The organism is Candidatus Pelagibacter sp. PS_34 (assembly GCF_059417845.1).
The window spans coordinates 641174-698844 of record NZ_CM182068.1 but is presented as its reverse complement, the minus strand read 5'-3'; the positions used below and the strand labels follow the sequence as shown (position 1 = coordinate 698844).

Here is a 57671-nt window from a genome sequence, read left to right as displayed (position 1 = left end):
AAATTATTCACTGAAGGTTATCGTGTTGACAAAGATGAAATTTATACTGCTGTTGAAGCACCAAAGGGTGAATTTGGTGTTTATTTAATATCTGATGGAACCAGCAAACCTTACAAATGTAAAATTAGAGCTCCTGGCTTTTCTCACCTACAAGCAATGGATTATTTGATTAAAGGACATATGCTTGCTGATGTACCTGCTGTTTTAGGTTCGTTAGATATTGTTTTTGGAGAGGTTGATAGATAATGAGTTTAAGAAAACCCGCAAAAGAACAACCAGAAAAATTTGAATTCACAGCAGATAGTCTAGCCGCAGCAAAAGAAATGATTTCCAAATATCCAGAAGGAAAACAACAAAGCGCTGTAATGGCATTACTATATATCGCTCAAAAACAAAATGATAACTGGATACCACTTGCAGCAATGAAATATATCGGAAAGTTTTTAGATATGCCTTATATAAAAGTTTATGAGGTGGCCACTTTTTATACAATGTATAACCTATCACCAGTTGGAAAACACTTTATTCAAGTTTGCACAACTACACCATGCATGATCAGAGGAGCTTATAAACTTGTTGAAGCATGCAAAGAAAAAATTTCAGAAAATGAAAATGAATTATCTACTGATAAATCATGCTCATGGATGGAAGTTGAATGTTTGGGTGCATGCGTTAATGCCCCAATGATGCAAATTAATGATGACTATTATGAAGACCTAGATAAAGAAAAAACTTTAAAAATTTTAGATGAGATACTTGACGGTAAGACGCCAAAGCCAGGATCTTATAGAGGAAGAGTTAATAATGAACCTGAAAATAACAGAAAAACACTTTTGGATTTAAAAAATGCTTAACGATAAAGATAGAATATTTCAAAACCTATATAATGATAAAGGTTCAGATGTTGAGTCTTCAAAAAATAGAGGCGACTGGGTAGATACTGCTGAAATAATAAAAAAAGGTAGAGAATGGATTATAGAAGAAGTTAAATCATCGGAATTAAGAGGAAGAGGTGGTGCTGGATTTCCTACGGGTCTTAAATGGTCTTTTGCCCCAAAAGAACTTGGTTCTAGACCTCACTATCTAGTTATAAATGGTGATGAATCTGAACCTGGCACATGTAAGGATCGTGATATTTTAAGGTTTGAACCTCACAAATTAATAGAAGGATGTTTGATTGCTTCTTACGCAGTTCAGGCCCATGTTTGCTATATTTATATACGCGGCGAATATTTTATTGATGGACAAAAACTTCAAAAAGCAATCGATGAAGCTTATGAAAAAAAACTTATAGGAAAAAATGCCTCTGGTACTGGCTGGGACTTAGATATTTATATTCATTATGGAGCAGGCGCTTATATATGTGGTGAAGAAACAGCACTTCTAGAAAGCATCGAAGGTAAAAAAGGTCAGCCAAGATTAAAACCTCCTTTTCCAGCTTTAATAGGATTATACGGATGTCCAACAATAATTAATAATGTGGAAACTATAGCTGTTGTTCCGACGATTTTGAGAAAAGGTGGTAAATGGTTTGCGTCATTAGGAAAAGCGAAAAATACAGGAACTAAAATATTTTGTATATCTGGAAATGTTAATAAACCATGTAACGTTGAAGAGGAAATGAGTATATCTCTTAAAGAGTTAATAGAAGTACATGCTGGCGGAGTAATTGGTGGATGGGATAATCTACAAGCAGTAATACCAGGTGGATCTTCTATGCCTATTATACCAAAAAAAACATGTGAAACTTTAACAATGGATTTTGATTCACTTGTTGCTGAGAAAAGTGGTTTAGGAACCGCAGGTATTGTCGTTATAAATAATGATCAGGATATTATTAAATGTATGGCAAGAATTGCTAGATTTTATAAACATGAAAGTTGTGGACAGTGCACACCATGTAGAGAAGGTTCTGGATGGATGTGGAGAATGTTAGAAAGAATGGCTAAGGGAGAAGCGTCAAAAGATGAAGTAGAAATGCTTGGTGATGTTACAAATCAAATTGCTGGTCATACTATTTGTGCTTTTGGTGAAGGATCTTCATGGCCTGTCCAGGGTTTGTTAAGACATTTTAGAAAAGAAATTGAGAAACGAAACAATTTTGAACCAACAATAAAAAAAAATAATGAAGTTCCTTATTTAGTCGATCAACATTTATTGGATAAAAAAAATGCCTAAATTAAAAGTTAACAATATTGAAGTTGAAGTTGAAGATGGCTTAACAGTCTTACAAGCTTGTGAAAAAGCTGGAGTTGAAATTCCAAGATTTTGTTATCACGAAAAACTTTCAATTGCTGGAAATTGTAGAATGTGCCTAGTTGAAATGGAAAAATCTCCAAAACCAGTTGCATCATGTGCGATGCCTGCTGCTGAAGGTATGAATATTAAAACGAATACTGAATTTGTTGAAAAAGCAAGAAAAGGTGTGATGGAATTTTTACTTGCAAATCACCCATTAGATTGTCCTGTATGTGATCAAGGTGGCGAATGTGATCTTCAAGATCAATCAATGTTTTATGGGGTAGATAAATCTAGATTTAAAGAAAATAAAAGACAAGTTCCTGAAAAAAATATGGGTCCTTTAATTAAAACTCAAATGACAAGGTGCATCCATTGTACTAGATGTGTTAGGTTTGCAACAGAAATTGCTGGTGTACCAGAAATAGGAGCAATAGGACGTGGTGAAGATATGCAAATAACTACTTACCTTGAGCAATCAATGCAATCAGAATTATCTGCTAATGTTGTTGATTTGTGTCCTGTTGGAGCTTTAACATCTAAACCATATGTTTTTGAAGCAAGACCTTGGGAATTAAAAAAGACCGAATCTATTGATGTTATGGATGCTATTGGCTCTAATATAAGAGTTGATACCTATGGCTGGGAAGTTAAGAGAATTTTACCAAGAATAAACGAAGACATTAACGAGGAATGGATTTCTGATAAAACAAGACATGCTTGCGATGGTTTATCAAATCAAAGACTAGATACACCTTATATTAAGTATAATGGAAAATTTGAAAAAGCATCATGGTCTGAAGTTTTTAATATAATTAAATCTAAGTTTAAAAACACTGATAAAGAAAAAATCTGTGGGTTAACTGGTGATTTAGTCAATATGGAAACACTTTATATATTTAAAGAATTTTTTAATAAAACATTAGGTTCTCAAAATATAGAGTCTAGAGATAATTACAGTTATTTAAATCCAGGAAAGCGAGAAAATTATTTATTCAACTCATCAATTAATGGAATTGAAGAAGCTGATTTTATTTTCCTTTTAGGGACTAACCCTAGATTTGAAGCAACAATTTTAAATGCCCGAATTAGAAAATCCTATCTTCAAAACAAAACTAAAATTATTTCGCTAAATGAAGTAGGTGACCTTACATACCCTTACCAGTCTTTAGATGGAAACACTGAAACTGTTAAAAAAATTATCGAAGGTAAACATGAGGTATCTGATTTAATTAAACAAGCAAAGAAACCTATGATTATAATGGGTCAATCTGCACTAAAAAGTAAATCATCTAAATATATTTTTGAATCAATCAAGCAATTTTTAGATGAAAATAATAAACTTTCCAATGATTGGAATGCTTTAAATATAATTTCTGAAAATGCATCCACGGTAGGTGCGTTTGATCTTGGTGTATATAAAACAACTGATGGTGACAATGAAGTTTTGAAAGACTTGGAAGATCACAAGTTTGAAATTGTTTATCTTCTAGGTCTAGACACTATTAATTTTGAAAAAAAAAATGAGTTTATTATTTATCAAGGCTCTCATGGAGATAAAGGAGCGGAAATAGCAGACATTATTTTGCCAGGGGCTGCTTATACAGAACAAAATGGTTATTTTACAAATTTAGAAGGTAAATTACAAAAAGCCTACAAAGCATCATATCCACCAGAACTTGCAAAAGATGATTGGGTAATAATAAATGAACTTGCAGAGTCCATGAACCATAGAAAATTATTTAATGATAAAGATGAGCTGGATAGCAGTTTAATTAATCAAATAAATCTACATATTGAAAAAAATAACTCTTTAACTTCATCAAAAGTTAAGGAATTAATTTTTGAAAATGAATTGATTAAAATAGATAATGATTATTATTATTCAAATGTAATTGCTAGAGCTTCAAAAACTATGTCTGAGTGTAGACATTTAAAAGCAGATTTAAAGTCTACAGGAACAGAAGGTTAATTTATGGAATATCTTAATATTATTTTTTTACAAACTTACAAAATATTATTTTTATTAGTTCCTGTTTTAGTTTCTGTGGCTATGATTGTGTGGCTTGACCGGCGTATTTGGGCCTTTGTACAAAAAAGGCAAGGACCTAATGTTGTTGGACCTTTTGGTTTACTTCAATCATTAGCTGATGCATTAAAATATATTTTTAAAGAAGTTATAATTCCTTCAAGTTCAAATAAAGTAATCTTTATACTAGCACCAATTGTAACTATGACTTTGGCCTTAGTTTCGTGGGCTGTTATTCCATTCAGTGCAACTCAAGTATTGGCTGATATTAATGTAGGTGTCCTTTATCTATTCGCTGTTTCTTCTTTGGGTGTTTATGGAATTATTATGGGTGGTTGGGCTTCAAATTCAAAATATCCTTTTTTAGGTGCTATTAGATCTGCTGCACAAATGGTTTCCTACGAAGTATCAATTGGAGTTATTATTATAAATGTTTTGCTTTGTGTTGGTTCTTTAAATTTGAACGATATAATTATGGCTCAAGAAAATTTATGGTTTATAATTCCATTATTTCCAATGTTTGTGATTTTCTTTATTTCTGCATTAGCGGAGACAAACAGACCGCCATTTGATTTGCCTGAAGCAGAAGCAGAACTTGTTGCGGGTTATCAAACTGAATATTCAGGCATGATGTATGCAATGTTTTGGCTTGGAGAATATGCAAATATTCTTTTGATGTGCGCTATGGGGTCAATACTTTTTTTAGGTGGGTGGCTATCGCCCATTGATCTTTATCCATTTAACTTAATTCCAGGCGCAATTTGGATGATTTTTAAAATATTATTCTTATTTGTTTTGTTTGCCTTGGTTAAAGCTATTGTTCCAAGATATAGATACGATCAATTAATGAGACTAGGATGGAAGATATTTTTACCATTATCATTAACATGGGTAGTTCTAACAGCTAGCTATTTGTTTTACTTCAACTTATTACCGGTTAATTAATTATGAAAATTTCAAGAATATTTAAAACAATTTTTTTATTAGATTTTTTAGGCGGCTTAAATATTGCTATCAAAGAAATATTTAAATCTAAAAAAACAATAAATTACCCTTTTGAAAAAGGAAAAATAAGCCCAAGATTTAGAGGTGAGCATGCTTTAAGAAGATATCCTAACGGTGAAGAAAGATGTATTGCATGTAAGTTATGTGAAGCTGTGTGTCCAGCTCAAGCAATCACAATTGAATCCTCTGAAAGAGCTGATGGTAGCAGAAAAACTACTAGATATGATATTGATATGATGAAATGTATTTATTGTGGTCTTTGTGAAGAGTCTTGTCCAGTTGATGCTATTGTACAGGGGCCTAATTTTGAATTTTCAACTGAAACAAGAGAAGAGCTTTATTATAATAAAGAAAAATTACTCGATAATGGAGATAGATGGGAAAATGTTTTAGCAGCCAATATTAAAGCTGATAACTCTCACAGATAATTATGTTAGCGCACGCAATATTTTTTTATACGTTTTCTTTTATAGCAATTGTTTCTGCTATAATGGTAACAGTATCTAAAAACACTGTTCATTCTGTTTTCTTTTTAATTTTAGATTTCATAAGCATTTCATGCCTATTTATAATGATCGGCGCTGAATTTTTGGGAATGATCATGTTGATTGTTTATGTAGGTGCGGTTGCTGTTTTATTTTTATTTGTAGTTATGATGTTAAATGTAGCTCAACAAAAAAATCAGTGGTTTAGTGCACAGGAAAGTTCAAAACATATACCTATTGGACTAATAGTAAGTGTTATAATATTTTTCGAATTAATAATCGTAATTGGTGGATGGAAATATAAACCTGATCTTGTCTCGGCAATGTCTTTAACAATAGATAAAAATATAACCAATACTCATTCAATTGGTTACGTTCTATATACAGATTACATTCATGTTTTTCAGTTAAGTGGAATGATTTTATTAGTTGCAATGATAGGTGCTATTGTTCTTACATTTAGACAAAGATCTGGAGTTAAAAGACAAAGTTATTTTAGTCAAATATCTCGTGAAAGATCAGATGGTGTTGAATTAATTGATGTTGAGAACAATAAAGGAGTTAAATCTGATGATTAGTATAGGTTTAGGTCACTATCTTACATTGGCTGCAATAATTTTTACTATCGGCATAGTCGGATTATTTTTAAATAGAAAAAATATTATAGTAATTTTAATGAGTATTGAGCTTATTTTATTAGCTGTAAATATTAATTTAGTTTCATTTTCAATATTTTTAAACGATATTTCTGGTCAAATATTCACTCTTTTTATATTAACTGTTGCAGCGGCAGAGGCGGCAATAGGTTTAGCAATTATTGTTGTCTATTATAGAAACTCATCAACAATTGATGTTGAGAAAATTGACAGTTTAAAAGGATAATATGGAATTAGCTTTAATATTTCTTCCATTATTAGCCTCAATAACTTCAGGTTTTTTTGGTAAATATTTAGGTGATAGGAATTCAGAAGTTGTAACTAGTCTTTTTGTGTCAATTTCAGCGTTACTTTCAATTATATTATTCTATCAAGTAATTGTTAACGGATATGAAAGTAATGTAGTTGTAGCAACTTGGATTAACTCTGGAACTTTAGATGTTAATTGGTCTATTAAAGTTGATGCTTTATCATCTGTAATGCTTGTTGTTGTAACTTTAGTTTCAGCTTTAGTGCATATTTACTCAATTGGTTATATGTCTCATGATCCGCATAAGCCAAGATTCATGGCTTATTTGTCACTTTTCACTTTTTCAATGCTAACATTGGTTACCTCTGATAATTTTCTTCAGCTATTTTTTGGATGGGAGGGTGTAGGGCTTTGTTCATATTTCTTGATTGGTTTTTGGTTTAAAAAAGAAACAGCAAATGCAGCTGCAATAAAAGCCTTTGTGGTAAATAGAGTAGGTGATTTTGGCTTTGCTTTAGGAATTTTTTTAATCTTTTATTTATTTGGTACTGTAAACTATGTAGAAGTTTTTAATCAAATTCCACAAATTGTTGAAAAAAAACTTTTATTTTTAGGAATGAATGTTGGAGCAATTGATTTAATTTGTATTCTTTTATTCATAGGTGCAATGGGTAAATCAGCACAAATTTTCTTACACACTTGGTTGCCAGATGCCATGGAAGGCCCCACACCAGTTTCAGCTTTAATTCATGCGGCTACCATGGTTACAGCTGGTGTTTTTTTAGTTGTAAGATGTTCTCCAATTTTTGAATACTCACCTCTTACACTAAATATAATTACTGTTGTTGGTATGACTACAGCTTTTTTTGCTGCAACTGTAGCTTTAGTGCAAACTGATATAAAAAAAATAATTGCATACTCAACTTGTAGTCAGCTTGGTTATATGTTTTTTGCGGCAGGAGTAGGTGCTTATAATGTTGCTATGTTTCACTTATTTACTCATGCCTTTTTCAAAGCTTTACTTTTTTTAGGTTCTGGATCTGTAATTCACTCATTTAAAGATGAGCAAGATATTAATCAGATGGGAGGTGTTTATAAAAAACTTCCATATACCTATATATTTATGATTATTGGAACATTAGCTCTTACTGGTTTTCCATTCTTATCTGGTTTTTATTCAAAAGATGCAATTATAGAATTTGCGTATCTTAAAGGAAATACAACAGGATATTATGCGGCAGGTGTAGGAATTTTGACTGCTGTTTTAACATCAATTTATTCTTGGAGATTAATTTTTAAAACGTTTCATGGAGATTATAATAATAAAAAAATTAATATTAACGAAATGCACGAATCCCCATTAGTAATGCTTTTACCTTTATTTATACTTGCTATTGGAGCTATTTTTGCTGGTTTTTTATTTAAGGATTTGTTCATTGGTAATAGTAGTGGAAATAGTTTTTGGGGAGATTCAATTAAATTTTTAAATCCATTAAGTACAGAACATCCTCCTTTATGGTTTCTTTTAACTACACCAGCACTTGTATTAACCTCCATTCCGATTGCTTATTATTTATTTGTTAAAGATAAAGATATTCCAAATCGAATTGCTCAATCCAATAAACCATTACATAATTTTTTAATAAACAAATGGTATTTTGATGAACTTTATGATGTTTTGTTCATTAAATTTTCAAAAAAATTAGGAATATTTTTTTGGAAGGTGGTTGATGTTAAAATTATAGATAAATTTGGACCAGATGGAGTTTCTTCATTGATTAATAGGCTATCTTTAAAAGCAAGTAAATTTCAAAGTGGATTTATCTATCAATATGCATTTATGATATTGTTAGGATTTTCTGCGTTATTAACATTTTTAATTTTGAATTAATGAATTTTCCAATTTTATCATCTTTAATTTTACTTCCTGTAGTGGGCTCTTTGTTTCTATTATTTTCCAAAGATAAGAATTCTAATACAGGTAAATATGTTGCTTTATTTACATCGTTTGTTAACTTTTTGATTTCTTTATACCTTTGGTATCAGTTTGACCCAACCACTTCTGATTTTCAGTTTGTTGAAGATAGAGAATGGTTAAAGGGAATTATTAATTATAAGATAGGTATTGATGGAATATCAATCTTATTTATAGTTTTAACTGCGCTAATAACACCACTTTGTATAATCTCAGTTAACAATACTGTTAAAGACAGACTTAGAGATTTCCTGATTGCTATCTTAGTAATGGAAAGTTTAATGATTGGTGTTTTTTGCTCTCTTGATCTTGTTATATTTTATTTATTTTTTGAAGCTGGATTAATACCTATGTTTTTAATAATTGGAATATGGGGTGGAGCAAGAAGAGTATATTCAGCATTTAAATTTTTCTTATACACATTACTTGGTTCTGTTTTAATGCTAATTGCTATAATTTCGATCTACTGGATATCAGGAACCACAGATATAACTCAGCTTTATGAACTTGGTATAGACACCAAATATCAAAATTTATTATGGTTAGCTTTCTTTAGTTCTTTTGCTGTCAAAACTCCAATGTGGCCTGTACACACTTGGTTGCCAGATGCACACGTTGAAGCGCCTACTGCTGGCTCTGTTTTGCTTGCAGCTATATTACTTAAAATGGCTGGTTATGGGTTTATTAGGTTTTCTTTAGGACTTTTCCCAGTAGCTTCTGATTTATTTACGCCTCTAGTCTATGCCTTGAGTTTGATTGCTATTGTATACACATCTCTTGTTGCGCTGATGCAAGAAGACATGAAAAAGTTAATAGCGTATTCTTCAGTTGCACACATGGGATTTGTTACATTAGGTATTTTTACAATTACCCAACAAGGTATTGAAGGAAGTATAGTTCAAATGATAAGTCATGGTTTGGTTTCAGCAGCATTGTTTTTATGTGTTGGAGTTGTTTATGATCGTATGCACTCCAGATTAATAGCAACTTACGGTGGCTTAGTTTCGGTTATGCCTAAATATTCTATATTATTTATGCTTTTCACTTTAGCTGCATTAGGCTTACCCGGTACTAGTGGTTTTATAGGTGAATTTTTAATACTAATGGGGGCATTTAAAGATAATTTCTTAGTAGCAGTTATAGCTAGTTTGGGTGTTATTTTTGGCGCCGCATATATGTTGTGGCTATATAGAAGAGTTGTATTTGGAGAGATTAAAAATAAAGAACTTTTAAAAATGCCTGACCTTAATAATTCAGAAAAATTTATTTTGTGGTGTTTAGCAATACCAGTTTTATTTTTTGGATTTTATCCAGAGCCTCTTATTAATACGATTGAAATTTCTGTAAAAGATTTAATAGAGATGTACAATTTTAACTTAAATATGAATATAACAGAGGTACAAAATTAATGGATAATTTAAATTTTATACTACCTGAAATATTTATATCTTTGTCTATAATGTTTTTATTGCTTCTTGGAGTTTATAAAAAGAATAGCTCAAATATTGTTCATAATCTTGCAGTAGGATCTTTACTTATTACGGGTATTTTAATTTTTAATAATCCGTTAGATCAAAATATTTCACTATTTAATGATGGTTACGTTGTGGATAATCTTTCCTCATTTATGAAAATACTCACTATTTTAGGAGGTGCATTTGTTTTATCAATTTCAACAAGATATCTCAAAATATTTAAGATTTTTTTAATAGAATATCCAGTTTTAATTCTTTCTTCAATTTTAGGCATGATGGTAATGATCAGTTCAAATGATCTTATGGTTTTTTATATAGGTCTTGAGTTGCAATCTTTAGCTTTATATGTGTTAGCATCATTTAATCGAGATCAATTAAAGTCTTCAGAGTCTGGACTAAAATATTTTGTTTTGAGTGCTTTATCATCAGGATTATTGTTGTATGGATGTTCTTTGGTTTATGGGTTTTCTGGATCAACTAATTTTAATGTTATTGGTGATTTAATGAATTCATCTCATTATGGTTTAACATTTGGAATTGTTTTTATACTTGTTGGTTTGGCATTTAAGATATCAGCTGTACCATTCCATATGTGGGCACCAGATGTGTATGAAGGCTCACCAACTGCTGTCACATTATTCTTTGCAATTGTACCAAAAGTTGCAGCTCTTACGGTTTTCATAAGATTTTTATATATACCTTTTGTTAATATGATAGATCAATGGCAACCTATATTAATATTTTTATCAATCGCCTCTATGATCTTTGGTGCTATTGCTGCAATTGGTCAAAATAATCTTAAAAGGTTGATTGCATATAGTTCAATTGGTCATATGGGTTATGCTCTAGCTGGTTTGTCTACAGGTTCAAACGAAGGCATTCAAAGCTCCATTGTATATATGTCGATATACTTGGTTATGAATCTTGCCTTTTTTAGTTGCCTATTGATGTTAAAGAGAAATGATGCTTACTATGAAACCATTGATGATTTATCAGGGCTATCAAAAAATCATCCAATTTTATCATTATCATTACTAGCTATTCTTTTTTCATTAGCAGGGATTCCTCCACTAGCTGGTTTTTTTGCAAAATTTTATATTTTTAAAGCTGTCATAGAGCAGTCAATGTACTTCTTGGCTATTGTGGGTCTTTTATCAACAGTAATAGCTGCATTTTATTATCTCAAAATAATTAAGGTTATTTACTTTGATAAAGAAAAAGAAAGTTATGACACAGATCATAATATTTGGCTAAAAGGATCCCTGACTTTTTCAACATTATTAATTCTCTTATATTTTATTTTTCCAAGCAAATTAGTGGAAATTGTATCTAGAATTAATATTATTTAATGAAATTAAAAAAGTTTAATTTTAAAACTGTAAATAGTACTAACGATCTAGCCATACAAATAATTAAAAAAACCAATAATAAATCTGGAATTATAATTGCTGAAAAACAAAAAAAGGGAAGGGGTCAATATGGAAAAAAATGGACTTCTTTTAAAGGAAATTTATTTGTTAGTATTTTTTTTAAAATTAACAAAGTCCAATTATCATTGAAAGATTTAACAAAAGTTAACTGTCTTTTAGTTAAAAAATTATTATCAAAATTTTATAATGGTAAAATTACAATTAAAAAACCAAATGATTTATTAATTAATAGAATGAAAATTTCAGGTATTTTACAAGAAATATTAACCAAATCTGGTGAAAAATTTATTGTTGTTGGAGTGGGTATAAATTTGACTAAGAGTCCAATTATAAAAAACTATTTAACTACAAATTTGTTTGACTTAACTGGTACCAAAATTACCCCTAATTATGCTGCTTTAAGGTTAAAAAAAATTTATGAAACTTTTATTCCAATGTTTCCTAAATTTAATATAAAAAACTTAGATAGAAATTTAAAATGATTATTGTTGGCGATATAGGAAATACTGAAACTAAAATTTGTTTAGTAAACTCTAAAAACATTATTATTAAACGTATTACTTTATTAACAAAAAAAATAAATCACTCCTCACTTAATAAATCTTTACTTGGCCTAAATTTAAAAAATAAATCAATTAACAAATGTTTATTTTGCAGCGTCGTACCAAAAAAATTTAATGCAGTTAAAATCTTTTTTAAAAAAGTTTATAAAATTAAGTGTCACGAACTAAAAAAACTTAATTTAAATAAATTGATTAAGATTAAAGTTAATTATAAACAAATTGGTTCAGATAGATTAGCAAATGCAATTAGCATCATTAATAATAAGGATAATTTTATAATTTTAGACTTTGGAACTGCAACCACATTTGATGTTTTGATTAAAAATACTTATCATGGTGGCGTTATAGCACCTGGTGTTAAACTCTCATTGGATACATTAACCGATAAAGCATCACAAATTCCAAAGATCAATTTAAAAAAAACAAATAGAGTAATTGGTTTAAACACTATTAGTGCTGTTAGAGCAGGTTTTTTTTGGGGATATGAGGGTTTAATTGACAATATTGTTAATTTAATTAAGAAAGAGACTAAGATGTCCTTTAAAATTATTATTACTGGAGGATTTTCTGGTTTATTCAAAAATTCAATAAAAACGAAAGTTACATTAAATAAAGACATAACAATTAAAGGCCTAATCAGAGCCACTACTTTAATTAAATAAATATGAAAGATGAATTATTATTTTGCCCTCTAGGAGGGTCCGGAGAAATTGGTATGAATATGAACCTATTTGCCTACGGTAAACCTGGTGAGCATAAATGGATCATGGTTGATATTGGGGTTACATTTGCTGATGATACTTTACCCGGTATTGATCTTATTTACCCAGATCCTGGATTTATTGTTGATAAAAAAGATGACCTTTTAGGAATTATTTTAACTCATGCACATGAAGATCATATTGGTGCGATCGCACATCTTTGGCCTCAACTTAAATGTAAAATTTTTGCAACTCCATTTACAGCGGTTTTAATAAAAGAAAAATTTAAAGAAAAAAATATAGATGCAACCAAGTTTCTCAAAATAGTTCAATTAAATGGAACAGTAAATTTAGATCCATTTAAAATAGAATATATAACTCTAACTCACTCAATCCTTGAGCCCAATGGTCTTAGAATTGAAACTCCAGCAGGTGTAATATTGCATACTGGTGATTGGAAGATTGATCCTGAGCCACTTATTGGTGAAAAGATCAATTCAGATAGACTTAAAGAAATTGGTAATGAGGGTGTGCTTGCTATGATTTGTGATTCAACAAATGTATTTAGCATGGGTAAAGCTGGTTCAGAGTTAGATGTTAGAAAAAGCTTATTAAATATCATGGGTAGCCTTAAAAAGAGAATTGTAATGGCTTCTTTTGCTTCAAATGTTGCACGTATGGAAACAGCTTTTTATTGTGCAGAAAAAACTGGTAGACAAATATCTTTAGTAGGAAGGTCCATGCATAGAATATTTAAAGCAGCAAGACAATGTGGTTATTTAAAAAATGTTATAGAACCTGTCGATGCGCGTGATGCCAAAAAAATTGCTAGAGAAAAAATAGTTTATCTTTGTACAGGTAGCCAAGGGGAACCTATGGCAGCACTAATGAGAATTTCTAGTAATACTCACCCGGATGTATTCATTGAAAAAGATGATGCTGTTATTTTTTCTTCAAAAATTATTCCAGGTAATGAGAAAAAATTGTATAAATTACAAAATCAACTAGTTAAAGATGGCATTGAAGTTATTTCAGAAGAAAGCGAATTTGTTCATGTTTCTGGACATCCCAATAGAGATGATCTTAGAGAGATGTACGATTGGGTAAAACCTCAATGTGCAGTTCCTGTTCATGGTGAACACAGACATATGATTGAGCATATGAAGTTTGCTAAAGAAATGAAAGTTCCACATCCTGTTCAAGTTGAAAATGGAGATATTGTAAAATTAGCACCTGGCAAACCACATGTTTTTGATAAAGCACCAAGTGGTAGACTTTATTTGGATGGTAATATGAGTGTAGAAGAAGATGCTCAATCAATCAAAGATAGAAAAAACATTAGTGCAAATGGATATATGGAGGTTACTATTTTAATTACTGCAAAAGGTAATATCCACAAAAGACCGGTATTAACTTTTAGAGGACTGCCTGTTTATGATGTTGATGAGTTTATATACGAATTAGAAGAAGCAATCGAAAAAACAACTAGAACTTTTTCTATAAAAAGTAAAAAGCAAGAATTTAATTTAATTGATGCTTTAAAAATAACATGTAGAAAATGTGCTAAAGATTTCACTGGTAAAAGACCATTTATCAATATCAACCTAGTAAGAATTTAAATGAGTGCAACAGGTCTTGCTATAATTTATATAATAATTTGGTGGATAGTTTTTTTTACAATCCTTCCAATTGATGTAAATAGACAAAAATCTATCAAAATTGATGGTGAAGACGCAGGTTCTCCTGAAAATCCTAAGATGCTAAAAAAATTCATTTATTGTACTGGTATTACAACAGTTATTTTCGTGATAATTTATTTATTGATAAAATATGAATATTTAAATTTAAGATATATAATTAATTAAAAATGTACATTTCAAAGTCATTCATTCCAATATTAAAAAATAACCCATCAGAAGCAAAAATTAAATCACATCAGTTAATGCTAAGGGTTGGTATGATTAAACAATCCTCAGCAGGTATTTATTCATGGCTACCTTTAGGTTTTAAGGTGATGAAAAAAATTGAACAAATAATAAGAGAAGAACAAAATAAAATTGGTGCCCAAGAAATACTTATGCCAACTATACAGCCCAGTGATATTTGGAAAGAAAGTGGTCGTTATGACGATTATGGTGATGAAATGCTTCGTATTAAAGACCGTCAAGGTAGAGAAATGCTTTATGGACCAACCAATGAAGAGTTAGTTACAGATATATTTAGATCAAGTGTAAAATCTTATAAGTCACTTCCTCAATTATTATATCATATACAATGGAAATTTAGAGATGAAGTTAGACCAAGATTTGGAATAATGAGAGGTAGGGAGTTTTATATGAAGGATGCATATTCGTTTGACGTTAATGATGAAGACGCAACATTCTCGTATAATAAATTTTTTTTCTCATATTTAAAAACATTTAAAAAATTAGAACTTTCAGCAATACCAATGGCAGCTGATACAGGACCAATTGGTGGAAATTTATCTCATGAATTTATTATTTTAGCAGATACAGGAGAAAGTAAAATTTTTACAGATAAAAGAGTTTTTGATTTAGGTAGTGAAGGAACTGTATTGGATAGACTATCCTTACAAGACTTAAGAAAAAAATATGAACAATATTACGCTGTAGCCGATGAAAAATTTAATAAAAATGAATTTGAAGAAAAGGTGTCAGAAGAAAATAGGCTAATTACAAAAGGTATAGAGGTAGGTCACATTTTTTATTTTGGAGATAAGTATTCAAAAGCTTTAAATGCAGCTGTAGATCTTCCAGGTGGCAAAAAAGATTTTGTTAAAATGGGATCTTATGGAATTGGTGTATCAAGGCTAGTTGGAGCAATTATAGAAGCTAAATATGATCAAAAAGATGAAATAATGAAATGGCCATTTTCTGTAGCACCATACGAACTTGCAATAATACCTATGATTAACAAAAATGATACATCGGCATTAGATAAAGCAAATAAACTTTTTAAACATTTTGAAAGTAAAAATATTGATACAATTATTGATGATATGGATGAAAATCTTTCATCTAAAATTAAAAAATTTAATTTGATAGGTGTGCCTTATCAAATAATTTTAGGAAAAAATTCAGAAGATAATTTATTAGAGTTTAAAGAGATTGGAAAGGATCCTAAAAGTTTAACACTAGATCAAATAACTCAAATTTTAACTGAACAAAAATTAAAAAATTGATTTCTGCATTAGAAAAAGAAATTACACTTAGATATTTAAAAACCAGAAAAAAAGACGGTTTTTTAAATATAATATCTATTTTTTCATTTATTGGAATTAGCCTTGGTGTTGCAGTACTTATTATTGTGATGTCTGTTATGAATGGCTTTAGAAGTGAGTTAATTAATAAGATTGTAGGATTTAATGCTCATATCACTGTTAAGCCATATGAGACTTCTATCAATTTAGAAAAACTAGATAGTGAAAATCTAAAATTAATTTCAAAAGAATTAATACTTAGTAATTCTGGTGAAGCAATTGTTATTAGCAAAAACTACACAAAAGGTTTAATTTTAAGAGGTTATAGTAGAGAAAACTTTCTAAAACTTGATGTTGTAAAAAAAGGAAACTTAATTGGTAAATCAAACCAATTAACAAAGAATTCGATATCAATAGGTAAAGAATTAAGTTTTAATTTAGATCTTAGTGTAGGAGATAAAATATCAATAATGTCTCCAGTAGGTATAGAAACGATTATAGGAAGCCTACCTAGACAAGAAACTTTTATTATTAGATCTATCTTTGATAGTGGTTTAGCGGATTTCGATGCAAATATTGCTTTTATAAATTTAGAAACATTGGAAAACTTTTTTAGTTTTAAAAAAGAAAAACGTAATCTAGAAATTTATTTGAACAAACCATCAAATATTGAAGAAGCAAAAAGTAAAATTCAAGAAATATTCAAAAATGAATTTGTATACAGTTGGGCTGATATGAATAACTCATTGTTTTCTGCATTAAAGGTTGAAAGAAATGTAATGTTTATAATCTTATCTTTGATTATTATAGTAGCTGCTTTTAACATTATTTCGGGTCTTACAATTTTGGTTAAAAACAAGACAAGAGATATAGCTATACTTAAGTCCATTGGTGTCATGAACAAGTCTATTGTTAAGATATTTTTTCTTGTGGGTGTTATTATTGGAACTACAGCAACACTTTTTGGAATCTTTTTAGGTGTAATATTTTCTTTATACATTGAAAACCTGAGAGAATTCTTAAGTAACACATTTAATATTAGCTTGTTTCCTGAAGAGATTTATTTTTTGAGCACAATGCCTTCTGAAATAAACCCAACTTCAATTTTTATAATTTCTCTTTGTTCAATTTTTATAACTATTATCGTTTCAATTTTTCCAGCAATAAAAGCTTCAAAATTAGACCCTGTTAAAGGACTTAAGTATGAATAATTTGATATCATTAAAGAACATATCTAAATCTTTTTCTAACAATAAAAAAATAAATGTTTTAAAAAAAATTAATTATTCTTTTACAAAAGGTAAGATTTATTCTCTAGTTGGTCCATCTGGATCTGGAAAGTCTACATTATTAAATGTTTTGTCACTAATAGATAAACCTACTACTGGTTCATTGATAATTGATAAAACACCAGTAAACTTTAATGAAAATGCGAAAAATGATAAAATTAGATCAAGTAAAATTGGTATTATCTATCAACAAAATAATTTACTTCCAGATTTTACTGCATTAGAGAATGTTTATTTAGCTAGTTTAGCTTTAACTAATGATAAAAAAAATTCAATTGAAAGAGCAAAAGAAATTATAAAAACAATGGGTCTTTCATCACGTGAAGCTCATTTTCCATCTGAACTATCAGGAGGTGAAATGCAAAGAATTGCAATGGCTAGAGCACTAATCAATGAACCTGAAATTATATTAGCAGATGAGCCTACTGGCAGCTTAGATCATACTACTGCTAAAGAGGTTTTTAATGTTTTATATAAATTAAAAAATAAAAATAGATTAATAATTTATGCAACTCACAATAGATTTTTTGCTAATATGGCTGATTGCAAATTAGAAATGATTGATGGTAATATAAAGACTATCAATGCCAGAACTTAATAATCAAAACTTTAATCACTTAAAAATTCACACACAGTATTCAATTTGTGAAGGTGCTATCAAAATTGATAAATTAAAAGATTTTTGTAAAGAAAAAAAAATATCTTGTTTAGGTATTTCAGATACTTCTAATTTATGTGGTGCACTAGAGTTCGCTGAAAATATTTCTAAGGTTGGTACACAGCCAATTATTGGCACTCAAATTTATTTTAGATTTGAAGATACAACAGGGCTATTACCCCTAATAGCTCTTAACGAAAATGGATATAAGAGAATTATTGAACTTTCCTCAAGGTCTTACCTTGAAAATGATGCATTATCTGACCCTCATTTAGATATAAAAGAACTTTTAATAGACACCGAGGGTGTGTCCTTACTTTCTGGGACTATTCAAGGTTTATTCGGTAAACTATTTGAAAAAGGTCGTTTAGATGAAATATCAAAACTATATAGAAGTTTATCATCAAAATTTAATGATAATTTTTACCTAGAAATCCAAAGACATGGTGATCAAAACGAAATTGCTTTTGAAAAATTCAATTTAGAACAATCTTTAAAAATTAAGACACCAATTATTGCTACAAATGAAGTTTATTATTTAACACCTGACATGCACGAAGCTCACGATGCTTTAACGTGCATTGGTTCAAAAACTTATGTTAATGAAAAAAATAGAATTAAATATAGCAACCAGCATTATTTTAAATCTAATGAAGAAATGTCAAAGCTATTTTCAGATCTTCCTGAAGCTTTAGAAAATAACTTCAATTTACCATTTAAATGTAATTTTAGACCACAGTTTTCAAAACCCATACTTCCAAATATTAGTTCTGAAAAAGGAGGCAGTGCTGATGAAATACTTAAAAAAGATTCGCTAGATGGATTAAAAGAAAAATTCCAGAAAGTTTTTAAAATTGAAGAAAACAATTTAAAAACAGATGATAAATTTTTGAAATACAAAGACAGACTAGATCATGAGTTAAAAATTATAATCGAAATGAAATATCCAAGTTATTTTTTGATTGTATCTGATTATATTAAATGGGCTAAAAATAACGATATTCCAGTAGGACCTGGTAGAGGTTCTGGGGCTGGCTCACTGGTTGCTTGGTGTTTATCCATTACGGATGTTGATCCGATTAAATTTAATTTAATATTTGAAAGATTTTTAAACCCTGATCGAGTATCAATGCCTGACTTTGATATAGATTTTTGTGAGGAAAAAAGAGATCTTGTTTTTAAATATTTAACTACAAAGTATAAAGATAGTGTTGCTCATATAATTACATTTGGAAAATTAAAAGCAAGAATGGTTATTAGAGATGTTGGTAGAGTATTAGGTTTACCATATGGTTTTGTTGACAGTATTTCAAAAATGATCCCTTTTGATCCTTCTAGACCTCAAAGTCTAACTGAGTGTATTAATAGTGAACCACGACTTCAACAATTAGTTAATGAAGACCCACGTGTAAAAAAATTAACTGATCTTTCTTTAAAATTAGAAGGTTTAAATAGAAATGTAGCAACACATGCAGCAGGCGTTGTAATAGCTGATAGAAAATTAACAGAAGTTGTACCTTTATACAAAGATGCTGCAGCAGACTTGCTGTTGCCATCAACACAATTTGACATGTATTCAGCAGAAAATGCTGGCTTAATCAAGTTTGATTTTTTAGGATTAAAAACTTTAACCGTTATTAATAGAACACAAAAATTGATTAATAAAAAAGTTAAAGATTTTAAAATTGAAGATATTGATTTTGATGATCAAAAAGTTTTTGAACTTTTATCTTCTGGCAATACTGTTGGATTATTTCAAGTTGAAAGTGCTGGTATGCGCGAAGCTTTGTTGCAAATGAAACCCAACCATATTGAAGATATTATTGCTCTTGTTGCTCTTTACCGTCCAGGACCTATGAGCAACATACCAATTTACAATGACTGTAAACACGGAAGACAAACACCTGATTACTTGCATCCATTACTTGAAGATATTTTAAAACCTACTTATGGAGTTATTATTTATCAAGAACAAGTGATGCAAATAGCACAAAAACTCTCTGGTTTTACCGCTGGCGAGGCAGATATTTTAAGAAGAGCTATGGGTAAAAAAAAAAGAGCCGAATTAGAAAAGCAGAAACAGGGATTTATTACTGGTGCTTTGAAAAATGGAATTAGCAAAGACGTTGCAGCAAGTATATTTTTAAAAATTGAACCATTTGCTGAATATGGATTTAACAAAAGTCATGCTGCTGCTTATGCTATAATTTCCTATCAAACAGCTTTTTTAAAAACCTATTACCCTAAAGAATTTTTTGCGGCTTCCATGACAATGGATATTTCAAATCAAAACAAATTGGGTGAATTCCATGAAGAACTAAAAAGAATTAATATTAAAGTTATACGACCTGATATTAATAAGTGCTTTGCAGATTTTCAATTCGATGAGAATAATTTTTATTATGCACTTGGTGGAATTAAAAGTGTTGGCTATGAAGCAATATCAAATGTTGTTAAAGAAAGAAATGAAAATGGTGATTTTAAATCTATAAATGATTTTTTAAATAGAGTTAATCCTAAAGATATAAATAAGCTTCAATTGGAAGGTTTGGTTAAAGCAGGAGCTTTTGATAATATAGATAACAATCGACAAGCATTATTTAATTCTATTCCAAATTTTATTTTAAAAACAAAAAATATTTATGAAAACAAAGCAGCAAATCAAATTGATCTTTTTGGCACAGATGAAGATCAGGATAATGAAATAGTTCTAAATATTGAAGATTGGAAGTTTGAGGATCGTTTATCAAGAGAATTTGAAGCTATCGGTTTTTTTATATCTGACCATCCTTTAAATCAATTCAAAGAAATTTTTGATGACTATAAAATTGTTGATTACGCAAAATTTATTTTGGATGATACAATAAAAGAGGCAAATATCGCAGCTACACTTTTAAAAATTACTGAGAGAAAAACTGCAAAAGGTAATTCATATGGTGTTATTAAGTTCACTGATTTAACTAGTGTTTTTGAGCTTTTTATTTTTTCAGATATTTTAGAACTTAATAGAGAGGCTTTAGTTGAAGGTAGCTCTTTAATCATAACCTTGATCAAAACTATCTCTAACGATGAGAATAGATTTAAAAGAATAAATGTTCAAAAAATAGCATCTCTCAAGGATCTTTTTAATAAACCTGTTAATGAAATTGTATTTAATATTAAATCAATTCAAGACATCAATAAAATATCTGATTTAGTGGATGAAGAGGGGACAACTGAGGTAAAAATTAATATAACTGATAAAAACAATGAGATTAGCTTTAAATTAAAAAATAAGCGTCTAATTGACAGGAAAGCTATTAATATTATCAGAAATAAAGATATTTCGACAACTATTCATTAAAAAAGACTTGTTTGTTCTATAAATAATTTGTAAATAACTCTTAAATTAAATTAACACGCACACAGTTTGTGGTTTTATACCTCCGGTCCTTAAATGGAAATTACTGTGGTGGCTTAACCGGGAATAAATATGAAAATACCAAGTCTAACTATCCAACAACTATTAGAAGCAGGCGTTCATTTAGGTCATAAGACCTTAAGATGGAACCCGAAAATGAAAAAATACATTTTTGGAAAAAGAGATTCAATTCACATTATAGATTTAACTCAAACATTAGAATTAACTAATGTAGCTTTAGAAAAAGTTTATAATACGATAGCCAAGAATGGCAAAATCCTTTTTGTATCTACAAAAAAACAAGCATCAGAAGCTATTGCTGAAGTTGCAAAAGAAACTGGACAGTACTTTGTAAACTACAGGTGGTTAGGTGGAATGCTAACCAACTGGGGAACAATCTCAGGATCAATTAAAAAGATGAAAAAATATGAGGCAGATCTTGTAGCTGAAAATAGAGGCTTTACAAAAAAAGAACTATTAAAGATGAGTGTTAAAAAAGATAAATTAGAAAGAGCATTAGGTGGAATTGCAGAAATGAAAAAAGTTCCTGATCTAGTTTTTATTATTGACACTAATTATGAATCTTTAGCTATTGCTGAAGCTTCTAAATTAGGCATTCCAATCTGTGCTATACTAGACAGTAATTCTAATCCTGATGGTATTGATTACCCAATTCCTGGTAACGATGATGCTAGAAGAGCAATTGATTTGTATTGTAATTTAGTAAAAGAAACTATTGAAAATGCAAAAAAAGCTGCTCCATCTAAATCTGAGGAAAAACCAGATGTTGACGAGACAAAAACAAAAGAAACTTCATCAAAAACTATTCAGGAAATTGATAGAGAGAAGTTAGATGCTAAATTTTCAAAAAAAGATAAGGAAAAACTAAATTAACATGAGTGATATAGAAAAAGTAAAACAATTACGAGAAGCAACTGGTGCTGGATTTAAAGATTGTAATTTAGCAATCAAAGAATCTGAAGGTGATCTAGATAAAGCTGTTGAAATTTTAAGAGTAAAAGGAATTTCTAAAGCTTCAAAAAAAATGTCAAGAGATGCTAAAGAAGGTGTTATTGCAACTTCAGGTGATGAAAACAAAATATCTGTTATTGAAATTAACTGTGAAACAGACTTTGTTGCTAAAAATGATGACTTCGTATCTTTTGCGAAAGAATTAAGTGAATTAAATAATCAAAATTCATCTGACTTAGAGAAACTCAATAAGTCAAAAATGGCAAATGGAGAAACAGTTGAAGATAGCCTTGTTGCATTAATTGCAAAAATGGGAGAAAAGATAACACTTGGTAAAGCTAAAACATTTAGCCAACCAGGTTCTAAAAATTTTAATTATTTGCATACTGTAGTTAAAGATAATTTGTCTAAATTATCAGTCATAACTTCACTTGAGACCTCAAACGATAGTGAAGATGTTAAAGCATTTGGTAAACAACTTTCAATGCATATTGCAGCTTCAAATCCTTTGGCTTTAAGTTCAGATTTAATTGATAAAGACCTTCTTCAAAAAGAACAGGATCTTGTTACAGAGGAGTTAAAAAATTCAGGAAAACCAGAGGAGATTGCACAAAAAATTAGCTTAGGTAAAATGAATAAGTTTAAAGAGGAAAATGCATTATTAACACAAGCATGGGTTATGGAACCAAAAAAGAAAGTTCAAGACATTATAAAAGAACTAAACATACCAGATTTAAAGATTAACAATTTTCTTAGAATTAAAATAGGTGAATAAATGTTTAATGAAAAAACATACAGCCAGAAGATGGATAAAACCATTGAGGTTTTTCATAAAGAGTTAACATCATTAAGAACAGGTAGAGCAAATGCTTCAATGTTAGATCTTGTTAAGGTGGAAGTTTATGGTCAAGCGATGCCTTTAAATCAAGTTTCAAGTATAACAACCCCTGATGCTAGAACAATTAACATCCAAGTTTGGGATCTTAATAATGTTCCACTTGTTGATACTGCAATTAAAAAATCAGAATTAGGTTTAAATCCTCAAATCGATGGTCAATTAATTAGGTTGCCCGTACCAGATTTAAATGAAGAAAGAAGAACGGAGATTAAAAAATTAATAAAATCTATGGGTGAAAAGTGTAAAATCTCAATTAGAAATATTAGAAGAGAAGCGAATGATGATTTAAAAAGCTTAGTTAAAGAAAAAATAATTAGTGAAGATGATGAAAAAATTAATGAAAAATTAGTACAAACATTTACGGATGAGCATATTAAAATCATAGATACTAAAGTTGAAGCAAAAGAAAAAGAAATAATGACCATATGAACCCAGTTAAACATGTGGCCATCATCATGGATGGAAACGGAAGGTGGGGTATTAAACATAAAAATTCAAGAAACGCAGGTCATAGAGCAGGGTTATATGCAGTTGAATCTATTATTGATGAATGTTTAAAGATAAATATTAAATATTTAACACTCTATACCTTTTCAACTGAAAATTGGAAAAGACCAAAAAAAGAAATAAATTTTTTATTTAATTTATTGGAGAATTTTTTGACTAATAAAATTGATAACCTAATCAAAAAAAAAATTAAAGTAAAATTTATAGGCGAAATAAGTAGGTTACCCACTAGATTAAAAAAAATTATAAAAAATTCAGAATTAAAAACATCAAAAAATTCATCTTTACAGATAAATGTTGCTTTGAATTATGGTTCCAAAAGTGAATTAATTAACTCTATGAAAAACATCAGGAAAAAAAAAATTAAGATAAATGAAAAAAATATTGATAATAATTTATTTACAAAAAATATAATAGATCCTGATATTTTGATAAGAACTGGAAATACTCAGAGATTAAGTAATTTTATGCTATGGCAATTGGCATATACGGAAATTTTCTTTGAAAAAAAATTATGGCCTGACTTTAAAAGTAATGATTTTAAGAAAATATTAAATAAATTCAAATCCATAAAAAGAAATTTTGGCTCAATATGATGAATAAAGAATTAAAAAAAAGAATATTTACATCGATTATTTTACTTTCTTTATTGACAGCAATGTATTTTTATACATTTATAATGATTGGTTCAATAATGATTATAGCAATAATTACATGGATTGAATTTTATGCATTAATTTCTAAAATTATAAAAGGTAATAGATACCAAGACTATTTTTTTAGGTATATATCAAAGTCAGCTTCATTATTGTATTTATCTATTTTGGTTTATTTTATATTTATAATAGAATCTAGATATACTGATTTAAAAATTTATTTATTGTATTCAGTTTTAGTTGCAATTTTATCTGACATTGGTGGACTAGTATTTGGAAAAACTTTTAAAGGAAAAAAACTTACTAAAATAAGCCCTAATAAAACTATATCAGGATCCATTGGTTCAATTGTATTATCGATGATTTTAATACCAATATTTTATAATGAATTAATTATATACGATTTGCTTACTTTAATAATACTAACAATTGTAATTTCTTTAATTTCTCAAATAGGAGATCTATTCATCTCCTTTTTAAAAAGAAAAGCTAAAGTTAAAGACACTAGCGATCTTCTTCCTGGTCATGGTGGATTACTTGACAGAATGGATGGTATAATTTTTGCTGTGCCACTAGGTATACTTTTGTTAAATTTTTTAAACTAATATGAAAAAAAAAATAGTACTTTTGGGCTCGACTGGTTCTATTGGTAAATCTTTTTTAGACATAATTAAAAAAGATAAAAAAAATTGTGATATTTTATTATTATCTATAAATAGAAATATTAATGAATTACTTAAACAATTAAAAATTTTTAAAGTTAGAAATATTGTTGTTAGGGAAAAAAAAAGTTTTTTAAAAATAAAAAAAATACTTAAAAATAAAAAAATTAATATTTATAATAACTATGATTCAATACATAAAATTTTTAATAAAAAAAAAGCTGACTACATATTAAATGCAATTTCTGGTTTGGAAGGTTTAAGCCCCACTTTAAAAACAATTAGGTTTACAAAGAATATCGCAATAGCCAATAAAGAGTCCATCATCTGTGGCTGGTCATTAATAAAAAAAGAATTAGATAAATTTAAAGTAAAATTTATACCAGTAGATTCAGAACATTTTTCGATATGGTCTTTAATTAATGATGCTAAAAATATTAATATAGAAAAAGTATTTATTACAGCATCAGGTGGACCATTTAACAAATTAAATTTAAATAAGTTTAAAAAAATTACCATAAAACAAGCACTTAAGCACCCTAATTGGAAAATGGGAAAAAAAATAACAATAGATTCTGCAACATTGATGAATAAAGTTTTTGAAATTATAGAAGCTAAAAAAATTTTTAATTATAAGTATAGTCAATTAAAAATTTTAATTCACCCAGCTTCCTATGTTCATGCTATTGTTAAATTTAATAATGGCTTAACTAAAATGTTAATACACGATACAAATATGAAAATTCCAATTTTTAACTCTTTATATAGTAAGTATGAAAAAAAAATTCGAACGCAAAAACTTAACTTTAATCTATTAAGTAAACTTAATTTTACAAACGTAGATACTACTAAATTTCCAGTTGTAAAAATTTTAAAGCAGATGCCACACAATGACTCTTTATTTGAAACTGTTATAGTAAGTGCGAACGATAAATTGGTTGGTTTATTTCTAAAGAAAAAAATAACATTTAATCAAATATCAATTTTATTATTGAAAATAATTAAAATGAAGGAATTTACAAAATTTAAAAAAATTAAGGTCAAAAATATTGATGAAATCATCAAATTGAACAGTTATGTAAGTTTGAAAATTAACAAATTAACTATATAAAACCTTATGTTTAAAATAATTATAAAGATTAATTTTATTTTATTCTTTATTACCTCTTTATCTTTAGCTCAAACTATAAGTGAAATTAAGGTGGACGGTAATAAGAGAATATCTAAAGAATCTATAATAATTTTTGGAGATATAGATTTTAACAGAAGTTACAATGACGATGATTTAGATGCAGTGCTTAAGAATATTTATGAGACAAATTTTTTTAAAGAAATTAACTTAAAAATTAATAATTCAATCTTAGAGATTTCTGTCATTGAAAACCCAATCATTGAAGATGTCCAAATAAATGGTATTAAGAATGCAAATCTAACTGAGCTATTATTTGATAAGATTAAATTAAAAAACCGTAGCTCTTATATTGAATCGTTGTTTCTATCAGATTTAAATTTAGTAAAGAATATTTTGAAAAGTAGCGGATATTATTTTGCTGATGTTAAAACTACCTCTACAATAAATGAAGAACAAAATTCTACACGACTCACTTACGATATAAATTTAGGCAAAAGAGCTAAAATCCATGAAATCCAATTTATTGGAGATAAAAAAATTAAAGATAGAAAACTTAAGAATATTATCACCTCTGAAGAGTCTAAATTTTGGAAATTTATTTCACAATCTATTTATCTTAATTCTGAAAGAATAGAATTAGACAAAAGACTATTAATAAATTTTTATAAAAATAATGGGTATTATAACGTAAAAATAACAAACTCCTTTGTAGAATTCAATAATGAAGATTCTTTTAAATTAATTTTCAATATTAACTCTGGTGAAAAATTTATATTTAACGAATTAACTTTAGTATTATCTGATGACTACGATTCAAAATATTTTACTAAAATTAATGAATCATTAGTAGATTTAAAAAATCAAGAGTACTCTTTGGATAAAGTTGAGAAAATTTTAAGAGAAGTTGATAAAATAGCGCTTACTAAACAATACCAATTTATTGATGCGTCACTAAATGAAACAATAATAAATAATAATAAATTGAACATTTCATTTTCTTTAAAAGATAATGAAAAATTTTATGTTGAAAAAATTAACATACTAGGAAATAATTATACTATTGAAGAAGTTATTAGAAACTCTTTAATAGTAGATGAGGGTGATCCTTATAATGAAATTTTATTCAACAAATCTGTAAACAATATTAAAGCAAAAAATATTTTTTCAAAAGTAGAAACTAACATTGTTCCAGGTTCTAGTGAAGGTCTTAAGGTGGTAAATCTTACTGTGGAAGAGAAACCTACTGGAGAAATTTCTTTAGGTGCTGGTGTTGGAACATCAGGAGGCACAATAGGTGGAGGTGTAAAAGAAAATAATTTTTTAGGGAAGGGAATTAAACTAAATACTAATTTACAAATTTCAGAAAATTCTATTAAGGGACAATTTATATATGAAAAACCTAATTTTAATTATTCAGATAATTCTTTGTTCACCTCTATAAGAAGTACCAGTTCTGACAATATAGCTGACTTTGGTTACAAAACATCAGATTTAGGTGTATCCCTAGGTACTTCTTTTGAACAATTTGAAAATTTATACTTAAGACCTGAGGTTGATATCTCCTACGAAAAACTTGAAACAACAAGCGCTGCATCAACATCTCTAAAAAAGCAAGAAGGAAATTATTTTGATACTTATTTTAACTATTCTTTAGACTATAACTTAACAAATAAAAGATTTCGACCAGATGAAGGTTTTAGAAATATATTTCAACAGGAACTACCATTAATGTCAGATAATTATGAAATTGTTAATTCATTTGAGTCAACCAGATATCAGAAAATATCAGAAACGGTTACGAAAGTTAGTTTTTATGGAAAAGCTGTAAATTCACTTGATAATGAGGATGTAAGAATTTCAAAAAGGTTATTTATGCCTAGCAGTAAACTCAGAGGTTTCGAATCTGGTAAAATTGGTCCAACTGAAAATAATGACTATATTGGTGGTAATTATATTTCTGCTCTAAATTTCAGTGCTACGCTACCTAAACTTCTACCATCCTTTCAAAATATAGATTTTTCTCTATTTATTGACGCTGCTAATGTATGGGGTGTCGATTATGATAGTGCTATTGATGATAATAATAAGATTAGAAGCTCAACAGGAGTCGCAATGGATCTATTAACACCAATTGGACCTCTAAATTTTTCATTGTCTCAACCTATTACTAAAAGCTCTACTGATAAAACCGAAAGTTTTAGATTTAACCTTGGCACAACATTTTAATGACTTTCAAAAAAACTAGTATTTATTTAACCACAGCATTTATTCTTTTTTATACAAATATTGCTCTATCAAATAATAATATTTACTATCTAGATATAGATTATTTGATGAATAATTCACTAGCTGGGAAGTCAATCATTAAGAAATTAGATGAAAAAACTAAATTTAATAAAAAAAAGTTTGAAGAAATTGAAAAAAATTTACAAACTGAAGAAAGGAATATAATTTCAAAAAAAAATATTTTAAGTGAAAAAGAATATCTTATTGAAGTACAGCTATTTAAAAAAAAAGTTGAAGACTACAAAGTATCTCGAAGTAAAACAATTAATCAAATTACAAAAATAAAAAATGTTGCCCAAAGAAATCTTACTGAGTCACTTACACCAATTCTTGCGGATTATGCTAAAAAAAATTCTATCTCATACATCATTCCAAAACAGGGCATTATAATAGGTAAAAAAGAATTAGATATTACAAGTCAAATACTTGAAATTTTAAATTCAAAAATTAAAAGTATAGAATTACAATAATTATGACCAATAAATTAAATAAAAAAGAAATAATCAATTTATTACCTCATAGAGAGCCCATGCTCCTTATAGAAGAATTAACTAATATCAAAAAATTATTTTCTGCAACGGCAATTGTTAATGTTAAGAAAGATAGTTTTTTTGTACAAGGACATTTCCCTGGCAATCCCGTTATGCCAGGAGTTTTGATTGTTGAAGCTTTTGGTCAAGCAGCTGCAGCTCTTACCGCGCATGGTATTGATAGAGAAACTTATGAAAACAAACTTGTTTTTTTAATGGGTATTGAAAAAGCAAGATTTAGAAACCCAGTTATTCCAGACTGTAAGCTAGAACTAAATATAGAAGCAATTAGATCTCATGGAAGAGTCTGGAAGTATAAGGGTGAGGCATTTGTTGATGGAAAAAAAATGGCTGACGCTCTATGGTCAGCTACTATCGTAGATAAAAAATAATTAGTAATAATTCTTGATAAGCAAACCTTTAAAATTTTTGATAAAAAACTTTATTAATGAATAATCCATTTTTTAAGAATAAAGGTCCTATAAAAATTGATGATATCTTAATTTCTGCAAATATTAATAATAAACATAAATATGTAGAAACAAATATTTTAGATATCAAGGATCTTGTTACAGCATCAAATACAGATATTACTTTTTTTCATTCAAAAAAATATGAAGCTGTGGCTTCAATCACTAAAGCTGCTTATTGTTTAACTACTAAGCAATTATCAAGTATATTACCAAATAATTGTAAACCTGTAGAGGTTGATAATGTTCTTATCTCTACTGCTATAATTACTAAAATATTTTATCCGGATTCTGTTACTGATGATTTTGATCCTCAAACTGAAAATATTGAAAAAACAATTTTACATAAGACTGTGAAACATGGTCAAAATGTATTGGTTGGAAAAAATGTTAAAATTGGGCTCAATTCTTCAATAGGGCATAATTCAATAATTGAAAGCAATGTAATCATTGGTGATAATTGTTCAATTGGATCTAATGTTATCATCAGAAATACTCTAATTAAAAATAACGTTTATATTTTAGATGGATGTGTAATTGGAAAAAAAGGTTTTGGTTTTTTCCCAAATAAAAATGGAAATACTAGATATCCTCACATAGGAATTGTGATAATTGAAGATAATTGTGAAATAGGTTGTGGATCTACAATAGACAGGGGCTCTTTGTCTAATACTGTAATTGGCAAGAATACCTTTATTGATAATCAAGTTCATATTGCTCACAATAATAAGATCGGAGAAAATTGCATCATTGCTGGTCAAGTTGGATTTGCTGGAAGCTCTACATTAGGAAATAATGTGATGATTGGTGGTCAAGCAGGAATATCTGGACACTTAAAAATTGGTAATAATGTACAAATAGGAGGTGGATCCGGTGTTATAAAGAATATTCCTGATAATACTAAACAAATGGGTTATCCTGCTAAAGATTTAAAAAAATTCATCAAAGATAATAAATGATCCATAAAACAGCAATAATAGATCCAAAAGCAAAAATAGCTTCAAATGTTGAGATTGGTCCATATTGTGTAATTGGTCCAAATGTAGAAATTGATGAAAATACTATCATTCATTCTCATGTAAATATTTCTGTAAGTGCTAAAATCGGAAAGGGAAATAAGATTTATCCTTTTGTTTCAATTAATGATCCACAGGACTTGAAATACAATGGTGAACCTACCAATTTAATAATTGGTAATAATAACAAAATTAGAGAGTATGTAACAATAAACCCTGGTACAGTTAGTGGTGGGGGCAAAACAGTTATTGGAAATAATTGTTTATTTATGATTTCATCCCATATCGCTCATGACTGTCATGTTGGTAATAATGTAATAATTGCAAATAATGTACCATTAGGTGGTCATGCAATTATTGAGGACAATGTTGTTATTGGCGGCAATTCCGCTGTTCAACAATTCACTAGGATTGGAAAAATGGCAATGATTGGTGGAATGACGGGTGTGTTACATGACGTAATACCTTATGGATTGTCTACTGGAAATAGAAATTCATTGCAAGGATTGAACTTAATAGGGTTGAGAAGAGCTAAGTATGAAAACAAGGATATCTTAGGTTTAAGTGACGCTTACAAAGAAATTTTTGCTACAAAAAATATTAATGAAAATATAAGTAAATTGAATGGTTCTTTTCAAGAAAATCCGTTAGTTAAAGATGTAATTAAATTTATAACAAAAGATAAAAAAAGATCTATTTGCACACCATTTTCATAAGATGATAGGATTAATTTTTGGTGATACTGATTTTCCAAAGGAAATTCTAAAAACAATTAAAAAAAATAAAATAAAATATTTGATAATTGATTTATCAAAAACAAAGAAATTTAAGAAAGATAAAAATTCTTTTACTGTATCCATGGGTCAATTCGGTAAAATTATTAATATTCTTAGGGAAAATAACTGTAAAAAAGTCTTATTTGCTGGAAAAGTAAATAAACCAAACTTTTCTAAATTAAAATTAGATTTAAAAGGAATTTATTATATACCAAGAATAATCAAAGCCTCAAAGCTTGGAGATGCAGCGATACTTAAAGAAATTATTAAGATATTTGCTCAAAACAAGATTAAAACAGAAAATTCTCTTAAATTTAATCCCGAATTATCTTTAACGAAAGGTAATTATTCAAAGATAAAACCAAACAAACAAGATCAATTAGATATTAAAATAGCAATTAAAACATTAAATAATTTAAGACAATATAATTTTAGCCAAGCTGTTGTAGTTAGAAACAAAAAAGTGATTTCTATAGAAGGAAAAGGTGGGACTAAAAAAATGCTAGAAAAAAGCAAAAGCAAAATATTTAAAAATCATGGAGTATTAGTTAAGTTTCCCAAAAAAAAACAAGACTTGAGAGTAGATCTGCCAACGATAGGATTAAAAACTATCAAACAAAGTAAGACTGCTGGTTTAAAGGGTATTGTTATAAAAAACAAACAACATGTTTTTTTAGATAAAATCAAATGCATAAAATTTGCGAATAGAAATAAGATGTTTATCTCAGTAAAATGAAAAAAATTTTTATATTAACTGGTGAACCCTCTGGAGATAAACTTGCCTCTAAAGTCATATCCAAAGTCCAAAAAAATAATCCAAATATTCAATATGCTTGTGTCGGTGGAACACATTTAAATTCGTTAGGGATAAAATCTATTTTTAAGCTAAAGGAAATTACCCACATCGGCTTTACAAGTGTTTTATTAAATATTTTTAAGATAAAGAATAAAATAGATAAAACTGTAGAAGAGATAATAAGATTTAATCCAGATATTTTGTTTAGTGTAGATAGTCCTGATTTTACATTAAGAGTTGCAGAAAAAGTTAAAAAATTAAACAATGATATAAAAACTATTCATTATGTAGCACCACAAGTATGGGTATGGCGTGAGGGCAGAGTAAAAAAATTTAAAAAGTTTTTAGATCATATTTTATTATTATTTGATTTTGAAAAAAAATACTTTGATAAAGAAAATATTCCAAATACTTTTGTCGGTCATCCGTTGCTAGAAGAAGAGTCAAAAAACAAAATAGATCTAACTAACATCATATCTAATGATAAAAAAATTATTTCTCTTTTTTCTGGAAGTAGATCGTCGGAAGTTAATTTACTTTTACCTATCTTGATAGATTTTATTAATATGATGAATAAAAAATTTAATAATTTTACTTTTATTTTTCATACTACTGAGGATAATAAAAATTTAATTAGTGAAAAAATTCATAATATAAATTTAAAAAATGTTGAAGTTATTTCTGAAGAAAATATTAAAAAACAAATTTTAAATAATTCTATTTTTGCAGTTTCTAAATCTGGAACTGTTTCTCTTGAAATTTGTAATGCAAGAGTTCCTTCTATAATTATTTATAAAATGAATTTTTTGAATTTTTTAATTGTTAAAATGTTGGTGAAAACAAAATTTGCTAATATCATCAATATTATTAACAACAAAGAAATAATTCCTGAATTAATACAAAAAGAATGTAATGCTAAAGAGATTTACGACTCTGTTGTTTATTTTTTAAAAAATCCAGAATTAATGAAAAAACAAATCAATGAGTGTGATGAAACTTTAACTAAAATTAGATCAAAAACCTCATCTTCTGATGAAGCTTCTTCTGTATTAACTAAGTTTCTTATTAGTTAATCTTTTTATAACTTCCTCTTTTCCAAGTGAAATAATTATATCATATATGCCAGGTCCAAATTTTGAACCTGTTAAAGCTATTCTTAAAGGCTGACCAACTCCTTTAAAATTTGTATTATTTGATTTAATTAGTTCATTTACTATTGGCTCCAATGTTTCTTTGCTAAGTTTATCTATGATAGCAAATTGAGCATTGAAAGCAGAAATGATTTTTTTTGCCTTATCATCAATGATCTTAATGTCATCCTGATTAAAATTTATCTCATCTACAATAATATATTGACCATTATTAAATATATCTTCTAATGTTTTTGCTTTATTTTTTAAGAAAGTTAGAGATTTTTTGATCTTATCTTTTTTATCTGACTTAATTTCACTCTTGTATAATTTGCAGTATTCTATTAGTTGATTAAATAAATCATTTTCATCAATATTTTTAATATAATGTTCGTTCATTGATAGAATTCTACTCATATCTAGTTTAGATGGTGATTTTCCTATACCTTCTAAGTTAAAGTACTTAATGCTCTCATCTAGAGTAAATATTTCTTTATCTTCAAAAGACCAGCCCAATCTCAGTAAATAATTCCTTAATGCATCGGGCATTATTCCTATTTTGGAGTAGTCATCTAAAGTTGATGCATTATCTCTTTTTGATAATTTTTTACCTTCTATTGTATGAATAAGAGGTATATGTGCAAATTGAGGAACTTCCCATTTCATTGCTAAGTATATTTGCATTTGTTTAAATGTATTAATCTTATGATCGTCGCCTCTAATGATATGGGTCATATTCATTTGATGATCATCAACGGTTGCAGATAAATTATATGTTGGCGTTCCATCATTTCTTAATATTATAAAATCCTCTATTGTAATATTCTCTATTTCAACATTTCCTTGCACCAAATCTTTTAGCACTGAAGTTCCTTTAATTTTACTTTTAAATCTAATTACTGGTTTGATAATTGTAGGCGCATTAGACTCTTGAAGATCTCTACATTTTCTATTGTAAACATAAGGAAGTTTTTTTTGTCTCGCTCGTTTTTTTTGCTCTTCTATTTCATCACTTGAACAATAACATTTATAAGCATGACCATTTTTAAGCAGTTCATTAGCTACATTTATATGATCATCAATTTTAGTTGATTGAATGTATTCATCACCATCATGCTCAATACCAATCCATTTTAAAGACTTGATAATTTGAATTTTGTGTTCATCTTTAGATCTTTCCTTGTCTGTATCTTCAATTCTTAAATGAAAGGTCCCGTTTTTATTTTTAGAATATAGCCAATTGAATAAGGCAGTTCTTACACCACCAATATGAAGAGCTCCAGTAGGAGAGGGAGCAAATCTTGTTGCTACTTTTGACATCAATGATTTTTAGACTATTTTCTTAGAAGTTTCTATATAAAGATACAAGAACACCTTGTACTTTTACTCTATCTGGACCAAATATTTTGGTTTCATAGTTTCTATTAGCACTTTCAAGCGCTACAGTTTTTCCTTTTCTTCTAATTCTTTTCAACATTGCCTCGTGTTCATCTATTAAAGCTACTACAATTTTACCATTATCAGCAGTGTCAGATCTTTTTATGATAACAGTATCACCTTCATTAATACCAGCTTCAATCATTGAATCACCTTGAACTTTTAGACCAAAATATTGACCGTTTTTTTCAAGATTGCTTGGAAGAGGTATACGAGAAACTTCATTTTGTATTGCCTCCACAGGTGTTCCTGCTGCTATACTACCTAATACAGGTATTTCCATTTCATTTAAGTTAGTATTTTCTGTATCTAGACCACCCTTGATAACACTAGGTGAAAAGCTATTGTAAATATCATTAGCAGAAGCTGTTTCAGGAAGTTTTATAACCTCTAAAGCTCTAGCTTTATGAGCCAACCTTCTAATAAAACCTCTTTCTTCTAAGGCACTTATTAATCTGTGTATTCCTGACTTAGACTTTAAATTTAAAGAATCTTTCATTTCTTCGTATGAAGGAGATACACCTGAGGCTCTCAACTTTTTGTTGATGAATAAAAGCAAGTTTTTTTGTTTTTTAGTTAGCATAAGAACAAATAAAGTACAAAATCTGTTCTACAAGTGTTCTTTTAATTCTGCAATAGCTAAAAAATGTTTAAAATAGGGGCTTATTTTACTAGAGAACGGAAAAAATAGAATTTTTATTTAAATTTTTTAAAAGTGATTCACCAATTAAAAAAGTTTTTATTTCTGTTTTGTTCTCTAAAGAAAGAAGTTCTTCCTTTGTTTTAATGCCGCTTTCAGAAATTAAAGGGGAGGAGTGATTACTTAAGACGTTATAGATATCATAAGTTGTATTAAGATCTGTTTTTAAAGTTTTAAGATTTCTATTATTTATTCCAATTAATGCTTCTTTAAAGTTAAGAGCTTTTTTGGCTTCTTTAACTGTATGGACCTCAACAATTATTGACATATTAAGTCTCATTGCTTCTTCATATAATTCATTAGCAAGGTCGTCAGAGACACCAGCTAATATAATTAATATTGCATCCGCACCATAACTTTTTGCAAGAGGTACTTGAAACTTATCAATAAAAAAATCTTTACATAAAACGGGTAAATTTATTTTTTCTTTCACTTTACTAATGTCACTTAGGCTGCCCAGAAAGAAATCTTCTTCAGTAAGAATTGATAAACATGTAGCTTTATTGTTGTTGTAGATTTTTGCTATTTCTATAGGGTTATAATCATCAATTATGATACCTGCAGTTGGGCTTGCCTTTTTTATTTCTGCAATTAGAGAGATTTTATTATTATCAATGTTGTTTTGAATTTTATCTTTAAAGTTAATAAATGATTTATTTTGATCTATTTGTTCATTTAAAGAATTTAATGAAATTGATTTTTTTAATAAATCAACTTTTTCAATTTTTTTTTTAATAATTTCCTTTAGTACATCTTTAGACATTTTGAATTTCCCTTAAGTCATTGTATGTTTTTCCTGACAATATATGTGTTCTTGCTTCATTATAAGCATCAATAAAAATTGTATGTTTTTCTGAAACAATAAGGCCTGCAGCAGCATTTAAACAAACAGCCTTTGAAAAATCATTATCCTCACCTTTAAATATATCTAATATTTTATTTGCGTTAAATTTTGCATCATCACCAAGTAAATTTTCAAATTTATTTGCACCTATATTTAGTTTTATAGGATCAATTAATATTTCAGAAATTTTACCATCTTTTAATTGAACAATATTAGTTTTTGAATAGGGTGATATTTCATCTAATCCATCTTCACTATTTACAATCCAGGCAAATTTAATATCTAAATTATTCAAAGCATTAGCAAAAACTTTTAATAGTTTTTTATCAAAAACACCAATTACTTGTCTGTCAACAAGTGCAGGACTACTTAAGGGACCAATCATATTAAAAATTGTTCTTTTTCCTATTTTTTTTCGAGTAGGACCAACAAATCTCATTGCACTGTGATAGTTAGGTGCAAACATAAAACCAAAGTTATTTTTTTCAATTTGTTCCTCAATATCTTTAGGCTCTAAATCTATCTTAATATTTAAAGCTTCCAAAACATCTCCTGAACCACATTTAGAGGAAACAGCTTTATTGCCGTGTTTTGCAACTTTTATCCCCATACTAGATAGAAGTAGTGCTGAAGCGGTTGAAATATTAAGTGTGTTCATACCGTCTCCACCCGTTCCACATGTATCAATACAGTCATTAACGGTAACTCTTTTAGATTTATCTCTTAAAACAAAAACCCCTCCAGCAATTTCATCTGAGCTCTCACCTTTAGATGAAAGTAGAGTTAAAAAATCAAAAATCTCATCATCTGAAGCTTTGCCATTCATTAGGATTTCAAAAGCATTTTTGCTTTCAGCAAATGATAAATCTTGTTTATCTTTTAATTTATCTATGAAAACTTTCATTTACTTTTGTAATTAATAAAATTTTTTAATATTTTAATTCCAATGGTAGTTTTTATACTTTCAGGGTGAAATTGAACACCGTGAATATTATATTCTTTATGCATTATGCCCATTATAATTCCATCTTCAGTTTCTGCAGTAATTTTAAGATGATCAGATAACGTTTTTTTATCAACTATAAGACTGTGATACCTTGTAGCTTCAAATTTAGAGGGAAGATTTTTAAGTATACCTATTTTTTTTGATTTTATAAAACTAGTTTTCCCATGCATTAACTTTTTTGCTTGAATAATTTTTGAACCGAAAACTTGGCCAATAATTTGGTGACCTAAACATACTCCAAGAATTGGTATTTTTCTATAAAGTGCTTTTACTATTTTAATACAATTTCCTGATTGATTTGGATTACCTGGTCCTGGTGATATAATAATTCTGTCATATTTAATTTTTAGTATTTGTGTATGGGTGATTTTATCATTTCTAACCACATCAACTTTAACGCCTAGTGATGATACATAGTGATATAAGTTAAATGTAAAACTATCATAGTTATCTATTAATAAAATTTTCATTATTTTAATGCATTCATTAAAGCTTTGGCTTTATTAACAGTTTCTTCGTATTCTTTAATTGGATTACTGTCAGCTACTATTCCTGCACCAGCTTGGACATAAAATTTTTTATTTTTTACAACAGCAGTTCTTAATGCAATGCATGTGTCAAACTCACCATTCGCAGAAAAATAACCTATACCTCCAGCATATACTTTTCTTTTAGTGGTTTCTAGCTCATCAATAATTTCCATAGCTCTAATTTTAGGTGCACCAGAAACAGTCCCTGCAGGAAATCCAGCAAGTAGTGATTTAAATTTTGAAATTTTTTTATTATAAATGCCCATCACATTAGAAACTATATGCATTACATGAGAGTATTTCTCGATCATAAAACTATCTGTAACTTTAACAGTTCCTATTTTAGAAACTTTACCAGCATCATTTCTACCCAAGTCAAGTAGCATCAAATGTTCAGAAAGTTCTTTTTTATCTTTAAGCAAATCTTTTGCAAAAAAGTTATCCTCTTTTAAATCTTTACCCCTAGGTCTAGTTCCAGCAATTGGTCTAACAGTAATCTTGTTATCTCTTAGTCTTACTAAAATTTCTGGACTAGCACCTATAATTTGAAAATCATCAAAATTAAAAAAATACATAAATGGAGATGGGTTAGTAGTTCTAAGTTTTTTATAAATTTCTAATGGTCTTTTAGACAATTTAGCTTCAAACCTTTGACTTAAGACGACTTGAAAAATATCTCCAATTTTTATGTATTTTTTAGCTTTGCTCACCATCTTTAAAAACTTATGCTTAGTTGTATTAGATTTAATTTTTATATTTTTCATAATGGTTTTATTAAGATCTTTTTTTTGGAGAGAAGCTTGAATTAATAATTCATTTATTTGTTTTTCAATTTCAAGGTATTTATTCTTATAGTTTGTAATTTTTTCATCCTTAAAGATATTAACAATATAAAAAATCTTTTTTTTCAAGTTATCGTGGACAACTAACACCCTTGGTCTTAAAAGCCTTACATCAGGTAGTTTTAAATCATCTCTACATTTGTTTGGAATTTTTTCTATGTATCTAATTGAATCATAAGAAAAATAACCAGAAATTAATGAACTAATAGGAGGAAGCCCTGATGGTATCTTAAATTTAAATTCTTCAATTATCTTTTCTATAATTTTTTCAGGTTTTCCTTTAATTCTTTTTTTAGTTTTGTTTGTAACTAAATATGAATTGTTATTATTGAACTCCCAAATTTTATCAGGGTTTTTACCAAAAATAGTGTATCTACCTCTTATTTTTCCCTTTTCTACGGATTCAAAAACAAAACTATTTTTTTCTAAAAGAAAATTATCAATTAGATTTAGGATTTCGTCATCTTTTCTTATTTTCCTAGTGGTGTAGAGGATTTGATTTTTGTTTCTTTTATGTTGAAACTTAAAATCATTAAAGCTTCTATTTAACATTATCTAAAATAATTTTTAACTCGCTCAAGTGTTTTTTCATTCACAACAACTTGGTATCTGTTATTTAAAAATAAATCATATGATTTTAAAATATTATTTTTACTTTGAGCTCCCTCTTCAGAAGATATTTTTCCAAAATTAGCAGAATTTTTGTTAATGTTTTTTTCTTCGTATTTTATAGTCTTTGCAATAAACACATCATTTTCATTGTTTGTGATTAATGTGAAAGAATTAATAGGAAGAGAATAGAGTATTTGAATTGAGTTTGTCTCAAATTTTTTAGTATCATTTATAGAATCTAGCTTAATTTCTTTTATATTGTTTTTACCAAACTCATCAAATGACACTTGATTGAATGTTTTTTTATTTATTTTTTCAAAAATATTTTTATTAAATTCAAACTTTTCTTTTTGAAATAGAAGATTTGTAATTTGTTCTTTAAATATAGGATTTTCAAGATCTGGCAATTTAGAAATTGAATTATTTATATTGTAAAAAATATAAGCACCATTATTTTCAAGAATTTCAATTTTATCTTCTCTTGAATTATAGATCATATTTTCTATTATTTTTTTATTATCAAGATTTATGTATGAGTTAACTTCAGTAGGGGAAATATCTAAATTTTTAACTATAGTTTTAAAGTCAATATTTTTTGATATTTGGTTTTCTATATCGTCAATTTTATCAAAAAATGCTTGATTAAAATCATCAATACCTAGTAAGTTTTTTGGGCTAATTTCAACAAAAGAGAAATCAATATAATCTTGTTTTAATTTTTCTGCATTTTCTTCAACAAAAAACTTAATATCGTTATCTGTAAACATTTCCTTTTTTTTATAAAAGGTACTTAGGTCGATATATTCGATATCTAATTTTTTGTTATTTTCTTTATAAAATTTATTAATTAAAAATTCTGGTGATTTTGTTCCACCACTTATGTAGGTAAATAATTGTTTTTGAAGTTCATTATTTTTCAAGCGTATTTCAAACATGGCTGCAGAAGAATTATTTGTTAATAAAAATTTTTCATATAATGTTCTTTGAAATAATCCATTTTCATCATGGAAATTTTTATTATTTTTAATTTTTCTAATCAATACGTCTTCTGAGATTGAAAGATTAAGTTCTTCTATTTCAAGATCAAGAAGAGTCGTGGATACTAATGTAGATAAAAGTTCTTCTATAATATTTTTATCGATATTTTCTTTAATTACCTGTTGGCTTAATCCTGATTCATTTAAATAATCCATAAAATCTTGTGTAGAAATATTAGTATTATTTATCTTAGCTATGTTGTTTTGATTGCCAGTGCTAAATCCTCCACCAAAACCACCAAAACCAAAAGCTACTATAATTACAAAAATTAGTAGTAGACCACCAATTTTCTTTTTAGAAAAATTTTTAAAAGGATTTATCATTACTTCATTAATTTATTGATCTTTAAAATACCAAGCTATAGATTAAATTTTTCATTATGACAAATAAATATATGTATTTTGTAGCTAATTGGAAAATGTATGGGAATTTATCTTCTTTAAATACATTGGATAAAGTTATTAGATTTTCAAAATCTAAAGAAATAAAGGGAGGTAGATTAATTTACTGCCCTCCAAATACTTTAATAAGTTCTTTTGCTAAAAAATTTAATAATTGTCAAATTGGTATTGGTGGACAAAATTGTCATGAAAGCAAAGATTATGGTGCTCACACTGGCCATGTTAATTCCCGTATGTTAAAAAACATTGGTGCGCATTTTGTAATTATTGGTCATTCTGAAAATAGAAAACAAGGTGAGAGTGATAAACTAATTAATCTAAAAATAAAAAGTGCTCTCGAAGCTAAATTAAAAGTTATTTTTTGTATTGGTGAAACTTTAAATGAAAAAAGAAAAAAAAAGACACGTTCAATTTTATCTAAACAAATTAAAATTGGTTTAAAAAATATTAAAAATAAATCTAATATTTTTATTGCTTATGAGCCTGTTTGGGCTATTGGCAGTGGCATTATTCCAAAATCATATGATCTTTTTAAAACCATAAAATTTATTAAAAGTAAATTTAGAGATAAATTGCCAAAAGTTTTATATGGAGGTTCAGTCAACCCTGAAAATATTACAAACTTAAAAAACATTAATAATATTGATGGTTTTTTGATTGGAGGCGCATCTCAAAGTGCTAAAAAATTTATTGATATAGTCAAAAAAACGTATAGTTAAGCCACATGGAAAATATTTTATTAGTAGTCAACTTAGTGCTAGCAACAATACTTGTACTTTTGATACTTGTACAAAAATCAGAAGGTGGTGCTCTTGGGATAGGTGTCTCTCAGGATAATTTTATGCTTTCCAGATCTGCAGGTAATTTTATGGGTAAGGCTACCGCAGTAGTTGCAACTTTATTTATAATTTGTAGCTTAGCTCTAACAATTATATCTAGAGGCGAGTTAACACCTACATCTTCAGTCTTGGATATCATTGAAGAAAAGTCTGGTGATACACCTTCAATTCCTGAAAATAATAATTAATCCTTTTAAATTCATTAATTAATCGCTATAAGATAATACCATGGCGCGATTTATTTTTGTAACCGGCGGTGTGGTTTCTTCATTAGGAAAAGGTCTTTCCTCAGCTTCCCTTGCTTACTTGTTACAATCTAGAGGTTTTAATGTACGTTTAAGAAAATTAGATCCCTATTTAAATGTTGATCCAGGAACGATGAGTCCCTTTCAGCATGGTGAAGTTTTTGTAACAGATGATGGTGCGGAAACAGATTTAGATTTAGGTCATTATGAGAGATTTTCTGGAATATCTGCAAAAAAATCTGACAATATTACAACGGGAAAAATTTACAGTGATGTTTTAAGAAAAGAACGTAAAGGAGGGTACCTTGGAAAAACCGTTCAAGTTATCCCACATATAACTGACCGTATTAAAGATTTTATAAAAAGCGATACATCAAAAGAAGACTTTGTAATTTGTGAAATTGGTGGAATAGTTGGTGACATAGAAAGCCTCCCTTTTGTAGAGGCTATCAGACAATTCTCCAATGATGTGGGTAAAAAAAATGCTTTATTTATTCACTTAACATTAGTCCCATATCTTAAAGCTTCAGATGAAATTAAAACCAAACCTACTCAACACTCTGTTAAAGAATTAAGAAGTCTAGGTATTCAACCTGATATAATAATTTGTAGATCTGAAAGACCTATACCCTTAGAGCATAGAAAAAAGATATCTTTATTCTGTAATGTTGGAATTGAAAATGTAATTCAAACTGTAGACGTTAAAACCATTTACGAAGCACCAATTAGCTTTAATAGAGAAAATTTAGATAAACAAGTTCTTGAATATTTTAAAATAAAATCTAGAAAAAAAGTTAATTTAAATCCTTGGAAAAAAATTACCAAGATTGTTCTACACACAAAAAAAACAATCAATATTGCAGTTATAGGAAAATATGTAGAACTCAAAGATGCTTATAAATCATTAGATGAGGCTTTAACACACGGTGGTATTGATAATAATTCAAAAATTAATTTAGTGAGAATAGATTCGGAGAACTTAAAAATTTCTGAAATTAAAAAAAAATTAAAAGGTGTTTCTGGAATTTTGATACCAGGTGGATTTGGCAAAAGAGGAACAGAGGGAAAAATTGAAGCAATTAAATATGCTAGAGAGAAAAAAATTCCTTTCTTTGGAATTTGTTTTGGTATGCAAATGGCTATTATTGAGTTTGCAAGAAATAAGTTAAATATAAAGAAGGCCACATCTAGTGAGTTTGGATTTGGAGGAACACCAATCATTGGCTTAATTTCTGAATGGAATAAAGATGGTAAATTAATCAAAGGCACTGATAAAAATCTTGGTGGTACTATGAGACTTGGTCTTTATGAAGCCAAATTAAAAGAGAATTCATTAATTAGAAAAATCTATAAATCAAAATCAATTCAAGAAAGACACAGGCATAGATATGAAGTTAATATTGATTATAAGGGTCAATTTGAAAAAAATGGCCTAATCTTTTCTGGATTATCTCCAGATAAAAAATTACCAGAGATTGTCGAACTAAAAAACCACCCATGGTTTATAGCCGTTCAATTTCACCCAGAATTTAAATCTAGACCTTTAGCACCACATCCTTTATTCTCATCGTTTATCAAAGCTGCTAAAAATCATAAATGAAAAATATAAAAGTTAATTGTGGAAATATAGAAATTTCAAATAGTAACAAAATTTTTATTATTGCTGGCCCATGCCAACTTGAGACTGAACAGCATGCTATGGATATGGCTGGTAAGATTAAAGAAATAACTTCTAAGTTTAATATGGGTTTTGTTTACAAAACATCTTTTGATAAAGCTAATAGAACAAGTTTAAAAGGAAAAAGAGGTATGGGGCTTGAACAATCTTTACCTATTTTTGATAAGATTAAAAAAGAATTAAAAGTTCCAATATTAACTGACATACATAATGCTGAACAATGTTCGGTTGTAGCTCCTCATGTTGATGTATTACAAATTCCTGCATTTTTATGTAGGCAAACAGATTTATTAATTTCCGCAGCTAAAACTGGAAAAATTATAAATGTTAAAAAAGGTCAATTCCTAGCACCATGGGATATGGTTAATGTTACAAAAAAAATTGCAGACTCGGGTAATAATAATATTTTAGTTACAGAAAGAGGAGCAAGCTTTGGTTATAATACTCTTGTCTCCGATATGAGATCTCTACCTATAATGGCAAAAAATGGTTATCCTGTTATTTTTGATGCCACACATTCAGTTCAACAACCTGGAGGCCTAGGCGAGACTAGTGGTGGTCAAAGAGAGTTTGTTGAGTACTTAGCAAGAGCTGCGGTTGCTGTAGGTGTTGCAGGTGTTTTTATTGAAACGCATCAAGACCCAGATAATGCTCCATCTGATGGACCTAACATGGTTCCATTAGATAAATTAGAAAAATTACTATCTCAATTATTTGAAATAGATAATCTGATTAAAAAATAAATGAGTAAGATTTTAAAGATTAAAGCTCGTCAAGTTTTTGATAGTAGAGGAAACCCCACAATTGAAGCTGAAGTTTATTCAAAAAAATTAAGTGCGTCTGCCATTTGTCCATCGGGTGCTTCAACCGGAACTTATGAAGCATTTGAAAAAAGAGACGATAACAATAAAAAATATTTAGGTAAAAGTGTTTTAGGTACAGTCAATTTAGTTAATACGAAAATTTCAAAAAAATTAATAGGCACAAATATTCATGATCAAACACGTATTGATACAATCTTAATTAATCTAGATGGTACTAGGCAAAAAACAAATTTAGGGGCTAATGCAATTTTAGCTGTATCAATGGCTGCTAAAAAGCTTTCAGCAAAGATTAAGAATATTCCACTGTATAAAACTTTTTTAGTAAAAAATAATTATAAATTACCATATCCATTAATGAATATTATTAATGGTGGAGCACATGCTAATAACGGATTAAGAATTCAAGAGTTCATGATTAGACCCGATAAAGCTAAGAGTTTTTCAGAAGCTATGAGAATATGCTTTGTTGTAATTAATAACTTAAAAAAGCTAATTATAAAGAAAGGGTTGTCAACATCTGTAGGAGATGAGGGGGGCTTTGCTCCAATGATTAGTAATAATGAAAAAGCTTTAGATTTAGTTGTTACTGCAATTAATAAGTCTGGTTTTAAAAATGGCAAAGATGTTTCGATTTGCTTAGATGTGGCGGCAAATGAATTAATCAAAAAAGATAAGTACTCTATTCATTCAAAAAAATTTGTTTCGGTAGATCAATCTATTAAAGAATATAAAAAGATAATAAATAAATATAAAATTAAATCTATTGAAGATCCATTTGGAGAAAATGACTGGATGGCATGGAGTAAATTAATGAAAAATATTAATAATGTGCAAATAGTTGGAGATGATTTGTATGTAACTAATTTAGAAAGACTTAAAAAAGGCTTTTTAAACAATTCTTCAAACTCTATATTAATTAAACTCAATCAAATTGGTACGGTATCTGAAACACTTGAAGTTATAAAGTTTGCACAAATTATTGGATATAAAACAATAATTTCTCATAGATCTGGAGATAGCGAAGACACTTTTATAGCAGACCTGGCCGTAGGTACAAATTCAAATCAAATCAAAACTGGATCTTTAGCTAGATCAGAACGTGTTGCAAAATATAATCAATTATTACGTATAGAAGAAGAACTTGGAAAAAAAGCATCAATGAGTAAAATTCAGTAATGCTGAGTAAATTAAAAAAAAATTATTTTTTATTAATCTCTACTTTTTTAATACTTTATTTTTTCTTTAACCTTCTAGATGGTGAAAGAGGCCTTTTTTCTTATTTTAAAAAAAAAGAAATTTTAGTTAATTTAAAAATTGAAGAAGCTAATTTATCTAATAAAATCAAAGAGCTTGAATTTAAAAACTCTCTATTAAGTACTAAATTAGACCTAGATTATGTTGAAACCTTAATTAGAGAAAAATTTATGTTTGGCAAAGAAGGAGAGACCCTTTATATAATTAAAAAGAATGACAACTAAGCCAAGACATCCAGAAAAAGTTAACAAACCTTTAAATCCAATCAAAAAAAAACCTGATTGGATAAGATCTAAACTTGTTAATAGTAAAGAGTTTTTTCTAACAAAAACAATTGTTAATAATAATAATTTAGTAACGGTATGTCAGGAAGCTAACTGTCCAAATATCACAGAATGTTGGAGTAAAAGACATGCAACATTTATGATAATGGGTGATACTTGCACAAGAGCATGTGCTTTTTGTGATGTAAAAACAGGCAGGCCTGGAAAACTAGACTCATTAGAACCCGTTAAAATAGCTGAAGCCGTAAAAAAATTAAATTTAAAACATGTCGTAATCACTTCTGTTGATAGGGATGATCTTGACGATGGAGGATCAAATCATTTTTTTGAGGTAATTGATCAAACAAGAAAAAGAAATCCTAATACATCAATTGAGGTTTTGACACCTGATTTTCTAAGAAAAGGAGAAGCTTATAAAAAAGTACTAGAAGCTAATCCTGATGTTTTTAATCATAACATTGAAACTGTGCCTAGACTTTATTTAAAAGTAAGACCAGGCTCTAGATATTTTTCATCATTAGAACTCTTAAAGAATGCAAAATTAGTTAATAAAAATGTTTTCACAAAATCAGGATTAATGGTTGGATTAGGTGAAAATAAAGAGGAGATCATTCAAGTGATGGATGATCTAAAAGCAGCTGATGTAGATTTTTTAACCATTGGTCAATACTTACAACCCTCTGTAAGACATCACCCCTTAGATCGTTATTACCATCCAGATGAATTTAAAGAGTTAGAAACTATCGCAAAATCAAAAGGATTTTTATTAGTTTCGTCGACACCTTTAACTAGATCTTCATATCATGCAGATGAAGATTTTGCTAAACTTCAACAAAATAGAATTAACAATCATTAATGCCTAAGGCATCAGTTAAAAGAAGTATAAATAAAAAAAAAAATAAACTTATTGAGTTTGTTTTGGATATCGAAAAATATCCAGAATTCATCCCTTTTTGTCTAGACTCAAAAGTCTACGATAGAAAAGAAGAAAATAATCAAATTTTAATTATAGCAGATTTAACAATTGGAAAGGGTCCTTTTAGCGATACTTATAAAAGTGACGTTAGATTTAATAAAAAAGATGACACGATTAATGTTACTAATTTAGATGGACCACTAAAACACTTACAAAATAATTGGAAATTTATAGAAAATAATAACATCACTGAGGTTTATTTTGATGTTGATTTTGAAATTAAAAATAAGTTTTTAAATTTGTTAATGGAAAAATCTTTTGAATTTGGTTTAAATAAAATTGCTGATGCTTTTCAAAAAAGAGCTGAAACAGTATAAAAAATTTAAAAAACTGCTCAAATTAAAGAGCTAACAATATCCAAGGCCCTTTTAACTGAAGCTTTTTGAATTGAGCTTCTTGTTTTTTGTTTAAAAATATTTTTTGTTATCAATAATTTATTGGATCTTTTTACTCCTATATAGACTAATCCGATGGGTTTATTTTTAGTCCCACCATTAGGACCTGCAATTCCAGTGACAGATACATTTATTTGAGCTTTAGAAATCTTTGTTAAATTTTTAACCATAGCCTCACAACATTCAGCACTAACAGCACCATATTTTTTAATAATATTTTTATTTACTTTTAAAATATTGATTTTTGCTTGATTAGAATAGGTAATAAGACCTATGTTGAATACTTTAGATGCACCACTAATAGAAGTAATAGATGCAGCTAACATTCCTCCTGTGCAAGACTCAGCAAAAGATATTTTAAGTTTTTTTTTGATTAATTTTTTTACAATATTTTTCATTATAAAATATAGCTCTTTATAATCATGAAACACACAAGGGTTAAAACAACATAAAAACCAGCACAGATATCATCCATAATTACACCAAAACTATTTTTAAAGTTTTTATCAAAAAAGTTTACAGGAAATGGTTTCATGATATCAAAATATCTAAAAAGAATAAAAAATAATGTATAATAAAAAATAGCTTCTCCACCATCTTTTGTTGTTCCATGAGATATCTCATAAAGATATATGGGAATTGATTGACCTAAAAATTCATCAATTATAATTTCACTAGGATCTTTATTTTCATTATTTTCTATATGACTTGAAACTGCATAAAATGAGTAAATAAATATTATTATTAACCCAACTAAAATTATATTTGATGAAATATTTAAAGTGTGGAATAGATAATAAAGAATAATTATAGTTGCCAGTGACCCAAAAGTTCCAGGCATATATTTAATTTTGCCAAGACCAAACATTGTAACAAATAATGAGTTGATAGATTTAATCATTTTTAATAACTGAGGCTATCACTTCACAGGCTATTGCCTTTTCTTTACCAATCACACCTAATTTTTCAGTTGTTTTACCTTTTATATTAATTTGAGCAGGAGAGATATCACATATTTTTGCAATACAATTCGATATTTGTTTTTTATATTTTTGGATTTTGGGTTTTTGAGTAATAATATTAATGTCAAGATTATTGATTAGGTAGCCTTTTTTAACTATCTGCTTAATGATTTCACTTAATAAAATTGTAGATCGAATATTTTTAAATTTCTTATTCTTATCAGAGAATTTTTCACCAATATCACCCATAGAGCAAGCTCCAAGTATAGCATCTGTAACAGCGTGTAATACAGGATCTCCATCTGAATGACCTAATGTACCAATGGGCGAAGGTATTTTAATTCCACCTAAATAAAGTTTTTTATTAGGTACCAATCTATGAACATCAAAACCTATTCCAAATTTTATTAAATTATTAAATTTAATATCTGAATTTATTGTAATTTTATTATTAGTAGTTTCGCCCTTTATGATCTTTATTTTTTTACCAGCTCTTACAAATAAGTTAGCATCATCAGTTACTTCCTCACCTTTATTATTTTGAAGTTCAAAAAGTTTTTTATAGTTAAATGCTTGAGGTGTTTGGATTAAGTAAATATTTTCTCTTTTTAAATTTTTAACATTATTCGATATTTTCTGCTTAACTGTATCTGCAGTTTGAATTGCGGGAATTACACAATCATTTGATTTTAATTCATTCATTAATTTATTTAAAAGTTTTAAAGAAAAATTTGGTCTTGCAGCATCATGAATTATTACATTTTTAAAATTATTTTCTTTAATACTTTTTAAGGCATTATAAGCAGACTCTGCTCTTGTTTTTCCACCTGTGATAATTTTGATGTTTTTAATATTAAGTTTCTTGATAAAATTTTTGTGTTTTTTATTTACTACCAGAACAATTTTATTAAATTTATTAAAAACTTTAGCTTTATCAATTGAATACAATAATAAAGGTTTACCTTTATAATTTGTGTAGGGTTTTGGAGTATTTGAATTAAATCTTTTACTTTCACCTCCAGCAAGTATTATAAAGCAACTATTCATGATAAAAATATATAACACATTATATTGTTCAAAATGATTGATTTTATTAAAAAAAATATATTTATCATTGTAGTATTTTTAATTACTTTATTCATAGGTTTTATAACTTTTTTAACGTTTATTGATAAAAGTTTTTTAAAATTATCTGATGACAATCTCCAACTATTATTAATTGGAAATATTGCATTGTTAATACTTCTTTTTTTTATGATATTTTCAGAAGTAAGAAGTTCTTTAAAGATAGATGTTGATGTAAGTGGTTCTAAAGCCAATAGAAAATATATAACATTCTTTGCATTATTTACTTTAATTCCTTCGATTTTAATTTCTTTATTTTCATTATTTCTCCTTTCATTTGCTCTTGATAAATATTTAGATAAAAAAATAACAACAGCTGTTAATAATTCTTATGAAATTGCAAAAAGCTATACTGAAGAAGTTAGAACAAAAACACAATCAGAAATCATTTTAATAGCATTTGATTTAAACAAAAGTATCAATTTTTTAAATACAAATATTAATCAATTTAAAAGTTTTCTTAAAACTCAAAAACTAATTAGAGGTATGGATGAAGTCCATATTATTGAAAGTAATGGAAATTTATATTTATCAACTTTAGAAGATACTACTTTATATACACCTCCTTTAAGTGATGCTTTAGAAATGGTACAAAATGATAAAAGACCACTTAAGATTATTAATGCTTATAAAAATCAAACAGCATCCATTATAAAGCTTGAAAACTTTGAAGGTAAGTATTTATATATAGTTAAGTATTTAGATAAAAAAATTTCTCAATATTTACTAGAATCTCAAGAAGCTCTTAATTTTTACTACACAGTTCTAAATAAACAAACTGGAATTAAGATATCATTTGTATTTATTTATCTTGTTATAGTTTCATTATTATTATTTTTATCCATTTCAATAGCTATAAGATTTTCATCAAGGTTTTTTAGGTCTATTAATAATTTAATTATTGCATCTTCTAATATTGGAAAAGGTAATCTAGATATTAAAGTACCAGAAATTAAAACTGATAAAGATATGGAGACTTTAAATCAAAATTTTAATTTAATGATAGATAAATTAAAATCACAACAAGAAAAAATTATAATCAAAGAAAGACACGAAGCTTGGGAAAATTTAGCTAGAAAATTAGCTCATGAAATTAAAAATCCACTCACACCTATTCAATTAACCATTGATAAATTGAAAAGCAAATATTCAGAAAAAGTAGCAGATCATGAAAAAGAAGACTTTTCCAAAAGTTTATTGATTATTGGAAAACAAATTAAACAAATTGAAAATCTAGTTAATGAATTTTCGGATTTTGCAAGAATGCCAAAACCAATTCTCAAAAATAACAACTTAGTTTCTTTGATAAAAGATAATATTAAATTAATAAATGAATTAGATAATGAAATAATAATTGATTTTAAATCAAATAAATCTAAAATTCTTTTAAACTCTGATAGTGAACAATTAAGCAGAGTTTTCTTCAATTTAATTAAAAATTCTATTGAAAGTATACAGGATAAGAAAAATGATAATGTTAATTTTAATGGAAAAATCGATATCTCTATAAATGAGAATGAGGAAATAATTAACTTCATAATTATCGATAATGGATTAGGATTTGGAATATTTAAAAACAATATAAAAGACATTCTAAATCCTTATTTTACAACTAAAAAAAAAGGTACGGGCTTAGGTTTATCTATTGTTAATAAAATAATAAATGATCATAATGGTAAAATAAATTTTATATCACTTGAAATGGGTGCAAAAATTGAAATTACATTTACAAAATAATGAGTACTGAAATATTAATTATTGATGATAATGCAGATATTAGAAACATTATTAATGACCTAATAATTGAAGCTGGTTATAAAACAAGATTAGCTGCAAACTATAATCAAGCATTAAATGAGATTGATAAAAAACTCCCTGATGTTGCAATAATAGATGTTAAGTTAGATAAAAGTGAAAATGATGGTTTAGAGCTATTATCACACATCAAGACTAAGGATAAAAATATTCCAGTTATAATAATTACAGGGCATGCGAATGTTGAAATGGCAATCAAAGCTTTAAAAGCTGGCGCTTTTGAATTTATTGAAAAACCTTTTAATCAGGAGAGATTATTAAACTTTGTTGATAGAGCTGTTGAAAACTTAAATCTTAAAAATAAGAATAAAGAATTTGAAAGTAAACTTTTTTATTCTTATGAACTAATTGGTGTTAGTGACAATATTAAAAAAATAAAAGATCAAATAGATAAAATATCAGTTTCTGAAAGTAGAATTTTTATCAATGGACCTACTGGCTCAGGTAAAGAGTTGATAGCAAGAAAGATACATAAAGAATCCAAAAGACAGAAGGGTCCTTTTGTTATTCTGAATGGCGCATTACTTGATATTAAAAAATATGAATTAGAATTATTTGGTGAAGAAAAAAATAATGGCTCTATAACTTATGGCGCTTTAGAGAAATCAACAAAGGGTATACTTTTAATAGATGAAATTTCTGAAATCCCACTTGATACTCAATCTAAAATTTTAAGAGTTTTAATAGATCAAAAATTTAGAAGAATTAATGGCAGCCATGATATTAATGTTGATGTAAGAATTATGTGCTCATCTAGTAAAGATATAAAAAAAGAAATAGAAAATGGTAATTTTAGAGAGGACTTATATCATCGACTTAATGTATTTGAAATTAACATCGACTCTTTAAAAGACAGGGTTTCAGATATACCTTTGTTAGTTGAATATTTTTCTGAAAAAATTTCAACAAACTATAATTTAAAAAAACTAAGTATTGATACAAATAATAAATATTTACTCAATTATGATTGGCCAGGAAATGTTAGAGAATTAAGAAATTTAATAGAGAGAATAGCAATACTTGCGCCTGATAGTACTGATAAAATTTCAAATATTATTAAAGAATCTCTAAAAACACCTGATATTAGAAATATACCATCAGAAAACTCTTTATCTATACCATTAAAAGAAGCTAGAGAAAATTTTGAAAAAGAGTATTTAACTACACAACTAAAAAAATTTAATGGCAATATATCAAAAACTGCTGATTTTATTGGAATGGAAAGATCTGCCTTACATAGAAAGCTTAAAGGTTTAGGGATCAAGGAATTAAACTAAATGAATATTATAATTTGTGGAGCAGGTAGAGTAGGCTTTACTATCGCAAAAATTTTAAGTGAGCAAGGACACTCTATAACTATAATTGATCAATCAAGTGAAGATATACAAAAGATTGATGACACACTAGATGTAAAGTCTATTGTGGGTAAAGCTACTTATCCATCAATATTAGAAAAGGCAAACGCAACCGAAGCTGATATGATTATTGCAGTAACACGTAATGATGAAATTAACATGTTGATATGTCAAATTGCATTTTCAATATTTAATGTTCCAAAAAAAATAGCAAGGATCAGATCACAAGATTATTTAAATCCAAAATTCACAAAAGTTTATAATAAAGAAAATTTACCAATAGATGTTATAATATCACCTGAGATTGAGATAGCAAAGTCACTTCAAAGAAAACTAGAAGCCCCTGGTTCACTAGATAATGTTCCTTTTGCTAATAATAAAATTAGATTGCTTGAGATTTTGATAGATGAAAATTGTCCAATAAAAGACATCAAGCTTAATGAGCTAACAAAAAAATTTCCAAAACTTAATTCTAATATAATGGGAGTAATTAGAGATGAAAAATTTGTTTTATTAAAAAAAACGGATGTAATGCTTAAAGAAGACAAAGCTTATGTTGTAATTAACGCCTCACAAATGAATGAAACTTTAGCAGCCTTCGGTCATACAGAAAAAATTTCTAATAAAATTTTGATTATCGGAGGAGGAAATATAGGATTTAACTTAGCAAAAAATTTAGAAGAAAGTTTTGATTCTGCAAGAGTTAAAATAATAGAAAAAGTTAAGGAAAGAGCAGAACTTATTGCAAGCCAATTAAATAACACAATTGTTATAAATGGAGATGCTTTAGATGAAGAAGTTTTATTGGAGGCAAATTTAGAAGAGGTTCAAACTGTTTTGGCTCTGACAAATGACGACGAAGACAATTTAATGATAAGTGTATTGGTTGAAAAATTTGCTAAAGATAATGATGAATTAAGTGACAAAAGAACTATGGCTTTAATTAACAAGCCTAATTATTCTCTTTTACAATCTTCTTTAAAAATTGATGATTTTATTGATCCTAGAATGAATACTGTATCAAGTATCTTAAAACACATTCACAAAGGCACTATTGAAAATGCTTATAGTATTTTGAATGGTGAATATGAGATTATTGAAGCGGAAATTATTGAAACTTCAGAGTTAGTAAATAAAGAGTTAAAAAATTCTAACTTACCAGATGAAATAAGAATAGGTGCAGTTTTAAGAGGTGAAGAAGTAATTATTCCTAGATCAAATTTTGTATTTAAAAAAGAGGATATTGTTGTTCTCTTGGCTAATAAAGATTTCTTACATGTTGTAGAAAACATGTTTCGTATAAGCTCTATTTAATTTAATGAAATACTTTAAACTCATTTATTTGAGTGTTTTTTTTGGAATAGTTTCAATTTTAGCTTTTTTTAATATCACTTACTCTTACTATCTAAACCTCTATCTAAATCTAAATACCTACATAATTACATTTGTAGTCTCTATTCTTTTAACAATATTATTTTATTATTCAAAAAATAATGATGAAAAAAAAATAACTATATATGATAAAATATTAACAATACTTCTTGGTTATTTTTTATTACCAATAGTTATTTCTATACCTTTTTATTTTAGTATTTATAATTTAACTTTTGTTAACGCTTTCTTCGAGTCAATTTCTGGATTCACTTCAACAGGTTTTACTATTTTTAACAATATTAATCATATTGATCAAAGCTTAATATTATGGAGATCTGCTTCTCAATGGATAGGGGGTCTTTATTTTTTATTTTCTATAATACTCTTAATTGATATTTTTGATCATAGTTTTAAAAAATCTTTAACTAATTTTTTATCTTTTAATAAATCTGAAACATTCAAACAAGCATTCAAAATTTTTTTATTTTATTCATTAATTACACTTTCAATTTTTATAATTTTAAGTTTATTTGATATTAGGTTATTTAATTCTCTAAATTTAGCAATGACCATAATTTCATCAGGTGGTTTTTTACCATCTAATAATTTGTCTAATATATTGGTCAATAATTCCCAAGTTATTATTATATCAATTTTATTGCTATCTTCTTTTTTTAGTATTTTTTTAATTTACAATTTAATCTTTACAAAAAACCATAACCTCAATTTCTTTAATGAAGATATTCATTTGTTATTTTATTTCTTATTTTTGTTGATTATTTTTTTTGTATTTTTAAATTTTGAAAATAATTTTAGTGAATTATTTTTATCCTTAACAAGTAGTATTTCTAATGTAGGTTTTTCTCTTAATAATTCTTCTAGTAATTTATCTTTTGTTTTTCTAATACTTGTTATTATTGGAGGATCTTTTTTTTCGACAAGTTCTGGTATTAGGTTTTTAAAAATTTATTCTTTATTTAAATATTCAATTAACGAAATTCTTTCTTACAGTAGACCTAAAAATATTTACATAAATAAACACTTGTTTTCAAAAGATACATTTAAATTAGATGAAATTTATAAATATTTTTTATCTGTTATAGTTTTTATAATTTCTTTATTAATTTTAACCTTTCTATTAACTTTAAGTGGAATTGATTTTGAAAGCTCTTTTAAACTCTCAATATTAACCATAATGAATACAGTAAACTCCTCAATGTTTGGGTTGGCTGATTTTAGTTTTTATGATCTACATTTTATCACTAAGTATTATCTAATTTTCTTTATGATTATTGGTAGACTAGAGCTTCTAACTTTATTAATTATTTGTAAAAAATTTCTTTTTAAAAATTAAATTCGTACTATAAATATACTATTATTAATTTGCGCTCTTAGCTCAGCTGGATAGAGCATCGGTTTTCTAAACCGAGGGTCGGTGGTTCGAGTCCACCAGAGCGCACCATCACTATATGTAACATATTGTCTTTAATGGAGCACTACATATAGTTAGAACAATTCTAAAAACTAAATTTTTATTTTGATGCTAGTTATAAAATGTTAAACATCTGACTTAATTCAAATCATTTTGAATTATTTGTTAACAAATAAATAAATAAAACAGAGGAATAAAATATGTTTAAATACGTAAAACAATTAACTTCTCTAGTTGCTATGGTTGCAGTTCTGTTTACTTTTACAACAGAAACAATGGCCGCTAAGAAGTCAAAAACTCTTAAGAACACTCAGAAAAAAGGTTTCGTAAGATGTGGTGTATCTCAAGGTCTACCTGGATTTTCAAATGCTGACGCTGCTGGAAATTGGACTGGTGTTGACGTTGATGTATGTAGAGCGGTTGCTGCTGCAGTATTAGGTGATGCGAACAAAGTTAAGTTCACTCCACTAAGTGCTAAAGAAAGATTCACAGCTCTAACTTCTGGTGAGATTGATATCTTATCAAGAAACACAACTTGGACACTTTCTAGAGATGCTGACATTGGTTTAACATTCGTTGGAGTTAACTTCTACGATGGCCAAGGTTTCATGGTAAGAAAAGACTCAGGAATTACTTCTACGAGCCAATTCAAAAATGGAATTTCAGCATGTACTAACATTGGTACTACAACTGAACTAAACATGAGAGACTTCTTTAATTCAAAAGGAATTTCTTATGAGCCAGTTGCTTTTGAAAAAGCTGATGAAGTTGTTGCAGCTTATGACTCAGGCAGATGTGATACTTACACAACTGACAAATCTGGTCTAGCAGCACAAAGAACAAAAATGACTAACCCTGATGATCACGTAGTGTTACCAGAGACTATTTCTAAAGAGCCTCTAGGACCTGTTGTACGTCAAGGTGATGCAGTTTGGGAAGACATCGTAAGATGGTCACTAAACGTAATGATCGAAGCTGAAGAGTACGGTATTAACTCTGCAAACGCTGACATGATGAAAACTTCTGAAAACCCACAAATCAAAAGACTTGTTGGTTCTGAAGGTGAATTAGGTGCAGCATTTGGTTTAGATAACGATTGGAGCTTAAGAATTATCAAACAAGTTGGTAATTATGGAGAAAGCTACAAGAGAAATATCGCTGATACTGGTATTTTACCTGACAGAGGTCCAAACCAAATTTGGACTAAAGGTGGACTACTATACGTACCACCAGCAAGATAATTATTATCTAACAAAACATAAAAAGGGCTAGATTTATCTAGCCCTTTTTTTATAATACTCATCACATGAAATTAAAAAAAATCTTACCTCAACTATTAACATTATTATTTATAGTTTTAATATTTGGTTTCTTTACCATGAATGCTCAAGAGAACATGGATACAAGAGGTATCGAATTTGGTTTTGGTTTTTTAACTCAAGAGGCATCATTTGATATACAATTTTCTTTAATTGATTATGATGGGTCACACTCCTATGCAAGAGCATATCTTGTTGGATTATTAAATACACTCTTAGTAGCTTTCATTGGAATTATTTTAGCTACATTATTGGGTCTTATTGTTGGTGTTGCAAGATTATCTCCAAATTATTTGATTAGAAAAACTGCTTCTTTTTACATAGAATTCTTTAGAAATGTTCCATTATTATTACAGATTTTCTTTTGGTATTTTGCAGCTCTAAGAGCACTGCCAATGCCTCAAGATGCTACATTATTATTAGGATCATCTTTCATGACCATAAAGGGACTTTATACACCAGCTCCAATTTGGACAAATTTCGATATTTTTTTTACAACATTAATTGTGGCAATGATTTTAATTTTCTTTTTTGTCAAATTTGCAAAAAAGAAACAAGAACAAGAGGGAAAACAGTTGCCTGTATTAATTATCTCATTAGCTATTTTTATAGGTCTACCACTGTTAACATTTTTAGTTGGTGGTGTTGATTTATCTTTTAGCTTTCCAGAATTAAGAAAAATGTCACAATCTTCTTACACATTTGATGGGGGTATGGGTATACCACCAGAGCTAATTGCGTTAACTTTAGCCTTAACTCTCTATACAGCAACTTTTATTGCAGAAAATGTAAGAGCAGGTATTCAAGGTATTGGTAAAGGGCAAAAAGAAGCTGCTGCATCAATTGGTTTAACACCAAGCCAAGTTTTGAAATTAGTAATTATGCCTCAAGCATTAAGAATAATTATACCACCAACTACTAATCAATACTTAAATTTAACTAAAAATTCTTCTTTAGCAGCAGCTATTGCATACCCTGATTTAGTTTTAGTTTTTGCAGGAACTGCAATGATGCAAACAGGAAAAGCAATTGAAATTGTTGGTATTACAATGGCTACATATTTAACTATTAGTATAGCAATTTCATTACTGATGAATTGGTACAATCAAAGAATAGCGATAAAGGAAAAATAATGAGCTCAAATAATTTTAATTTACCAAAATCTAAAATTCAAATAAG

General features: G+C 28.0%; 57 protein-coding genes and 1 tRNA gene (2 of these 58 running past the window's edge). 48 read left to right on the top strand and 10 right to left on the bottom strand.

Annotated features, from left to right (window positions below):
• The 32 genes from AC5SL3_RS03750 to lpxB all read left to right on the top strand — a co-directional run.
• Positions 1 to 246: the 3' portion of an NADH-quinone oxidoreductase subunit D gene (locus AC5SL3_RS03750; RefSeq protein ID WP_006997033.1), read on the top strand. The gene continues 930 nt to the left of window position 1, outside the view; 246 of the gene's 1176 nt are visible here — the last part of the coding sequence; its start codon lies off the left edge, out of view; its stop codon occupies positions 244 to 246.
• The gene (gene nuoE, locus AC5SL3_RS03745; RefSeq protein WP_011282014.1) at positions 246 to 854 is read left to right on the top strand and encodes an NADH-quinone oxidoreductase subunit NuoE; all 609 of its coding nucleotides are present in this window, start codon (positions 246 to 248) and stop codon (positions 852 to 854) included. Before AC5SL3_RS03750 ends, nuoE begins: the two co-directional genes overlap by 1 nt.
• Positions 847 to 2178, top strand: coding sequence for an NADH-quinone oxidoreductase subunit NuoF (nuoF, locus tag AC5SL3_RS03740; protein WP_018414058.1), 1332 nt, complete (start codon positions 847 to 849; stop codon positions 2176 to 2178). The genes nuoE and nuoF overlap by 8 nt, the downstream gene beginning before the upstream one ends.
• Positions 2171 to 4210: an NADH-quinone oxidoreductase subunit NuoG gene (gene nuoG, locus AC5SL3_RS03735; RefSeq protein WP_271741176.1), complete on the top strand. Its 2040-nt coding sequence runs from the start codon at positions 2171 to 2173 to the stop codon at positions 4208 to 4210. Before nuoF ends, nuoG begins: the two co-directional genes overlap by 8 nt.
• Positions 4211 to 4213: 3 nt before the next feature.
• Positions 4214 to 5212, top strand: a complete 999-nt coding sequence (gene nuoH / locus AC5SL3_RS03730) for an NADH-quinone oxidoreductase subunit NuoH (protein WP_006997029.1) — start codon at positions 4214 to 4216, stop codon at positions 5210 to 5212.
• 2 nt (positions 5213 to 5214) lie between these two features.
• Entirely contained in the window at positions 5215 to 5700 is a 486-nt protein-coding gene (nuoI, locus tag AC5SL3_RS03725; RefSeq protein WP_006997028.1) for an NADH-quinone oxidoreductase subunit NuoI, read from the top strand.
• Positions 5701 to 5702: 2 nt separating this feature from the next.
• Positions 5703 to 6335, top strand: coding sequence for an NADH-quinone oxidoreductase subunit J (locus AC5SL3_RS03720; RefSeq protein WP_006997027.1), 633 nt, complete (start codon positions 5703 to 5705; stop codon positions 6333 to 6335).
• A complete protein-coding gene (nuoK, locus tag AC5SL3_RS03715) occupies positions 6331 to 6639 on the top strand; it encodes an NADH-quinone oxidoreductase subunit NuoK (protein ID WP_026225064.1) in 309 nt (102 codons plus the stop codon). The genes AC5SL3_RS03720 and nuoK overlap by 5 nt, the downstream gene beginning before the upstream one ends.
• Position 6640: 1 nt before the next feature.
• The gene (gene nuoL, locus AC5SL3_RS03710) at positions 6641 to 8554 is read left to right on the top strand and encodes an NADH-quinone oxidoreductase subunit L (RefSeq protein ID WP_494577511.1); all 1914 of its coding nucleotides are present in this window, start codon (positions 6641 to 6643) and stop codon (positions 8552 to 8554) included.
• Positions 8554 to 10047 carry an NADH-quinone oxidoreductase subunit M gene (locus AC5SL3_RS03705; RefSeq protein WP_006997024.1) on the top strand — a complete coding sequence of 498 codons (1494 nt, stop codon included), beginning with the start codon at positions 8554 to 8556 and terminating at the stop codon, positions 10045 to 10047. The genes nuoL and AC5SL3_RS03705 overlap by 1 nt, the downstream gene beginning before the upstream one ends.
• On the top strand, positions 10047 to 11462 hold the full coding sequence (gene nuoN / locus AC5SL3_RS03700) for an NADH-quinone oxidoreductase subunit NuoN (RefSeq protein ID WP_271564295.1): 1416 nt from the start codon (positions 10047 to 10049) through the stop codon (positions 11460 to 11462). The genes AC5SL3_RS03705 and nuoN overlap by 1 nt, the downstream gene beginning before the upstream one ends.
• Positions 11462 to 12025 (top strand): biotin--[acetyl-CoA-carboxylase] ligase, encoded by a 564-nt coding sequence (locus tag AC5SL3_RS03695; protein WP_006997022.1) that lies wholly within the window; start codon positions 11462 to 11464, stop codon positions 12023 to 12025. The genes nuoN and AC5SL3_RS03695 overlap by 1 nt, the downstream gene beginning before the upstream one ends.
• The gene (locus AC5SL3_RS03690; protein WP_271741180.1) at positions 12022 to 12768 is read left to right on the top strand and encodes a type III pantothenate kinase; all 747 of its coding nucleotides are present in this window, start codon (positions 12022 to 12024) and stop codon (positions 12766 to 12768) included. Before AC5SL3_RS03695 ends, AC5SL3_RS03690 begins: the two co-directional genes overlap by 4 nt.
• A gap of 2 nt (positions 12769 to 12770) precedes the next feature.
• Positions 12771 to 14426 carry a ribonuclease J gene (locus AC5SL3_RS03685; protein ID WP_494577508.1) on the top strand — a complete coding sequence of 552 codons (1656 nt, stop codon included), beginning with the start codon at positions 12771 to 12773 and terminating at the stop codon, positions 14424 to 14426.
• A complete protein-coding gene (locus AC5SL3_RS03680; RefSeq protein ID WP_011282023.1) occupies positions 14427 to 14672 on the top strand; it encodes a DUF1467 family protein in 246 nt (81 codons plus the stop codon). It abuts the gene before it with no gap.
• A 2-nt stretch (positions 14673 to 14674) separates the two neighbouring features.
• The gene (gene proS, locus AC5SL3_RS03675; RefSeq protein ID WP_494577506.1) at positions 14675 to 16009 is read left to right on the top strand and encodes a proline--tRNA ligase; all 1335 of its coding nucleotides are present in this window, start codon (positions 14675 to 14677) and stop codon (positions 16007 to 16009) included.
• Positions 16006 to 17238: an FtsX-like permease family protein gene (locus AC5SL3_RS03670; protein WP_494577504.1), complete on the top strand. Its 1233-nt coding sequence runs from the start codon at positions 16006 to 16008 to the stop codon at positions 17236 to 17238. The genes proS and AC5SL3_RS03670 overlap by 4 nt, the downstream gene beginning before the upstream one ends.
• Entirely contained in the window at positions 17231 to 17914 is a 684-nt protein-coding gene (locus tag AC5SL3_RS03665; protein WP_494577502.1) for an ABC transporter ATP-binding protein, read from the top strand. The genes AC5SL3_RS03670 and AC5SL3_RS03665 overlap by 8 nt, the downstream gene beginning before the upstream one ends.
• Complete coding sequence (dnaE, locus tag AC5SL3_RS03660; RefSeq protein WP_494577500.1) at positions 17901 to 21317, top strand: DNA polymerase III subunit alpha; 3417 nt, start codon at positions 17901 to 17903, stop codon at positions 21315 to 21317. The genes AC5SL3_RS03665 and dnaE overlap by 14 nt, the downstream gene beginning before the upstream one ends.
• 129 nt (positions 21318 to 21446) lie before the next feature.
• A complete protein-coding gene (gene rpsB, locus AC5SL3_RS03655) occupies positions 21447 to 22268 on the top strand; it encodes a 30S ribosomal protein S2 (RefSeq protein ID WP_494577499.1) in 822 nt (273 codons plus the stop codon).
• A gap of 1 nt (position 22269) precedes the next feature.
• On the top strand, positions 22270 to 23121 hold the full coding sequence (tsf, locus tag AC5SL3_RS03650) for a translation elongation factor Ts (protein ID WP_494577498.1): 852 nt from the start codon (positions 22270 to 22272) through the stop codon (positions 23119 to 23121).
• Complete coding sequence (gene frr / locus AC5SL3_RS03645; RefSeq protein ID WP_494577497.1) at positions 23122 to 23673, top strand: ribosome recycling factor; 552 nt, start codon at positions 23122 to 23124, stop codon at positions 23671 to 23673.
• Positions 23670 to 24347, top strand: a complete 678-nt coding sequence (uppS, locus tag AC5SL3_RS03640; RefSeq protein ID WP_494577495.1) for a polyprenyl diphosphate synthase — start codon at positions 23670 to 23672, stop codon at positions 24345 to 24347. Before frr ends, uppS begins: the two co-directional genes overlap by 4 nt.
• Positions 24347 to 25012 (top strand): phosphatidate cytidylyltransferase, encoded by a 666-nt coding sequence (locus AC5SL3_RS03635; RefSeq protein ID WP_494577494.1) that lies wholly within the window; start codon positions 24347 to 24349, stop codon positions 25010 to 25012. Before uppS ends, AC5SL3_RS03635 begins: the two co-directional genes overlap by 1 nt.
• 1 nt (position 25013) lies before the next feature.
• The gene (locus tag AC5SL3_RS03630) at positions 25014 to 26180 is read left to right on the top strand and encodes a 1-deoxy-D-xylulose-5-phosphate reductoisomerase (protein ID WP_494577493.1); all 1167 of its coding nucleotides are present in this window, start codon (positions 25014 to 25016) and stop codon (positions 26178 to 26180) included.
• A gap of 6 nt (positions 26181 to 26186) precedes the next feature.
• The gene (bamA, locus tag AC5SL3_RS03625) at positions 26187 to 28427 is read left to right on the top strand and encodes an outer membrane protein assembly factor BamA (RefSeq protein ID WP_494577491.1); all 2241 of its coding nucleotides are present in this window, start codon (positions 26187 to 26189) and stop codon (positions 28425 to 28427) included.
• Positions 28427 to 28957, top strand: a complete 531-nt coding sequence (locus AC5SL3_RS03620; protein WP_494577489.1) for an OmpH/Skp family outer membrane protein — start codon at positions 28427 to 28429, stop codon at positions 28955 to 28957. The genes bamA and AC5SL3_RS03620 overlap by 1 nt, the downstream gene beginning before the upstream one ends.
• 2 nt (positions 28958 to 28959) lie before the next feature.
• Entirely contained in the window at positions 28960 to 29409 is a 450-nt protein-coding gene (gene fabZ, locus AC5SL3_RS03615) for a 3-hydroxyacyl-ACP dehydratase FabZ (protein WP_494577488.1), read from the top strand.
• Positions 29410 to 29465: 56 nt separating this feature from the next.
• Positions 29466 to 30446, top strand: coding sequence for a UDP-3-O-(3-hydroxymyristoyl)glucosamine N-acyltransferase (gene lpxD, locus AC5SL3_RS03610; RefSeq protein ID WP_494577486.1), 981 nt, complete (start codon positions 29466 to 29468; stop codon positions 30444 to 30446).
• Positions 30443 to 31219: an acyl-ACP--UDP-N-acetylglucosamine O-acyltransferase gene (gene lpxA, locus AC5SL3_RS03605; RefSeq protein WP_271487009.1), complete on the top strand. Its 777-nt coding sequence runs from the start codon at positions 30443 to 30445 to the stop codon at positions 31217 to 31219. The genes lpxD and lpxA overlap by 4 nt, the downstream gene beginning before the upstream one ends.
• Position 31220: 1 nt before the next feature.
• Positions 31221 to 32015, top strand: a complete 795-nt coding sequence (locus AC5SL3_RS03600; RefSeq protein ID WP_494577483.1) for an LpxI family protein — start codon at positions 31221 to 31223, stop codon at positions 32013 to 32015.
• Positions 32012 to 33148 carry a lipid-A-disaccharide synthase gene (lpxB, locus tag AC5SL3_RS03595; protein WP_494577481.1) on the top strand — a complete coding sequence of 379 codons (1137 nt, stop codon included), beginning with the start codon at positions 32012 to 32014 and terminating at the stop codon, positions 33146 to 33148. Before AC5SL3_RS03600 ends, lpxB begins: the two co-directional genes overlap by 4 nt.
• On the opposite strand, the gene gltX is transcribed toward lpxB, so the two are convergent.
• The 7 genes from gltX to AC5SL3_RS03560 all read right to left on the bottom strand — a co-directional run bounded on the left by gltX (position 33125) and on the right by AC5SL3_RS03560 (position 40537).
• Positions 33125 to 34525 (bottom strand): glutamate--tRNA ligase, encoded by a 1401-nt coding sequence (gltX, locus tag AC5SL3_RS03590; RefSeq protein ID WP_494577479.1) that lies wholly within the window; start codon positions 34523 to 34525, stop codon positions 33125 to 33127. The genes lpxB and gltX overlap by 24 nt on opposite strands.
• A gap of 22 nt (positions 34526 to 34547) precedes the next feature.
• The gene (gene lexA, locus AC5SL3_RS03585) at positions 34548 to 35225 is read right to left on the bottom strand and encodes a transcriptional repressor LexA (RefSeq protein WP_006997000.1); all 678 of its coding nucleotides are present in this window, start codon (positions 35223 to 35225) and stop codon (positions 34548 to 34550) included.
• Positions 35226 to 35313: 88 nt separating this feature from the next.
• Entirely contained in the window at positions 35314 to 36105 is a 792-nt protein-coding gene (locus AC5SL3_RS03580; RefSeq protein ID WP_494577477.1) for an indole-3-glycerol phosphate synthase TrpC, read from the bottom strand.
• Positions 36098 to 37090, bottom strand: coding sequence for an anthranilate phosphoribosyltransferase (gene trpD, locus AC5SL3_RS03575; protein WP_494577475.1), 993 nt, complete (start codon positions 37088 to 37090; stop codon positions 36098 to 36100). Before trpD ends, AC5SL3_RS03580 begins: the two co-directional genes overlap by 8 nt.
• Complete coding sequence (locus AC5SL3_RS03570; RefSeq protein WP_494577473.1) at positions 37087 to 37662, bottom strand: anthranilate synthase component II; 576 nt, start codon at positions 37660 to 37662, stop codon at positions 37087 to 37089. Before AC5SL3_RS03570 ends, trpD begins: the two co-directional genes overlap by 4 nt.
• Positions 37662 to 39116: an anthranilate synthase component I gene (gene trpE / locus AC5SL3_RS03565; protein WP_494577471.1), complete on the bottom strand. Its 1455-nt coding sequence runs from the start codon at positions 39114 to 39116 to the stop codon at positions 37662 to 37664. Before trpE ends, AC5SL3_RS03570 begins: the two co-directional genes overlap by 1 nt.
• The gene (locus AC5SL3_RS03560; RefSeq protein ID WP_494577469.1) at positions 39116 to 40537 is read right to left on the bottom strand and encodes a SurA N-terminal domain-containing protein; all 1422 of its coding nucleotides are present in this window, start codon (positions 40535 to 40537) and stop codon (positions 39116 to 39118) included. Before AC5SL3_RS03560 ends, trpE begins: the two co-directional genes overlap by 1 nt.
• Positions 40538 to 40593: 56 nt before the next feature.
• Here AC5SL3_RS03560 and AC5SL3_RS03555 point away from each other — a divergent pair, with 56 nt between their 5' ends.
• From AC5SL3_RS03555 to AC5SL3_RS03520, 8 genes are read left to right on the top strand one after another with little or no spacing between them, the layout of a single operon-like run.
• Positions 40594 to 41334, top strand: coding sequence for a triose-phosphate isomerase (locus AC5SL3_RS03555; RefSeq protein WP_494577467.1), 741 nt, complete (start codon positions 40594 to 40596; stop codon positions 41332 to 41334).
• A gap of 5 nt (positions 41335 to 41339) precedes the next feature.
• Positions 41340 to 41642 (top strand): preprotein translocase subunit SecG, encoded by a 303-nt coding sequence (secG, locus tag AC5SL3_RS03550; protein WP_020169376.1) that lies wholly within the window; start codon positions 41340 to 41342, stop codon positions 41640 to 41642.
• A gap of 40 nt (positions 41643 to 41682) precedes the next feature.
• Positions 41683 to 43299: a CTP synthase gene (gene pyrG, locus AC5SL3_RS03545; protein WP_494577465.1), complete on the top strand. Its 1617-nt coding sequence runs from the start codon at positions 41683 to 41685 to the stop codon at positions 43297 to 43299.
• Positions 43296 to 44120 (top strand): 3-deoxy-8-phosphooctulonate synthase, encoded by an 825-nt coding sequence (gene kdsA / locus AC5SL3_RS03540; protein ID WP_020169378.1) that lies wholly within the window; start codon positions 43296 to 43298, stop codon positions 44118 to 44120. Before pyrG ends, kdsA begins: the two co-directional genes overlap by 4 nt.
• Positions 44121 to 45377 carry a phosphopyruvate hydratase gene (gene eno, locus AC5SL3_RS03535; protein WP_494577462.1) on the top strand — a complete coding sequence of 419 codons (1257 nt, stop codon included), beginning with the start codon at positions 44121 to 44123 and terminating at the stop codon, positions 45375 to 45377. It begins immediately after the preceding gene.
• Positions 45377 to 45679: an FtsB family cell division protein gene (locus AC5SL3_RS03530; RefSeq protein ID WP_494577461.1), complete on the top strand. Its 303-nt coding sequence runs from the start codon at positions 45377 to 45379 to the stop codon at positions 45677 to 45679. Before eno ends, AC5SL3_RS03530 begins: the two co-directional genes overlap by 1 nt.
• Entirely contained in the window at positions 45669 to 46595 is a 927-nt protein-coding gene (lipA, locus tag AC5SL3_RS03525; protein WP_494577459.1) for a lipoyl synthase, read from the top strand. Before AC5SL3_RS03530 ends, lipA begins: the two co-directional genes overlap by 11 nt.
• A complete protein-coding gene (locus AC5SL3_RS03520; RefSeq protein WP_494577457.1) occupies positions 46595 to 47032 on the top strand; it encodes a type II toxin-antitoxin system RatA family toxin in 438 nt (145 codons plus the stop codon). Before lipA ends, AC5SL3_RS03520 begins: the two co-directional genes overlap by 1 nt.
• Positions 47033 to 47049: 17 nt before the next feature.
• Here the strand turns inward: AC5SL3_RS03520 and AC5SL3_RS03515 are convergent, their stop codons facing one another.
• From AC5SL3_RS03515 to ispD, 3 genes are read right to left on the bottom strand one after another with little or no spacing between them, the layout of a single operon-like run.
• Positions 47050 to 47541, bottom strand: coding sequence for a CinA family protein (locus AC5SL3_RS03515; RefSeq protein WP_494577455.1), 492 nt, complete (start codon positions 47539 to 47541; stop codon positions 47050 to 47052).
• Entirely contained in the window at positions 47508 to 48011 is a 504-nt protein-coding gene (locus tag AC5SL3_RS03510; protein ID WP_494577453.1) for a phosphatidylglycerophosphatase A family protein, read from the bottom strand. The genes AC5SL3_RS03515 and AC5SL3_RS03510 overlap by 34 nt, the downstream gene beginning before the upstream one ends.
• Positions 48004 to 49119, bottom strand: coding sequence for a 2-C-methyl-D-erythritol 4-phosphate cytidylyltransferase (ispD, locus tag AC5SL3_RS03505; protein WP_494577452.1), 1116 nt, complete (start codon positions 49117 to 49119; stop codon positions 48004 to 48006). Before ispD ends, AC5SL3_RS03510 begins: the two co-directional genes overlap by 8 nt.
• A gap of 33 nt (positions 49120 to 49152) precedes the next feature.
• On the opposite strand from ispD, the gene AC5SL3_RS03500 reads away from it, so the two are divergent.
• The 8 genes from AC5SL3_RS03500 to AC5SL3_RS03465 form a co-directional block, all read left to right on the top strand.
• On the top strand, positions 49153 to 50934 hold the full coding sequence (locus AC5SL3_RS03500; protein ID WP_494577450.1) for a sensor histidine kinase: 1782 nt from the start codon (positions 49153 to 49155) through the stop codon (positions 50932 to 50934).
• Positions 50934 to 52289: a sigma-54-dependent transcriptional regulator gene (locus AC5SL3_RS03495; RefSeq protein WP_006996968.1), complete on the top strand. Its 1356-nt coding sequence runs from the start codon at positions 50934 to 50936 to the stop codon at positions 52287 to 52289. The genes AC5SL3_RS03500 and AC5SL3_RS03495 overlap by 1 nt, the downstream gene beginning before the upstream one ends.
• A complete protein-coding gene (gene trkA, locus AC5SL3_RS03490; RefSeq protein ID WP_020169387.1) occupies positions 52290 to 53681 on the top strand; it encodes a Trk system potassium transporter TrkA in 1392 nt (463 codons plus the stop codon).
• Between the two features lie 4 nt (positions 53682 to 53685).
• The gene (locus tag AC5SL3_RS03485; RefSeq protein WP_494578768.1) at positions 53686 to 55095 is read left to right on the top strand and encodes a TrkH family potassium uptake protein; all 1410 of its coding nucleotides are present in this window, start codon (positions 53686 to 53688) and stop codon (positions 55093 to 55095) included.
• A gap of 31 nt (positions 55096 to 55126) precedes the next feature.
• Positions 55127 to 55203 (top strand) — tRNA-Arg (locus tag AC5SL3_RS03480).
• A gap of 170 nt (positions 55204 to 55373) precedes the next feature.
• The gene (locus AC5SL3_RS03475; protein WP_011282064.1) at positions 55374 to 56414 is read left to right on the top strand and encodes an amino acid ABC transporter substrate-binding protein; all 1041 of its coding nucleotides are present in this window, start codon (positions 55374 to 55376) and stop codon (positions 56412 to 56414) included.
• A 65-nt stretch (positions 56415 to 56479) separates the two neighbouring features.
• Positions 56480 to 57625 (top strand): amino acid ABC transporter permease, encoded by a 1146-nt coding sequence (locus AC5SL3_RS03470; protein WP_011282065.1) that lies wholly within the window; start codon positions 56480 to 56482, stop codon positions 57623 to 57625.
• Positions 57625 to 57671, top strand: partial view of an amino acid ABC transporter permease gene (locus tag AC5SL3_RS03465; RefSeq protein ID WP_494578766.1) — the start only. Its footprint extends 1234 nt past the window's final position; only the first 47 of its 1281 coding nucleotides appear in the window; the start codon lies at positions 57625 to 57627; the stop codon falls past the right edge of the window. Before AC5SL3_RS03470 ends, AC5SL3_RS03465 begins: the two co-directional genes overlap by 1 nt.

Bases quoted from the DNA above. Each gene is read 5' to 3' on its own strand.
- pyrG (WP_494577465.1), top strand. From the start codon at position 41,683: ATGGCGCGATTTATTTTTGTAACCGGCGGTGTGGTTTCTTCATTAGGA.
- AC5SL3_RS03620 (WP_494577489.1), top strand. From the start codon at position 28,427: ATGACTTTCAAAAAAACTAGTATTTATTTAACCACAGCATTTATTCTT.
- AC5SL3_RS03500 (WP_494577450.1), top strand. From the start codon at position 49,153: ATGATTGATTTTATTAAAAAAAATATATTTATCATTGTAGTATTTTTA.
- nuoN (WP_271564295.1), top strand. From the start codon at position 10,047: ATGGATAATTTAAATTTTATACTACCTGAAATATTTATATCTTTGTCT.
- AC5SL3_RS03555 (WP_494577467.1), top strand. From the start codon at position 40,594: ATGACAAATAAATATATGTATTTTGTAGCTAATTGGAAAATGTATGGG.
- kdsA (WP_020169378.1), top strand. From the start codon at position 43,296: ATGAAAAATATAAAAGTTAATTGTGGAAATATAGAAATTTCAAATAGT.
- AC5SL3_RS03510 (WP_494577453.1), bottom strand. From the start codon at position 48,011: ATGATTAAATCTATCAACTCATTATTTGTTACAATGTTTGGTCTTGGC.
- AC5SL3_RS03570 (WP_494577473.1), bottom strand. From the start codon at position 37,662: ATGAAAATTTTATTAATAGATAACTATGATAGTTTTACATTTAACTTA.
- frr (WP_494577497.1), top strand. From the start codon at position 23,122: ATGTTTAATGAAAAAACATACAGCCAGAAGATGGATAAAACCATTGAG.
- AC5SL3_RS03690 (WP_271741180.1), top strand. From the start codon at position 12,022: ATGATTATTGTTGGCGATATAGGAAATACTGAAACTAAAATTTGTTTA.
- nuoH (WP_006997029.1), top strand. From the start codon at position 4,214: ATGGAATATCTTAATATTATTTTTTTACAAACTTACAAAATATTATTT.
- AC5SL3_RS03520 (WP_494577457.1), top strand. From the start codon at position 46,595: ATGCCTAAGGCATCAGTTAAAAGAAGTATAAATAAAAAAAAAAATAAA.
- AC5SL3_RS03630 (WP_494577493.1), top strand. From the start codon at position 25,014: ATGAAAAAAAAAATAGTACTTTTGGGCTCGACTGGTTCTATTGGTAAA.
- secG (WP_020169376.1), top strand. From the start codon at position 41,340: ATGGAAAATATTTTATTAGTAGTCAACTTAGTGCTAGCAACAATACTT.
- lpxA (WP_271487009.1), top strand. From the start codon at position 30,443: ATGATCCATAAAACAGCAATAATAGATCCAAAAGCAAAAATAGCTTCA.
- AC5SL3_RS03495 (WP_006996968.1), top strand. From the start codon at position 50,934: ATGAGTACTGAAATATTAATTATTGATGATAATGCAGATATTAGAAAC.
- lpxD (WP_494577486.1), top strand. From the start codon at position 29,466: ATGAATAATCCATTTTTTAAGAATAAAGGTCCTATAAAAATTGATGAT.
- uppS (WP_494577495.1), top strand. From the start codon at position 23,670: ATGAACCCAGTTAAACATGTGGCCATCATCATGGATGGAAACGGAAGG.
- nuoL (WP_494577511.1), top strand. From the start codon at position 6,641: ATGGAATTAGCTTTAATATTTCTTCCATTATTAGCCTCAATAACTTCA.
- trpE (WP_494577471.1), bottom strand. From the start codon at position 39,116: ATGTTAAATAGAAGCTTTAATGATTTTAAGTTTCAACATAAAAGAAAC.
- AC5SL3_RS03580 (WP_494577477.1), bottom strand. From the start codon at position 36,105: ATGTCTAAAGATGTACTAAAGGAAATTATTAAAAAAAAAATTGAAAAA.
- AC5SL3_RS03720 (WP_006997027.1), top strand. From the start codon at position 5,703: ATGTTAGCGCACGCAATATTTTTTTATACGTTTTCTTTTATAGCAATT.
- AC5SL3_RS03680 (WP_011282023.1), top strand. From the start codon at position 14,427: ATGAGTGCAACAGGTCTTGCTATAATTTATATAATAATTTGGTGGATA.
- trpD (WP_494577475.1), bottom strand. From the start codon at position 37,090: ATGAAAGTTTTCATAGATAAATTAAAAGATAAACAAGATTTATCATTT.
- AC5SL3_RS03475 (WP_011282064.1), top strand. From the start codon at position 55,374: ATGTTTAAATACGTAAAACAATTAACTTCTCTAGTTGCTATGGTTGCA.
- ispD (WP_494577452.1), bottom strand. From the start codon at position 49,119: ATGAATAGTTGCTTTATAATACTTGCTGGAGGTGAAAGTAAAAGATTT.
- nuoF (WP_018414058.1), top strand. From the start codon at position 847: ATGCTTAACGATAAAGATAGAATATTTCAAAACCTATATAATGATAAA.
- AC5SL3_RS03530 (WP_494577461.1), top strand. From the start codon at position 45,377: ATGCTGAGTAAATTAAAAAAAAATTATTTTTTATTAATCTCTACTTTT.
- AC5SL3_RS03705 (WP_006997024.1), top strand. From the start codon at position 8,554: ATGAATTTTCCAATTTTATCATCTTTAATTTTACTTCCTGTAGTGGGC.
- AC5SL3_RS03470 (WP_011282065.1), top strand. From the start codon at position 56,480: ATGAAATTAAAAAAAATCTTACCTCAACTATTAACATTATTATTTATA.
- fabZ (WP_494577488.1), top strand. From the start codon at position 28,960: ATGACCAATAAATTAAATAAAAAAGAAATAATCAATTTATTACCTCAT.
- bamA (WP_494577491.1), top strand. From the start codon at position 26,187: ATGTTTAAAATAATTATAAAGATTAATTTTATTTTATTCTTTATTACC.
- nuoE (WP_011282014.1), top strand. From the start codon at position 246: ATGAGTTTAAGAAAACCCGCAAAAGAACAACCAGAAAAATTTGAATTC.
- trkA (WP_020169387.1), top strand. From the start codon at position 52,290: ATGAATATTATAATTTGTGGAGCAGGTAGAGTAGGCTTTACTATCGCA.
- lipA (WP_494577459.1), top strand. From the start codon at position 45,669: ATGACAACTAAGCCAAGACATCCAGAAAAAGTTAACAAACCTTTAAAT.
- AC5SL3_RS03685 (WP_494577508.1), top strand. From the start codon at position 12,771: ATGAAAGATGAATTATTATTTTGCCCTCTAGGAGGGTCCGGAGAAATT.
- AC5SL3_RS03600 (WP_494577483.1), top strand. From the start codon at position 31,221: ATGATAGGATTAATTTTTGGTGATACTGATTTTCCAAAGGAAATTCTA.
- AC5SL3_RS03635 (WP_494577494.1), top strand. From the start codon at position 24,347: ATGAATAAAGAATTAAAAAAAAGAATATTTACATCGATTATTTTACTT.
- AC5SL3_RS03485 (WP_494578768.1), top strand. From the start codon at position 53,686: ATGAAATACTTTAAACTCATTTATTTGAGTGTTTTTTTTGGAATAGTT.
- dnaE (WP_494577500.1), top strand. From the start codon at position 17,901: ATGCCAGAACTTAATAATCAAAACTTTAATCACTTAAAAATTCACACA.
- lexA (WP_006997000.1), bottom strand. From the start codon at position 35,225: ATGCTAACTAAAAAACAAAAAAACTTGCTTTTATTCATCAACAAAAAG.
- AC5SL3_RS03695 (WP_006997022.1), top strand. From the start codon at position 11,462: ATGAAATTAAAAAAGTTTAATTTTAAAACTGTAAATAGTACTAACGAT.
- AC5SL3_RS03560 (WP_494577469.1), bottom strand. From the start codon at position 40,537: ATGATAAATCCTTTTAAAAATTTTTCTAAAAAGAAAATTGGTGGTCTA.
- gltX (WP_494577479.1), bottom strand. From the start codon at position 34,525: ATGTCAAAAGTAGCAACAAGATTTGCTCCCTCTCCTACTGGAGCTCTT.
- nuoG (WP_271741176.1), top strand. From the start codon at position 2,171: ATGCCTAAATTAAAAGTTAACAATATTGAAGTTGAAGTTGAAGATGGC.
- AC5SL3_RS03665 (WP_494577502.1), top strand. From the start codon at position 17,231: ATGAATAATTTGATATCATTAAAGAACATATCTAAATCTTTTTCTAAC.
- rpsB (WP_494577499.1), top strand. From the start codon at position 21,447: ATGAAAATACCAAGTCTAACTATCCAACAACTATTAGAAGCAGGCGTT.
- nuoI (WP_006997028.1), top strand. From the start codon at position 5,215: ATGAAAATTTCAAGAATATTTAAAACAATTTTTTTATTAGATTTTTTA.
- tsf (WP_494577498.1), top strand. From the start codon at position 22,270: ATGAGTGATATAGAAAAAGTAAAACAATTACGAGAAGCAACTGGTGCT.
- proS (WP_494577506.1), top strand. From the start codon at position 14,675: ATGTACATTTCAAAGTCATTCATTCCAATATTAAAAAATAACCCATCA.
- eno (WP_494577462.1), top strand. From the start codon at position 44,121: ATGAGTAAGATTTTAAAGATTAAAGCTCGTCAAGTTTTTGATAGTAGA.
- lpxB (WP_494577481.1), top strand. From the start codon at position 32,012: ATGAAAAAAATTTTTATATTAACTGGTGAACCCTCTGGAGATAAACTT.